The organism is Vibrio stylophorae, from assembly GCF_921293875.1.
Taxonomy (GTDB): Bacteria; Pseudomonadota; Gammaproteobacteria; order Enterobacterales; family Vibrionaceae; genus Vibrio_A; species Vibrio_A stylophorae.
On record NZ_CAKLDI010000001.1, the window covers coordinates 1 to 57,671 of the forward strand.

The 57,671-nt window shown below is 48.5% G+C and carries 54 protein-coding genes (1 of these 54 running past the window's edge); 32 read left to right on the forward strand and 22 right to left on the reverse strand.

Annotated features, from left to right (window positions below; translation table 11 throughout):
* The 17 genes from mnmG to L9P36_RS00085 all read left to right on the forward strand — a co-directional run.
* A partial coding sequence (mnmG, locus tag L9P36_RS00005; protein WP_237463948.1) for a tRNA uridine-5-carboxymethylaminomethyl(34) synthesis enzyme MnmG occupies positions 1-1,331 on the forward strand: 1,331 nt, incomplete at its 5' end.
* Positions 1,328-1,951, forward strand: coding sequence for a 16S rRNA (guanine(527)-N(7))-methyltransferase RsmG (gene rsmG / locus L9P36_RS00010; RefSeq protein WP_237463951.1), 624 nt, complete (start codon positions 1,328-1,330; stop codon positions 1,949-1,951). The genes mnmG and rsmG, both read left to right, overlap by 4 nt.
* Positions 1,952-1,969: 18 nt before the next feature.
* A complete protein-coding gene (locus tag L9P36_RS00015; protein ID WP_237463952.1) occupies positions 1,970-2,767 on the forward strand; it encodes a ParA family protein in 798 nt (265 codons plus the stop codon).
* A 9-nt stretch (positions 2,768-2,776) separates the two neighbouring features.
* On the forward strand, positions 2,777-3,658 hold the full coding sequence (locus L9P36_RS00020; protein WP_354004711.1) for a ParB/RepB/Spo0J family partition protein: 882 nt from the start codon (positions 2,777-2,779) through the stop codon (positions 3,656-3,658).
* Between the two features lie 145 nt (positions 3,659-3,803).
* Positions 3,804-4,178: an ATP synthase subunit I gene (locus L9P36_RS00025; protein ID WP_237463953.1), complete on the forward strand. Its 375-nt coding sequence runs from the start codon at positions 3,804-3,806 to the stop codon at positions 4,176-4,178.
* Positions 4,179-4,186: 8 nt separating this feature from the next.
* A complete protein-coding gene (atpB, locus tag L9P36_RS00030; RefSeq protein WP_237463955.1) occupies positions 4,187-4,987 on the forward strand; it encodes a F0F1 ATP synthase subunit A in 801 nt (266 codons plus the stop codon).
* Between the two features lie 50 nt (positions 4,988-5,037).
* A complete protein-coding gene (gene atpE / locus L9P36_RS00035) occupies positions 5,038-5,265 on the forward strand; it encodes a F0F1 ATP synthase subunit C (RefSeq protein WP_237463957.1) in 228 nt (75 codons plus the stop codon).
* A gap of 54 nt (positions 5,266-5,319) precedes the next feature.
* The gene (gene atpF / locus L9P36_RS00040; RefSeq protein ID WP_237463959.1) at positions 5,320-5,790 is read left to right on the forward strand and encodes a F0F1 ATP synthase subunit B; all 471 of its coding nucleotides are present in this window, start codon (positions 5,320-5,322) and stop codon (positions 5,788-5,790) included.
* A gap of 15 nt (positions 5,791-5,805) precedes the next feature.
* Positions 5,806-6,339, forward strand: a complete 534-nt coding sequence (gene atpH / locus L9P36_RS00045) for a F0F1 ATP synthase subunit delta (protein ID WP_237463960.1) — start codon at positions 5,806-5,808, stop codon at positions 6,337-6,339.
* A 15-nt stretch (positions 6,340-6,354) separates the two neighbouring features.
* Positions 6,355-7,896, forward strand: a complete 1,542-nt coding sequence (gene atpA / locus L9P36_RS00050) for a F0F1 ATP synthase subunit alpha (RefSeq protein WP_237463962.1) — start codon at positions 6,355-6,357, stop codon at positions 7,894-7,896.
* Positions 7,897-7,936: 40 nt separating this feature from the next.
* The gene (atpG, locus tag L9P36_RS00055; RefSeq protein WP_237463964.1) at positions 7,937-8,806 is read left to right on the forward strand and encodes a F0F1 ATP synthase subunit gamma; all 870 of its coding nucleotides are present in this window, start codon (positions 7,937-7,939) and stop codon (positions 8,804-8,806) included.
* Between the two features lie 35 nt (positions 8,807-8,841).
* On the forward strand, positions 8,842-10,248 hold the full coding sequence (gene atpD / locus L9P36_RS00060; RefSeq protein ID WP_237463965.1) for a F0F1 ATP synthase subunit beta: 1,407 nt from the start codon (positions 8,842-8,844) through the stop codon (positions 10,246-10,248).
* 18 nt (positions 10,249-10,266) lie between these two features.
* The gene (locus L9P36_RS00065) at positions 10,267-10,689 is read left to right on the forward strand and encodes a F0F1 ATP synthase subunit epsilon (protein WP_237463967.1); all 423 of its coding nucleotides are present in this window, start codon (positions 10,267-10,269) and stop codon (positions 10,687-10,689) included.
* Positions 10,690-10,840: 151 nt separating this feature from the next.
* Positions 10,841-12,202, forward strand: a complete 1,362-nt coding sequence (gene glmU / locus L9P36_RS00070; RefSeq protein ID WP_237463969.1) for a bifunctional UDP-N-acetylglucosamine diphosphorylase/glucosamine-1-phosphate N-acetyltransferase GlmU — start codon at positions 10,841-10,843, stop codon at positions 12,200-12,202.
* 107 nt (positions 12,203-12,309) lie between these two features.
* Positions 12,310-13,077: a DeoR/GlpR family DNA-binding transcription regulator gene (locus L9P36_RS00075; RefSeq protein WP_237463972.1), complete on the forward strand. Its 768-nt coding sequence runs from the start codon at positions 12,310-12,312 to the stop codon at positions 13,075-13,077.
* 16 nt (positions 13,078-13,093) lie between these two features.
* Positions 13,094-14,926, forward strand: coding sequence for a glutamine--fructose-6-phosphate transaminase (isomerizing) (gene glmS / locus L9P36_RS00080; RefSeq protein ID WP_237463973.1), 1,833 nt, complete (start codon positions 13,094-13,096; stop codon positions 14,924-14,926).
* 626 nt (positions 14,927-15,552) lie between these two features.
* Complete coding sequence (locus L9P36_RS00085) at positions 15,553-15,909, forward strand: helix-turn-helix transcriptional regulator (RefSeq protein ID WP_237463974.1); 357 nt, start codon at positions 15,553-15,555, stop codon at positions 15,907-15,909.
* Between the two features lie 101 nt (positions 15,910-16,010).
* Here the strand turns inward: L9P36_RS00085 and ilvA are convergent, their stop codons facing one another.
* The 5 genes from ilvA to ilvG are packed head-to-tail and all read right to left on the reverse strand — an operon-like array spanning position 16,011 to position 22,303.
* Positions 16,011-17,573, reverse strand: coding sequence for a threonine ammonia-lyase, biosynthetic (gene ilvA, locus L9P36_RS00090; RefSeq protein ID WP_237463976.1), 1,563 nt, complete (start codon positions 17,571-17,573; stop codon positions 16,011-16,013).
* 1 nt (position 17,574) lies between these two features.
* Positions 17,575-19,416 carry a dihydroxy-acid dehydratase gene (gene ilvD / locus L9P36_RS00095; protein ID WP_237463978.1) on the reverse strand — a complete coding sequence of 614 codons (1,842 nt, stop codon included), beginning with the start codon at positions 19,414-19,416 and terminating at the stop codon, positions 17,575-17,577.
* Positions 19,417-19,426: 10 nt separating this feature from the next.
* Positions 19,427-20,353 (reverse strand): branched-chain amino acid transaminase, encoded by a 927-nt coding sequence (locus tag L9P36_RS00100; protein ID WP_237463980.1) that lies wholly within the window; start codon positions 20,351-20,353, stop codon positions 19,427-19,429.
* Positions 20,354-20,405: 52 nt separating this feature from the next.
* On the reverse strand, positions 20,406-20,660 hold the full coding sequence (gene ilvM, locus L9P36_RS00105; protein WP_237463982.1) for an acetolactate synthase 2 small subunit: 255 nt from the start codon (positions 20,658-20,660) through the stop codon (positions 20,406-20,408).
* A complete protein-coding gene (gene ilvG / locus L9P36_RS00110; protein ID WP_237463984.1) occupies positions 20,657-22,303 on the reverse strand; it encodes an acetolactate synthase 2 catalytic subunit in 1,647 nt (548 codons plus the stop codon). The genes ilvM and ilvG overlap by 4 nt, the downstream gene beginning before the upstream one ends.
* Positions 22,304-22,721: 418 nt before the next feature.
* Between ilvG and L9P36_RS00115 the strand changes: the two genes are divergently transcribed.
* Positions 22,722-24,248: a YifB family Mg chelatase-like AAA ATPase gene (locus L9P36_RS00115; protein ID WP_237463986.1), complete on the forward strand. Its 1,527-nt coding sequence runs from the start codon at positions 22,722-22,724 to the stop codon at positions 24,246-24,248.
* 73 nt (positions 24,249-24,321) lie between these two features.
* On the forward strand, positions 24,322-25,212 hold the full coding sequence (yihG, locus tag L9P36_RS00120) for a 1-acylglycerol-3-phosphate O-acyltransferase, YihG family (RefSeq protein ID WP_435532749.1): 891 nt from the start codon (positions 24,322-24,324) through the stop codon (positions 25,210-25,212).
* A 63-nt stretch (positions 25,213-25,275) separates the two neighbouring features.
* On the opposite strand, the gene L9P36_RS00125 is transcribed toward yihG, so the two are convergent.
* From L9P36_RS00125 to L9P36_RS00140, 4 genes are all read right to left on the reverse strand, one after another.
* The gene (locus L9P36_RS00125; RefSeq protein WP_237463989.1) at positions 25,276-25,878 is read right to left on the reverse strand and encodes a thiol:disulfide interchange protein DsbA/DsbL; all 603 of its coding nucleotides are present in this window, start codon (positions 25,876-25,878) and stop codon (positions 25,276-25,278) included.
* A gap of 25 nt (positions 25,879-25,903) precedes the next feature.
* Complete coding sequence (locus L9P36_RS00130; protein ID WP_435532750.1) at positions 25,904-26,905, reverse strand: serine/threonine protein kinase; 1,002 nt, start codon at positions 26,903-26,905, stop codon at positions 25,904-25,906.
* 65 nt (positions 26,906-26,970) lie between these two features.
* A complete protein-coding gene (gene ccoG / locus L9P36_RS00135) occupies positions 26,971-28,290 on the reverse strand; it encodes a cytochrome c oxidase accessory protein CcoG (protein WP_237463993.1) in 1,320 nt (439 codons plus the stop codon).
* A gap of 111 nt (positions 28,291-28,401) precedes the next feature.
* The gene (locus L9P36_RS00140) at positions 28,402-28,671 is read right to left on the reverse strand and encodes a YihD family protein (protein WP_237463994.1); all 270 of its coding nucleotides are present in this window, start codon (positions 28,669-28,671) and stop codon (positions 28,402-28,404) included.
* Positions 28,672-28,891: 220 nt separating this feature from the next.
* Here L9P36_RS00140 and L9P36_RS00145 point away from each other — a divergent pair, with 220 nt between their 5' ends.
* Entirely contained in the window at positions 28,892-29,566 is a 675-nt protein-coding gene (locus tag L9P36_RS00145) for a FadR/GntR family transcriptional regulator (protein ID WP_237463996.1), read from the forward strand.
* A 90-nt stretch (positions 29,567-29,656) separates the two neighbouring features.
* On the opposite strand, the gene L9P36_RS00150 is transcribed toward L9P36_RS00145, so the two are convergent.
* The 4 genes from L9P36_RS00150 to L9P36_RS00165 form a co-directional block, all read right to left on the reverse strand.
* Positions 29,657-30,214, reverse strand: coding sequence for an outer membrane beta-barrel protein (locus L9P36_RS00150; protein ID WP_237463997.1), 558 nt, complete (start codon positions 30,212-30,214; stop codon positions 29,657-29,659).
* 262 nt (positions 30,215-30,476) lie between these two features.
* Positions 30,477-31,616, reverse strand: a complete 1,140-nt coding sequence (locus tag L9P36_RS00155; protein WP_237463999.1) for an iron-containing alcohol dehydrogenase — start codon at positions 31,614-31,616, stop codon at positions 30,477-30,479.
* A gap of 273 nt (positions 31,617-31,889) precedes the next feature.
* On the reverse strand, positions 31,890-32,723 hold the full coding sequence (locus tag L9P36_RS00160; protein ID WP_237464002.1) for a phosphoenolpyruvate hydrolase family protein: 834 nt from the start codon (positions 32,721-32,723) through the stop codon (positions 31,890-31,892).
* 9 nt (positions 32,724-32,732) lie between these two features.
* Positions 32,733-33,956: a Tm-1-like ATP-binding domain-containing protein gene (locus L9P36_RS00165; RefSeq protein ID WP_237464004.1), complete on the reverse strand. Its 1,224-nt coding sequence runs from the start codon at positions 33,954-33,956 to the stop codon at positions 32,733-32,735.
* Positions 33,957-34,085: 129 nt separating this feature from the next.
* Here L9P36_RS00165 and L9P36_RS00170 point away from each other — a divergent pair, with 129 nt between their 5' ends.
* Positions 34,086-34,742, forward strand: a complete 657-nt coding sequence (locus L9P36_RS00170) for a TetR/AcrR family transcriptional regulator (protein WP_237464012.1) — start codon at positions 34,086-34,088, stop codon at positions 34,740-34,742.
* A gap of 64 nt (positions 34,743-34,806) precedes the next feature.
* Here the strand turns inward: L9P36_RS00170 and L9P36_RS00175 are convergent, their stop codons facing one another.
* From L9P36_RS00175 to L9P36_RS00185, 3 genes are all read right to left on the reverse strand, one after another.
* Complete coding sequence (locus L9P36_RS00175; RefSeq protein WP_237464014.1) at positions 34,807-35,202, reverse strand: hypothetical protein; 396 nt, start codon at positions 35,200-35,202, stop codon at positions 34,807-34,809.
* A 131-nt stretch (positions 35,203-35,333) separates the two neighbouring features.
* Positions 35,334-36,689 carry a glutathione-disulfide reductase gene (gene gorA / locus L9P36_RS00180; protein ID WP_237464015.1) on the reverse strand — a complete coding sequence of 452 codons (1,356 nt, stop codon included), beginning with the start codon at positions 36,687-36,689 and terminating at the stop codon, positions 35,334-35,336.
* Between the two features lie 206 nt (positions 36,690-36,895).
* Positions 36,896-37,744 carry a 23S rRNA (adenine(2030)-N(6))-methyltransferase RlmJ gene (locus L9P36_RS00185; RefSeq protein WP_237467804.1) on the reverse strand — a complete coding sequence of 283 codons (849 nt, stop codon included), beginning with the start codon at positions 37,742-37,744 and terminating at the stop codon, positions 36,896-36,898.
* Positions 37,745-37,963: 219 nt separating this feature from the next.
* On the opposite strand from L9P36_RS00185, the gene prlC reads away from it, so the two are divergent.
* Complete coding sequence (prlC, locus tag L9P36_RS00190; RefSeq protein ID WP_237464017.1) at positions 37,964-40,003, forward strand: oligopeptidase A; 2,040 nt, start codon at positions 37,964-37,966, stop codon at positions 40,001-40,003.
* A 212-nt stretch (positions 40,004-40,215) separates the two neighbouring features.
* On the opposite strand, the gene L9P36_RS00195 is transcribed toward prlC, so the two are convergent.
* On the reverse strand, positions 40,216-41,097 hold the full coding sequence (locus L9P36_RS00195) for a carboxylate/amino acid/amine transporter (RefSeq protein WP_237464019.1): 882 nt from the start codon (positions 41,095-41,097) through the stop codon (positions 40,216-40,218).
* Between the two features lie 62 nt (positions 41,098-41,159).
* Positions 41,160-41,585 (reverse strand): universal stress protein, encoded by a 426-nt coding sequence (locus L9P36_RS00200; protein WP_237467805.1) that lies wholly within the window; start codon positions 41,583-41,585, stop codon positions 41,160-41,162.
* A 212-nt stretch (positions 41,586-41,797) separates the two neighbouring features.
* Between L9P36_RS00200 and ftnA the strand changes: the two genes are divergently transcribed.
* The 8 genes from ftnA (at position 41,798) to L9P36_RS00240 (ending at position 50,489) form a co-directional block, all read left to right on the forward strand.
* Positions 41,798-42,322 (forward strand): non-heme ferritin, encoded by a 525-nt coding sequence (gene ftnA, locus L9P36_RS00205; protein WP_237464020.1) that lies wholly within the window; start codon positions 41,798-41,800, stop codon positions 42,320-42,322.
* Between the two features lie 57 nt (positions 42,323-42,379).
* Positions 42,380-42,718: a universal stress protein UspB gene (uspB, locus tag L9P36_RS00210; protein WP_237464021.1), complete on the forward strand. Its 339-nt coding sequence runs from the start codon at positions 42,380-42,382 to the stop codon at positions 42,716-42,718.
* A gap of 71 nt (positions 42,719-42,789) precedes the next feature.
* Complete coding sequence (locus L9P36_RS00215; RefSeq protein WP_237464023.1) at positions 42,790-43,896, forward strand: mechanosensitive ion channel family protein; 1,107 nt, start codon at positions 42,790-42,792, stop codon at positions 43,894-43,896.
* Positions 43,897-44,156: 260 nt separating this feature from the next.
* Entirely contained in the window at positions 44,157-44,330 is a 174-nt protein-coding gene (locus tag L9P36_RS00220; RefSeq protein ID WP_435532716.1) for a periplasmic nitrate reductase, NapE protein, read from the forward strand.
* 38 nt (positions 44,331-44,368) lie between these two features.
* Positions 44,369-45,553 (forward strand): pentaheme c-type cytochrome TorC, encoded by a 1,185-nt coding sequence (gene torC / locus L9P36_RS00225; RefSeq protein WP_237464026.1) that lies wholly within the window; start codon positions 44,369-44,371, stop codon positions 45,551-45,553.
* Positions 45,554-45,562: 9 nt separating this feature from the next.
* Positions 45,563-48,037 (forward strand): trimethylamine-N-oxide reductase TorA, encoded by a 2,475-nt coding sequence (gene torA, locus L9P36_RS00230; protein WP_237464028.1) that lies wholly within the window; start codon positions 45,563-45,565, stop codon positions 48,035-48,037.
* A gap of 90 nt (positions 48,038-48,127) precedes the next feature.
* Positions 48,128-48,805 carry a molecular chaperone TorD gene (torD, locus tag L9P36_RS00235; protein WP_237464030.1) on the forward strand — a complete coding sequence of 226 codons (678 nt, stop codon included), beginning with the start codon at positions 48,128-48,130 and terminating at the stop codon, positions 48,803-48,805.
* Positions 48,806-49,124: 319 nt separating this feature from the next.
* A complete protein-coding gene (locus tag L9P36_RS00240; RefSeq protein WP_237464031.1) occupies positions 49,125-50,489 on the forward strand; it encodes a glycoside hydrolase family 18 protein in 1,365 nt (454 codons plus the stop codon).
* Positions 50,490-50,519: 30 nt separating this feature from the next.
* Here the strand turns inward: L9P36_RS00240 and L9P36_RS00245 are convergent, their stop codons facing one another.
* Positions 50,520-51,293: a class I SAM-dependent methyltransferase gene (locus L9P36_RS00245; RefSeq protein ID WP_237464032.1), complete on the reverse strand. Its 774-nt coding sequence runs from the start codon at positions 51,291-51,293 to the stop codon at positions 50,520-50,522.
* A gap of 60 nt (positions 51,294-51,353) precedes the next feature.
* Positions 51,354-53,513, reverse strand: coding sequence for a bifunctional diguanylate cyclase/phosphodiesterase (locus tag L9P36_RS00250; RefSeq protein ID WP_237464034.1), 2,160 nt, complete (start codon positions 53,511-53,513; stop codon positions 51,354-51,356).
* A 444-nt stretch (positions 53,514-53,957) separates the two neighbouring features.
* On the opposite strand from L9P36_RS00250, the gene asnC reads away from it, so the two are divergent.
* Positions 53,958-54,419 (forward strand): transcriptional regulator AsnC, encoded by a 462-nt coding sequence (asnC, locus tag L9P36_RS00255; protein WP_237464035.1) that lies wholly within the window; start codon positions 53,958-53,960, stop codon positions 54,417-54,419.
* A gap of 91 nt (positions 54,420-54,510) precedes the next feature.
* Here asnC and gppA read toward each other — a convergent pair whose 3' ends face one another.
* Together gppA and rhlB are read right to left on the reverse strand one after the other, a co-directional pair.
* On the reverse strand, positions 54,511-55,998 hold the full coding sequence (gppA, locus tag L9P36_RS00260) for a guanosine-5'-triphosphate,3'-diphosphate diphosphatase (RefSeq protein ID WP_237464036.1): 1,488 nt from the start codon (positions 55,996-55,998) through the stop codon (positions 54,511-54,513).
* A gap of 27 nt (positions 55,999-56,025) precedes the next feature.
* Positions 56,026-57,324: an ATP-dependent RNA helicase RhlB gene (gene rhlB / locus L9P36_RS00265; protein ID WP_237467806.1), complete on the reverse strand. Its 1,299-nt coding sequence runs from the start codon at positions 57,322-57,324 to the stop codon at positions 56,026-56,028.
* Positions 57,325-57,448: 124 nt separating this feature from the next.
* Here rhlB and trxA point away from each other — a divergent pair, with 124 nt between their 5' ends.
* A protein-coding gene (trxA, locus tag L9P36_RS00270) for a thioredoxin TrxA (protein WP_237464037.1) crosses the window boundary here: on the forward strand, positions 57,449-57,671 show its 5' portion. It continues 104 nt past the right edge of the window; the window shows 223 of its 327 coding nt (coding positions 1-223); the start codon lies at positions 57,449-57,451; its stop codon lies off the right edge, out of view.

Here is a 57,671-nt window from a genome sequence, read left to right on the forward strand (position 1 = left end):
ATATGCCACTGCGTGTGGATCGCCTAAAAACGGGGACCCCACCACGTATTGACGCGCGCACTGTCGATTTTTCTCAGCTGCAAGCACAGCCGGGTGATGATCCATGCCCTGTTTTCTCATTTATGGGTAAGCGCGAAATGCATCCGCGCCAAATCTCTTGTTATATCACCCATACCAATGAGCAAACCCATGATGTGATTCGTAATAACTTGGATCGCAGCCCAATGTATGCCGGTGTGATTGAGGGCATTGGCCCACGTTACTGCCCATCCATTGAAGATAAAGTGATGCGTTTTGCTGATCGCAACTCGCACCAAATCTTTATTGAACCAGAAGGTTTGACCACCAACGAACTCTATCCAAATGGTATCTCCACCAGCTTGCCATTTGATGTACAGGTGCAAATTGTGCGCTCAATGGAAGGTTTTGCGAATGCTGAGATCATTCGTCCAGGTTACGCCATTGAGTATGATTTCTTTGATCCGCGCGATCTCAAACCAACCTTAGAAACCAAGTGCATTGAAGGTCTATTCTTTGCTGGTCAAATCAACGGCACCACTGGCTACGAAGAAGCGGCGGCGCAAGGTTTGATAGCTGGTTTGAACGCAGCGCGCTTAGCGCAAGGCAAAGAGGGCTGGAGCCCACGTCGTGATCAAGCCTATATGGGCGTGATGATTGATGACTTGGCGACCATTGGTACCAAAGAACCGTACCGCATGTTTACCTCTCGTGCTGAATACCGTCTGTTACTACGTGAAGACAACGCTGATCTACGTTTGACCGAAGCGGGTCGTGAACTGGGCTTGGTTGATGACACGCGTTGGCAGCGTTTCAATGAAAAATTGGAAAATATGGCGCAAGAGCAGCAGCGTCTACGCAGTCTTTGGGTACAACCAACGGGTGCGGTATCTGAGCAGCTCAACCCGCTGTTGAAAACGCCAATGTCTCGCGAAGCCAGCGGTGAAGATCTACTGTGTCGCCCAGAGCTACGTTACGATCAGTTGATGGCGATCGATGGGATCGGTCCGGGTATTGATGATCTTGAAGCAGCTGAACAAGTGGAAATTCAAGTGAAATACCAAGGTTATATCGAGCGTCAACAAAGAGAAATCGAAAAAACCATGCGCCATGAGAACACTGAAATTCCATCAACCTTTGATTACGATGGTGTTTCTGGTTTGTCCAACGAAGTGCGCCTCAAACTCAAAGATGCCAAGCCTGCGACCATTGGTACTGCATCGCGCATTTCTGGGATCACCCCAGCGGCAATCTCCATCTTGTTGGTTCATTTGAAAAAACAAGGTTTGCTGAAAAAAGGAGAGATTGAATGAGTTTGGCGCCACGCTTAGACCAATTAATCGCTAAAACTGACCTTGAAGTGACTTTAGAGCAGCGTCAGCAGCTGCTCGGTCTGGTCGGTCAACTGGATAAATGGAATAAAGCCTACAATTTAACGTCAGTTCGTGACCCTGCCGATATGTTAGTGAAGCACATTCTTGATAGTATTGTGGTTTCGCCTTATCTCAGTGGTTGCCAGCGAATCATTGATGTTGGGACAGGGCCGGGGTTACCGGGCTTGCCATTGGCGATTATGAATCCTGATAAAGAGTTCGTTCTTCTGGATAGTTTAGGGAAACGAATCCGTTTTATACGTCAGGTTTTACACACGCTGGGCATCAAAAATGTGACTGCTATTCAAAGTCGGGTCGAAGAGTATCAACCAGAGGTGAAATTTGATGGCGTATTAAGCCGTGCCTTTGCTTCAATAACCGACATGTTGAATTGGTGTCATCACCTACCAGCCGAGCATGGCGTGTTTTTCGCGCTGAAAGGCTTATATCCAGAAGAGGAGCTCAATCAGCTACCTGACTGGGCAAAAGTTCAGACAATTCACCGTCTACAAGTGCCTGAACTGGAAGGAGAGCGACATCTGGTTGTGTTAACCAAATAGGGAAAAGTGAGGTTCGTTGTGGGTAAAGTCATTGCAGTTGCCAACCAAAAGGGTGGCGTTGGAAAAACCACCACCTGTGTCAATTTGGCTGCATCATTGGCTGCGACTAAGCGTAAAGTGCTGGTGATCGACCTCGATCCTCAGGGTAACGCAACCATGGCCAGTGGTGTTGATAAGTATCAAGTACCCGCAACAGCCTACGAACTTTTAGTTGAGGAAGCGCCCATCGCAGAGGTGGTGATTTCTCAAACAGCAGGGAAGTATCACCTTGTTGCTGCCAATAGCGATGTAACGGCAGCAGAGATCAAACTCATGGAAGTGATCGCGCGTGAAACACGCTTACGCAATGCCTTAGCGCCGATCCGTGACAAATACGATTTCATTTTTATCGATTGTCCTCCTTCACTAAACCTTCTTACGATCAATGCGATGACTGCGGCTGATTCTGTTTTGGTGCCCATGCAGTGCGAATATTTTGCCCTAGAGGGCCTCACTGCCTTGGTGGATACCATCAGTAAGCTCAGCGCTGTCGTCAATGGCGATCTGAAGATTGAAGGTTTGCTGCGGACCATGTATGACCCACGTAATCGCTTGGCGATGGAAGTCTCTGATCAGCTGAAAAAGCATTTTGGCGACAAAGTCTATCGCACTGTGATCCCACGTAACGTCCGCCTCGCAGAAGCACCAAGCCATGGCTGCCCTGCAATGTATTACGACAAAAATTCCAGTGGTGCGAAGGCCTATTTAGCTCTTGCCGGTGAGATGATTCGCCGTGAAGATGAATTCAAGCAGCAAGCCACTGCTACCAGCGCTTAAGGGGATTGAATGAACGCCGCCAAAAGAGGCCTAGGAAAAGGTCTTGACGCTCTTCTAGCTACCAGCTCAATGGCCCAATCGTCACAACAGACGAGCGCCGTGAGCAAACCTGCCGATGGCCAACTATGTGAGTTGGCCATTGATCGATTACAGCCTGGCAAGTATCAACCTCGCCAAGATGTGGCACCCGATGCCCTTCAAGAACTTACCGATTCTATTCATGCGCAAGGGGTGATCCAACCGCTTGTGGTTCGCCAAATCGCCACTGACAAATATGAGATCATTGCTGGTGAGCGTCGTTGGCGCGCGGCACGTCAAGCTGGGCTTCAGCAAGTGCCTTGTATTGTTAGACAAGTACACGACAGAGCCGCTGTGGCGATGGCGCTGATTGAAAATATTCAGCGTGAAGACCTCAATGCCATTGAGGAAGCCCAAGCATTAGCGCGTTTGCTGCAAGAGTTTTCATTAACCCATCAGCAAGCAGCAGAAGCGGTTGGTAAGTCTCGCGCCGCCGTGTCGAACTTACTGCGTTTGAACAATTTGAATGATGATGTCAAAAAGATGGTTGCCCACGGCAAGTTGGATATGGGACATGCCCGTGCCCTACTCGCTACTGAAGGTGAGCTGCAATCTGAATTGGCACAAATTGTAACCAAGAAACAGTTGACCGTTCGTGATACGGAAAAACTGGTGCGTAAAGCATTAAACCCTGAACCTTCGAAAAAACCGCTAAATCCTATCGGTGAAAACGTTGATTACCAGTTGAAAATGCTGAGTGAAAAGGTTGGCGTTCAGGTAAAATTGGTTCGAAAAACAGAAGACAGTGGCAAACTTGTGATCGACTACAAAAACTTTGACGAATTAAATGTCATACTAACGACGATTAAGTGATTTCCTACACGTTGTTTTTGTTCGTTTTTGTTTGCAAAACAAGGTTCGATTGTATAGTTTTTCACAGCAGAATTTACCATTGTGTTATTTTTGTTAAATAACCACAAAGGTAATGTGACAATAAGGTTAAAAGGAGCGGGGTGATATGCGCAGGGAGCTAACTCTGGTTTATATCACCTTTACGATTCAGGTGATCTTATTGTTAGTGTCAGGTGGGTTATGGGCTTGGGCCTATGATCCAGACACAGGCTATTCCGCCATAGTTGGAGGCGGTGCTCACTGTATCCCGTATCTAGTCGCGAGTTTAGTGATGTTGGTGCATCGCGCTGACCAATCGTCTGCCGCGCAGTTAGCCACGGATGTATACATAGGTATCGGCGTGAAATGGGGACTAACAGCCATTTTATTGGTGTTAGTCTTTGTTTTTTATGAAATCCATTTATTGGTTTTTTACGCTGGGTACGTTTTGTCACTGCTGGTGCAGTGGGCAGTGTCATTTACTTTTAACAACCGTTACTAGGAAAACTAATGGCTGCTACAGGAGCGCCCGGAACACCGCAAGAGTATATCAAACACCACTTAAGCCATTTGAATTTAGAACATGTGGGTTTAGTGGAAAACGGTGGTTTCTGGAATATTAACCTCGACTCCATGTTTTTTAGCGTGTTGTGCGGGTTTGTGTTTATCTGGTTGTTTGCCAGTGTTGCGAAAAAAGCAACGCCTGGTGTCCCAGGTAAATTGCAGTGCTTCGTAGAGATGATCATTGAGTTTGTTGATGGTTCTGTGAAAGACATCTTTCATGGTCGCAGTGCGGTCGTCGCACCGTTGGCCTTGACTGTATTTGTCTGGATCTTCCTGATGAACTTAATGGATCTGATTCCAGTCGACTTTATTCCTTATGCGGCGCAGTTAATGGGAATTCCATACTTACGTGTGGTACCGACCGCTGACGTTAACATCACGATGTCAATGTCCTTGGGCGTGTTCTTCCTCATTATCTTCTTCAGCATCAAAATTAAAGGAATAAAAGGGTTTGCCAAGGAACTAACGCTTCAACCGTTTAATCACTGGGCATTTATGCCAATTAACTTGATTTTGGAACTGGTCACTTTGATTTCAAAGCCGGTTTCACTCGGTCTTCGTTTGTTCGGTAACCTATACGCTGGTGAATTGATCTTTATTCTGATTGCTGGTCTATTGCCTTTTGCTTATCAGTGGCTCCTTTCGGTGCCATGGGCGCTATTCCACATTCTGATCATCTTCTTACAAGCATTTATTTTTATGATTCTTACCATTGTGTATCTCGCACAAGCGGCTGAAGATCATTAATTGTTATCAATGTTGTTTCATTTAAACAGTATATAAATCGGAGTTTTAGTATGGAAATGCTATACATTGCTGCTGCAATTATGTTGGGTTTGGCATCAATTGGTGCGGCCATCGGTATTGCAATGTTGGGTGGTAAGTTCCTTGAAGGTGCTGCACGTCAACCTGATTTGATTCCTCTTCTTCGTACTCAGTTCTTCATCGTAATGGGTCTTATTGATGCGATTCCGATGATCACTGTAGGTATCAGCTTGTACGTAATCTTTGCAGTAGCAGGTTAATTTAGCCTGTTTAAGTCGTACATTTCTTGAACCATTAACAAGAGGAATTGCGCTTTGGATATGAACGCAACTCTGCTTGGCCAAGCGATCTCTTTTGTCATTTTCGTGGTGCTTTGCATGAAATATGTATGGCCACCATTGAACGCAGCGATTGAGCAACGTCAGAAAAATATTGCTGACGGTTTGGCAGCGTCTGAACGCGCTGGCAAAGATTTAAAATTGGCACAAGCAAACGCCTCTGATCAATTGAAAGAGGCCAAACGCGCAGCTGCTGAAATCGTTGAGCAGGCCAATAAGCGTAAGGCTCAGATTATCGATGAAGCCCGTGATGAAGCGCTAGCTGAGCGAGACAGAATTCTTGCTCAAGGGCGCGCGGAACTTGAAGCTGAGCAAAACCGAGCTCGTGATGAACTTCGCAAGCAGGTGGCGACGCTGGCAGTTATGGGGGCAGAGAAAATTATTGCGCGCAGTATCGATGAGAATGCGCACAAAGATATTCTCGACCAAGTAACTGCACAGTTGTGATAAGGGGGGCTAGATATGTCTGATATGACAACGATAGCACGCCCATACGCCAAGGCTGCGTTTGATTTTGCAGTGGCTCATAACAGTGTTGATCAATGGGCAGAAATGCTCAGCTTTGCTGGCGCTGTGGCAGCGGATGCGCAAATGCAAGATGCATTAAGCGGCTCCATGTCACCAGCAAGTCTTGCCGAGTTATTTATCAGCGTTTGTGGTGAGCAAGTTGACGAATATGGCCAGAACTTGATTCGAGTGATGGCTGAAAATGGACGTTTGACTGCACTGCCTGAAATTTGTGCACAGTTTTTGGCGCTTCGCCAAGAGCAACAAAAAGTGATTGAAGCGCATGTCGTTTCAGCGATCGCTTTGGATGCTGCGCAGCAGGCTGCAATTCAAGACAAGTTGAGCAAACGTCTCGATCGTCAAGTGCAACTCAATTGCAGTGTAGATAGCACCCTGATTGCTGGGTTAATTATTCGAGCGGGAGATCTAGTCATCGATAACTCAGTTCAAGGTCAAATTGACAAGCTGAGCGATGCGCTAGCGTCTTGATGCGGGGATTAGAGCATGCAACTAAATTCCACGGAAATTAGCGATCTGATCAAACAGCGCATTGAAAAATTCAATGTGGTGAGTGAAGCTCGCAACGAAGGTACCATTATCTCGGTCAGCGACGGTATCATTCGTATCCATGGCCTTGCAGACGTAATGCAAGGTGAAATGATCGAACTGCCAGGCGGCCGTTTCGCACTAGCGCTTAACCTTGAGCGTGACAGTGTGGGTGCGGTTGTTATGGGTCCTTATCTTGATCTTCAAGAAGGGATGAAAGTCACCGGTACTGGCCGTATTTTGGAAGTACCTGTGGGTCGTGGCCTATTGGGTCGTGTGGTCAACACGCTAGGTGAGCCAATCGATGGTAAAGGCGCTATCGACAATGATGGTTTTGCACCTGTTGAAGTGATTGCCCCAGGTGTAATCGATCGTAAATCGGTCGACCAGCCTGTTCAAACTGGCTATAAGTCAGTGGACTCAATGATTCCAATCGGTCGTGGTCAGCGTGAATTGATCATCGGTGACCGTCAAACTGGTAAAACAGCTTTGGCCATCGATGCGATTATCAACCAGAAGAACTCTGGCATTAAGTGTATCTATGTTGCGATCGGCCAAAAAGCGTCGACTATTGCTAACGTAGTACGCAAGCTAGAAGAGCACGGCGCGCTAGAAAACACCGTTGTTGTTGTAGCATCTGCATCAGAAGCTGCGGCACTACAATACTTGGCGCCATACTCTGGCTGTACCATGGGTGAGTACTTCCGCGATCGCGGTGAAGATGCACTGATTGTTTATGATGATCTATCAAAACAAGCGGTTGCTTATCGTCAAATCTCACTACTACTTCGCCGCCCACCAGGCCGTGAAGCATTCCCTGGTGACGTTTTCTACCTCCACTCTCGTCTTCTCGAGCGTGCAGCGCGTGTAAACGAAGCTTATGTTGAGCGTTTCACCAACGGTGAAGTGAAAGGCCAAACTGGCTCTTTGACTGCCCTACCGATTATCGAAACCCAAGCGGGTGACGTTTCTGCATTCGTACCAACCAACGTAATCTCCATCACCGATGGTCAGATTTTCTTGCAAACTGAACTGTTTAACTCAGGTATTCGTCCTGCGGTTGACCCAGGTATTTCAGTTTCTCGTGTAGGTGGTGCTGCGCAAACCAAGATCATGAAGAAATTGTCAGGTGGTATTCGTACCGCGCTTGCACAATACCGCGAATTGGCGGCATTTGCGCAGTTCTCTTCTGACCTTGATGAAGCGACCAAGAAGCAATTGAGCCACGGTCAAAAAGTAACCGAGCTCATGAAGCAGAAACAATACGCGCCAATGTCTGTATTTGATCAAGCACTGGTCATCTATGCTGCTGAAAAAGGCTACCTCACCGATGTTGCTATCGAGAAGCTAGCTGATTTTGAAGCCGCACTACTCTCTTATGCAAAAGCGCATCATGCTGCTTTGGTTGCAGAGATTGACCAAACTGGCGCTTACAGCGACGAAATCGACGCACAGCTTGCTAAGCTGCTTGAAGATTTCAAAGCAAACCAGACTTGGTAAATCTGTGGGTAGCTTAGCTACCTAATAACGGAGAGTAACGATGGCCGGCGCAAAAGAGATTCGTAACAAGATTGGAAGCGTTAAAAACACGCAGAAAATCACTAAAGCCATGGAGATGGTGGCAGCCTCGAAGATGCGTAAAACGCAAGACGCGATGGAAGCTTCTCGTCCCTATGCAACGACCATGCGCAAGGTGATCGGTCATGTCGCAAGTGCCAACCTCGAGTATAAGCATCCTTATCTCGAAGAGCGCGAAGCGAAACGTATTGGTTATATCGTAGTTTCAACCGATCGCGGTTTGTGTGGTGGCTTGAACATTAACTTGTTCAAAAAAGCGATCACCGATATGCAAGCTCAGCAAGAAGCTGGTGCTGAAATCGATTTGGCAGTTATTGGCTCCAAAGCAACCGCATTCTTCAACGCTAACGGCGGTCGTGTCGTCGCGCAAACCTCTGGCTTGGGCGATAACCCAAGCTTGGCCGATTTGATCGGCTCGGTGGGCGTGATGTTGAAGAAATACGATGACGGTGAACTCGATCGTCTGTACTTGGTGTACAACCAGTTTGTGAACACCATGGTACAGCAACCGATGATCGATCAATTGCTACCTTTGCCTAAGTCTGATGAAGAAGAGATGGCACAGCGCTCCCATTGTTGGGACTACCTGTATGAGCCAGAGCCACAAGCTCTGCTCGATACCCTATTGGTTCGTTATGTTGAATCACAGGTGTATCAAGGCGTGGTGGAAAACCTCGCTTGTGAACAGGCAGCCCGTATGGTGGCGATGAAGTCAGCAACCGACAACGCGATCAGTCTCATTGATGATCTGCAATTGGTGTATAACAAAGCCCGTCAGGCTGCGATTACCCAAGAGCTGACCGAGATTGTATCCGGTGCTGCCGCTGTTTAGTGCAAAGGTTAACGAACTAGTTTAGAGGATTAACGATGGCTACAGGTAAGATCGTCCAGATCATTGGTGCGGTAGTCGACGTAGAGTTCCCACAGGACTCTGTACCCCAGGTATACGATGCCCTACACGTTGATGCGAAAGAAGCAGGTACGCTAGTACTTGAAGTTCAGCAGCAATTGGGTGGTGGTGTTGTTCGTGGTATCGCCATGGGTACATCTGATGGTTTACGTCGTGGTTTGACCGTAGAAAATACCGGTCGACCAATTGAGGTTCCAGTTGGTACTGCCACTTTGGGCCGTATCATGAACGTACTGGGTCAGCCAATTGACGAGTGTGGTGAGATTCCGACTGAAGAGCGTTATGCGATTCACCGCGAAGCACCGAGCTACGAAGATCAAGCAAACGCAACTGAGCTGCTTGAGACTGGCGTAAAAGTCATTGACTTGATTTGTCCATTCGCTAAGGGTGGTAAAATCGGTCTATTCGGTGGTGCCGGTGTTGGTAAAACCGTAAACATGATGGAACTGATCAACAACATCGCGATTCAGCACTCAGGTTTGTCTGTATTCGCTGGTGTTGGTGAGCGTACACGTGAAGGTAACGACTTCTACTTTGAGATGCAGGAAGCGGGTGTTGTAAACATCGAAAAACCTGAAGAATCAAAAGTAGCGATGGTTTATGGTCAGATGAACGAGCCACCGGGCAACCGTCTACGCGTTGCGTTGACTGGCTTGACCATGGCTGAGAAGTTCCGTGACGAAGGTCGTGACGTACTGCTATTCATCGATAACATCTACCGTTATACCCTAGCGGGGACTGAGGTATCGGCACTATTGGGTCGTATGCCTTCTGCGGTAGGTTATCAGCCAACATTGGCTGAAGAGATGGGTGTGCTGCAAGAACGTATCACATCAACCAAGCACGGTTCGATCACCTCAATTCAAGCGGTATACGTACCTGCCGATGACTTGACGGATCCATCACCAGCAACCACATTTGCTCACTTGGATGCGACCATCGTATTGTCACGTAACATCGCGGCACTTGGTCTATATCCAGCGATCGACCCATTGGATTCAACCTCTCGTCAGCTTGATCCATTGGTGATTGGTCAAGAGCACTATGATGTGGCTCGTGGCGTGCAATCCGTTCTTCAGCGCTATAAAGAGCTGAAAGACATCATTGCAATCCTGGGTATGGATGAGCTTTCAGAAAACGACAAACTGACCGTTGCGCGTGCACGTAAGATTGAACGTTTCTTGACTCAGCCTTATCACGTTGCGGAAGTATTCACCGGTAAACCAGGTGTATACGTGTCTCTAAAAGACACCATTCGCAGTTTCCAAGGCCTGCTTGCAGGTGAGTTCGATGATATTCCAGAACAAGCATTCTTGTACTGCGGCACCATCGAAGACGTATTGGAAAAAGCGAAGTCGCTCTAAGACTGAGTAGGAGGCAAAATGGCAACAGTACCTTACCATCTGGACGTGGTCAGCGCTGAGAAAATGCTTTTCTCTGGCATGGTCCAATCGATTCAGGTTACAGGTAGTGAGGGTGAATTGGGTATCTATGGTAACCATACACCTCTACTCACCGCCATTAAGCCCGGCATGGTTCGAATTGTAAAACTGCACGGAGAGGAAGAGATTATCTACCTTTCTGGTGGTGTTCTTGAGGTGCAACCTTCAATGGTGACCATTCTCTCGGATACTGCGATTCGCGGTGAAGATTTGGATAGCGCCAAGGCGGAAGAAGCCAAGCGTCAAGCTGAAGAGAAGATTCTCAATAAGCATGACGACATCGACTTCACTCAGGCGGCAAGTGATCTTGCAAAAGCGATCGCTCAGCTTAAAGTTATCGAGCTCACTAAAAAAGCGCGATAATTAGCAAAATAGCGAAATCAAAAGGCAGCCTTTAGGCTGCCTTTTTGTTAGATCTCTCTTTTTTTGCAATCATTTCGCACAGCTATTTCTTATCAAACGAAACAATCGCTACAATATTCAGATTATGCATCAACAGACAAAAGGAAAACCCATGGGGTTTAGTGCCGTTATTCTTGCTGCGGGTAAGGGAACCCGCATGTATTCAAACATGCCTAAAGTCCTTCACCAGGTGGCGGGTAAAGCCATGGTGAAACACGTGATTGATACCTGTGTGGCAACGGGTGCTGAGCATATTCACCTGATCTATGGCCATGGTGGCGATCAAATGAAAGCTTATCTTGCAGACGAACCCGTCAATTGGGTGCTTCAGCAAGAGCAGCTTGGTACAGGGCATGCCGTCAATCAAGCGATGCCACATATCGCTGATGATGAAAAAGTCATGGTGTTGTTTGGTGATGTTCCGCTGATTAGTGCGGAAACCTTGGAAAACCTATTGGATGCTCAACCAGCTGGTGGTATTGCACTACTGACTGTGCTGCTTGACGATCCAACCGGTTATGGTCGTATTTTGCGTAAACACGGCCCTGTGGTTGGTGTGGTTGAGCACAAAGATGCCAGCGAAGAGCAAAAGCGCATTAACGAAGTAAATACCGGGGTGCTGGTGGCATCAGCGGTGGATTTACGTCGCTGGCTTGGTTCGGTGAAAAATGAAAATGCACAGGGCGAATATTATCTGCCGGATATTATTGCCATGGCGCATCAAGAAGGCCGCGGTATTGAGGCGGTTCATCCGGAAAATGCCATTGAAGTGGAAGGCGTGAATTCCCGCTCACAATTGGCACGCCTGGAGCGAGCATTTCAGCACAAACAAGCCGAAGATCTACTCAACAGCGGTGTTACGTTGCGCGATCCAAGCCGTTTTGACCTACGTGGTGAATTGCAGTTTGGTGAAGACTGTGAAATTGACGTCAATGTGATCATTGAAGGCTCTGTGACCCTCGGCAACAACGTGGTGATCGGCGCAGGTTGTATTTTACGGGATTGTGAAATTGACGATAGCTCAGTGATTGCGCCTTACACCATCATTGATGGCGCAACCTTAGGTGAGCAATGTACGGCTGGTCCTTTTGCGCGTTTACGTCCTGGCTCTGAGCTGAAAGCAAAAGCCCACGTCGGCAACTTTGTTGAGATGAAAAACGCCTCTTTGGGTGAAGGCAGTAAAGCCGGTCATCTCACTTATTTAGGCGATGCCACATTGGGCGCACGAGTGAATGTGGGTGCGGGTACCATTACCTGCAATTATGATGGTGCCAATAAGCATCACACCGAGATTGGCGATGATGTATTTGTTGGTTCGAATACTGAAATTGTTGCGCCAGTGACCATTGCCAATGGTGCGACCATTGGTGCGGGCACTACCCTCACCCGCAATGTTGAAGCGCAAGCTTTGGTGATCACCCGCTCTCGAGCGAAATCTGTATCCCCATGGCAACGTCCTGAAAAACAAAAGTAATTTTATTTCGTGCAAAAAAGCCGCAGTCGCGGCTTTTTTTATGGTTAGCAATTGATTATTAAGTTTCAGTTTGCTATTTTTATCTTTCGATTCGTAAGTTAATCATTATGTCTAAGCGTAATACACAACAAAGAAGACATTGGATTGTCCAGCAAGTCAATCAGTTAGGTGAAGTCGCTGTGGAGGCGCTTGCCAAGGCTTTGAATACTTCTGAGGTCACCATTCGTAAAGATCTCACTGTGTTAGAAAACAGTGGCTTATTGCTTCGTCGCTATGGTGGTGCGGTGGCGCTACCACAAGAATTTCTGGAATCGCCTGAGCAAAAAGTTTCGGTTCGTAAGTTGTCAATTGTCGCTCGCGCAGCGCAGTTGATTGCCGATCATAACCGAATTGTGATCGATAGTGGCTCGACTACTGCCGCCTTGATTGAACAGCTGAATCATCACCGAGGTTTGGTGATCATGACCAATGCGCTCAATATTGCGACTAAAATTAATGAATTGGATGGTGACCCAACCCTACTGATGACAGGTGGTACTTGGGACTCCAATTCAGAAGCCTTTCAAGGCCAAGTGGCTGAGCGTGTATTGCGGAGTTACGACTTTGACCAGTTATTTATCGGTGCTGATGGCATCGATGTTGCGCGTGGTACAACGACCTTTAATGAACTGACCGGGCTATCTCAGGTGATGGCTGAGGTCGCCCGAGAGGTCATTGTGCTGGTGGAATCAGATAAATTTGGACGTAAGATCCCCAATTGCGAGCTGTCATGGGCACAAATTACCCATGTGGTGACTGATGATGGTGTTTCACCAGAAATGGTCGCCGCCCTTGAAGCGCAGCAAGTAAAGGTGGTGATCGCGTCAACACAATAAAATAGAAGAGGTCACTATGTGTGGAATTGTTGCTGCCGTTGCTCAGCGTGATTGCGCTGAAATTTTAATTGAAGGACTCCGTCGACTGGAATATCGCGGTTATGACTCAGCTGGAATCACCGTGGTTGAGCGAGCTGGTGAAATGTGTCGACATCGCCAAGTCGGCAAAGTTGAAATGTTAGCAAGTGCTTTGGCGGCAGCCCCACTTCACGGCGGTACTGGGATTGCCCATACCCGCTGGGCCACACATGGTGAACCTTCCGAAGCGAACGCTCACCCACATCACTCAAGTCATATTGCTGTGGTACATAACGGGATTATCGAGAATCATGAGCAATTGCGCGAAGAGCTACAAGCTAAGGGCTACCACTTTGTGTCACAAACCGACACGGAAGTGATTGCCCACTTAATTGCCGATCTGCACCCACAAAGTGACTCTTTAACACAAGCCGTTCAGCAGGCTGTGGCGCGTTTGCAAGGTGCCTATGGCATGGTGGTGCTTGATGCTAAAAATCCTGATGAAATTGTCGTGGCTCGCTCCGGCAGTCCGATTGTTATTGGCTTAGGTCTGGGTGAAAACTTTGTTGCCTCTGATCAGCTGGCTTTGCTGCCGGTCACACGTCGCTTTATCTATCTTGAAGAGGGTGATATTGCCACTATCAATCGCCGAGATATCACCATTTATGATCAGCAAGGCGCGGTAATTACGCGTGATGAGGTGGAAGCTAGCGGTCAAACTGATAGCGCTGATAAAGGTGGATTTCGCCACTACATGGAAAAAGAGATCCATGAGCAACCAGAAGCCGTAGCGAATACGCTCGCAGGTCGATTAGATGCCAACCACATTGGTTTGGATACGCTCTCTCCTGATGCGAAAAAAGCGCTATTGGCCGCTGAGCATATTCAGATCATCGCTTGCGGTACTTCCTATAACGCAGGTTTGGTGGCGCGCTATTGGTTTGAAAGCATTGCGGGTGTGAGCTGTGATGTGGAGATCGCTTCAGAGTTTCGCTATCGTGATTTTGTGGTGCGTCCTAATAGCTTGTTGATCACTCTTTCTCAGTCTGGCGAAACTGCCGATACCTTAGCGGCGCTGCGATTAGCCAAAGCCAAGGGCTATATGGCTGCACTGTCAATTTGCAATGTTCCTGGCTCGTCCTTAGTGCGTGAGTCAGATATGCATTTGATGACGCGTGCTGGCGCAGAGATTGGTGTGGCATCAACCAAAGCCTTTACCACTCAGCTTGCCCTGCTGTTGCTATTAGTAACCTTGGTGGCGCGTGATAAAGCGCGTTTATCACCAGCGCAAGAACAGCAATTGGTTGAGCAGCTACACCGTTTACCGGAATTGTTGAAACAAGTGCTTGCGATTGCGCCACAAATCACCGCATTGGCACCTGATTTTGCAGATAAACATCATGCCCTGTTCTTGGGCCGCGGTGAGTTTTATCCCATTGCGGTAGAAGCCGCGCTTAAGCTCAAAGAGATCTCTTATATTCATGCTGAAGCTTATGCCGCTGGTGAGCTCAAACATGGGCCGCTGGCGTTGGTTGATAGTGATATGCCGGTGATTGTGATCGCGCCGAATAATGAGCTATTGGAAAAGCTTAAATCCAATATTGAAGAGGTACGTGCGCGTGGCGGTCAGCTCTATGTATTTGCCAATGAAAGTGCTGGATTTGTATCAGATGAAGGGATGACGGTGGTAACCCTACCTGATTGTGACGCCATGCTCGCACCGCTAGTTTACACCCTTCCTATGCAGCTACTGGCCTATGATGTTGCCTTGATTAAGGGAACCGATGTGGATCAGCCAAGAAACCTAGCAAAATCAGTGACGGTTGAGTAAGGATTGTTATTCATTGCTGGCAAGGTGCTCATATTATGGGGTGCCTTGCCTTTTATATACGCCGTGTCTGCTTCTTTCATCGCGAATTGGCTGTGAAATACAGCGATATTGCGATGTCTCGTTATGATCGAGTTCTCTCTTTAGTTTTGTTGTTACAAGTCATATCAAATAATTATTTCATTATGTTAGCCAATTGTGTTTCACTGCGTGGTGAATATTATTGAGTGTATTCTCAATAATGAAACATACATTTGTTACATTGTTTTTGTGATCTCTGTTATCTTTTTGTGCAAGACGGTTGTCAGAAAAAGCTGACCTTGTGCCTGAGAACACAGAATTTCCCAAGGATTGGTGAAATTAAAATCGAAATTTCACTGTGTAAATCAAGTTGGACAAACAAAAAAGCTCCTGCACACCTGCCTAGGCATACATGATTATGCATCACAGATTGGTTTCTACGCACTCGCAGATGCATACGCTATAGGCATAATTGCGTGTCGGAAAAAAACAACGTTTAAGCGATGATCGCGGAGATGTTGAAACTGTCGCTGTAGGCCTGCTTTTAACATTCAGCTGTCTTGAAAAATAGGCTTTATAACTTAATTAATTCGGTGAATGACATAGCCATGACAGATCCAAAAACACAGCTGGCCTCAAGGATTCGTGAGGCGAGAGAGTGGAAAGGAATCACTCAAGTACATATGGCCAAGCAGCTTGAAGTTGCGCGTCAAACTTATCTTGATCTTGAATCAGGTAAGACTGAGCCACGCATTTCAACCTTGCTCACCATTGCAAACTTAACCGATCGTCCATTGACTTGGTTTGTCTATGGCGATGATTCTCCGCATGCGTTTATCACCGATAATCAGGATGCTCTGAATACCTTGCTCAGCTTGAGTACACAGGTACCTGAGAACCTTCGTCAAACATTGCTTGAGCAAAACATTCGCTTACTCAGCAGCTTTATTGATGCCAATAAGTAGCCATTGGTATTTGATCGACGATTGCCACGAAAGACTTGGAAAGCAAAGATTCGCAATAAAAAGCCAGCAACTTGCTGGCTTTTTTGTGTCTTTTCCGTCGATTATCGCTGAGCGAGGAAGAATCGATAGGCTGGATTTTCCGTTTCATCTTTGTAGGGATAACCCAATTCACGCAGATGGCTGGAAAAAGCCAATAGATCCTTATCATCAAGTTCAAAACCGCAAAGTACGCGCCCATAGTCGGCACCATGGTTACGATAGTTGAACAAGCTGATATTCCAATGCGTTCCCAGCGTATTGAGAAAACGCACCAGCGCTCCCGGATATTCTGGAAACTCAAAGCTATAGAGTCGCTCTTGTAGTGGCTGTTTGGGTTTGCCACCAATCATATAGCGCACATGTAGCTTAGCCATCTCATCATCACTGAGATCGATCACTGGATAACCACCCTGACGAAGATCTTGAATGATGCTATCTAGCTCAGTTTGTCCCTGAAGTAAGCGGACCCCGACAAAGATATTGGCCAGATTGCTATCGCCATAACGGTAGTTAAACTCAGTGACTGCACGACCACCAAGAATCTCGCAGAAGTTTAAAAATGCCCCCTGCTGTTCTGGAATGGTCACGGCCAGCAGCCCTTCACGTTTTTCACCGAGCTCACAGCGCTCAGAGACATAACGTAGGCCGTGGAAGTTGAGATTCGCCCCCGACAAAATTGACGCAACGTTTTGATCAGCCAGTTGATGCTGTTCGAGATACTTTTTCGCACCCGCCAAAGACAGCGCCCCTGAAGGCTCAGCAATGGCGCGAATATCTTCAAAAATATCTTTTACAGCCGCACAGATTTCGTCGCTGGTCACGGTAATCACATCATCTAAATATTGCTGACACAGACGGAAGGTCTCTTCACCAATACGTTTTACCGCTACACCATCAGCAAACATCCCCACCTGATCCAGTACCACAGGTTCGCCAGCATCCAGCGCCGCTTTGAGACAAGCGGAGTCTTCTGCTTCAACACCAATGATTTTGATTTCAGGCATCAGTTGTTTGATCAGGGTGGCAACGCCAGCGGCTAAACCACCGCCGCCAACGGGTAAAAAGATATAATCGAGGTGGCTGTTTTGCTGCAATAGTTCCATGCCCATGGTGCCCTGTCCGGCGATTACCTTAGGGTGATCAAAGGGCGGGATCATGGTATAGCCATACTGGTCAGCAAGACTTTGTGCCTGCGCTTTGGCTTCATCGAAATTGGCGCCATGAAGCACCACATGACCACCAAGATCGCGTACCGCAGAGACTTTGATATCTGGCGTGGTACGTGGCATGACGATGGTGGTTTTGACGCCCAATTTGCTACCTGATAACGCAATGCCTTGAGCGTGGTTGCCTGCTGAAGCGGCAATCGCCCCAGCTTGCTTTTGCACTTCATTGAGCTGCGCCATCATGTTGTAGGCACCGCGAAGTTTGAAAGAGTGCACCGGCTGCAGATCTTCTCGCTTAATAAACAGCTGATTGTTGCAGCGACGCGACAATTTCTTCAGTGCTTGTAATGGGGTGACTTCCGCCACCTCATAAACTGGCGCTTTAAGCACCTCGCGCAGGTAGTCTGCACCACTGGGTTTGACCGAAGGGACTGGCACCAGTGGGGTGAGCACATTCATATCAATCCTCCAATAGCGCTTTGTTACGAACCGCGCCTTTGTCTGCGCTCGTGGCCATGCTGGCATAAGCTTTGAGCGCAAAAGAAACTTGGCGCTGACGTGATGCCGGCTTGTAACCTAGCTGCGCTTGTTTGGCGCGGCGTGTTTCTAGCTCTGCATCACTGACCATCAGAGCCATGCGACGATTTGGAATATCAATCTCGATGCGATCGCCTTGCTCAACCAATGCGATTAAACCGCCATTGGCCGCTTCTGGAGAGACGTGACCAATGGATAAGCCACTGGTACCGCCCGAGAAGCGACCGTCGGTGATCAATGCGCATTTAGTACCCAATCCCATAGATTTGAGATAGGTGGTTGGATACAACATCTCTTGCATACCCGGGCCGCCTTTTGGACCTTCGTAGCGAATCACCACCACATCACCCGCTTTGACTGAGCCATCCAAAATACCGGTCACGGCATCTTCTTGGCTTTCAAAGACGTGGGCAGGACCAGCAAAGACGAGGTTTTCTTGCGCCACGCCTGCGGTTTTTACGATACAGCCATCTTGCGCCAAATTACCAAATAGCACCGCAAGGCCGCCATCTTGGCTATAGGCGTGCGCTTTTTCACGAATACAGCCTGCTTGGCGATCGTTATCCACGCTATCCCAACGACAATCTTGTGAGAACGCCTTGGTGGTGCGAATACCCGCAGGACCCGCGCGATAGAAGCTGAGGTTATCATCGCTTGGGTTGCTGATGATGTCGTATTGCGCCAGCACATCGCGCATCGACAAACCAAGCACTGTTTGAGTGTCCGTATGCAGTAAGCCTGCGCGATCAAGCTCCGCCAAAATACCAATCACACCACCAGCGCGGTGCACATCTTCCATATGATATTTTTGCGTTGATGGCGCCACTTTACATAGATGTGGCACTTGGCGAGATAAGCGATCGATGTCTGCCATGGTGAAATCCACGTCCCCTTCCTGAGCTGCGGCCAACAAGTGAAGTACAGTGTTGGTTGAGCCGCCCATGGCGATATCCAAGGTCATGGCGTTTTCAAACGCTTGCTTGGTGGCGATACCGCGTGGTGTGGCGCTGATATCATCTTGTTCATAGTAGCGTTTGGTGAGCTCAACGATGCGACGACCTGCATTGAGGAACAGTTGCTCACGATCGGCATGAGTTGCCAGCATTGAGCCGTTGCCTGGTTGCGATAGACCCAAAGCTTCCGTTAGACAGTTCATGGAGTTGGCGGTAAACATGCCCGAGCAAGAACCACAGGTTGGGCAAGCAGAGCGTTCAATTTGCTCACTTTGCGCATCGGACACCTTTGGATCGGCGCCTTGAATCATGGCATCAACCAAGTCCAGCTTGATCAATTGATCAGAAAGCTTGGTTTTGCCCGCTTCCATTGGGCCACCCGATACAAAGATGGTTGGAATATTGAGGCGCAGCGACGCCATCATCATTCCCGGGGTGATCTTGTCGCAGTTGGAGATACACACCATGGCATCGGCGCAGTGCGCATTGACCATGTACTCCACAGAATCTGCGATCAGCTCACGTGAAGGCAGTGAGTACAACATCCCACCATGACCCATGGCGATGCCATCATCGACAGCAATGGTGTTGAACTCTTTAGCAATGCCGCCTGCTTTTTCGATTTCAGCGGCAACCAATTGGCCCATGTCTTTGAGGTGCACATGGCCCGGAACAAATTGAGTAAAGGAGTTTACAACCGCGATAATCGGCTTGCCAAAATCCTCATCTTTGACGCCAGTGGCGCGCCATAATGCGCGCGCACCCGCCATATTTCGTCCGTGAGTGGTGGTCGCAGAACGATAGATTGGCATAACAAACTCCTTATTGATTCACTGGGTCAAGCCAGCCCCATTTATCTTCGGTGCTGCCATCAAACAGACCAAAGAAGGCGCTTTGTAGTTGCTCTGTGATTGGGCCGCGCTTGCCCTCACCCACAGTGATTTGATCGACGCTACGCACAGGAACGATTTCTGCTGCGGTACCAGTCATAAAGATCTCATCGGCTAAGTAAAGCGCTTCACGTGCCACGGTTTCTTCGCGCACTTCAAGACCAGCTTCTTTAGCAAGGGTGATGATTGAGTCGCGGGTGATCCCTGGCAAAATTGCTGCGGTTGATGGTGGGGTGTAGATCACGCCATTTTTGATCACAAAGATGTTCTCGCCCGCACCTTCAGATAGGTAGCCGCGTACATCCAATGCGATCCCTTCGGCATAGCCGTGACGACGCGCTTCACCACCGATTTGCAATGAAGATAGGTAGTTACCACCTGCTTTTGCACCCGTTGGAATGGTATTTGGTGCCAAGCGATTCCAGCTTGAGATCATCGCATCGATACCATTGGCTAGCGCCTCTTCACCTAGATAGGCATTCCAAGGGAAAGCGGCGATCATCAGTTCCATCTCGCTGCCAGCTGGTGGGCAGATACCCAAACCCACGTTACCGATAAAGGCCAATGGACGAATGTAGCCAGCTTCTAGCTTGTTTGCTTTGAGCGTGTCACGGGTGGCTTGCATCAGCTCGTCAACACTGTAATTCAGTGGTAGACGGTAGATTTTTGCAGAGTCTTTTAGGCGTTGCATATGCTCGCGGTGACGGAATACCGCAGGACCTTTGTGGGTGTTGTAGCAACGAATACCTTCAAACACTGAGGTGCCGTAGTGCATTGCATGGGTAAAGACGTGAACTTTAGCGTCTTGCCAAGGAACAAGATCACCATTGAACCAGATAAAATCAGCAGTATTTGCCATGGGTAAAAATCCTTCTTAATTTTTTATCGATGCATTCGACAAAGGCATATCGTTATGCGCTAAGTGAGTGCGGCTGCGAATCTTGAAGTTGAACCTGACTCACATCCCAAAGTTTTTCGATTTGAGCATACAGGGCGCTGATTGGGCGCTGGCTGGTGACGGTTACTGCAATATCCATTGTGTTATGTTTGTTTTGCGCCATTTCAAAGCGCTCGACATGAAATCCGCGGTGGCGAGTGACGCGTAAAATGCGCTCTAGCATCTCAGGGCGATCCGCCGCTTGAATGATTAGGGTGTGCTCGTTCATGCTTCACTCTCCAACATGTGATGGTTGGCGGCGCCCGGTGGCACCAATGGCCAAACGTTCTCTTCCTCTGAGATCGCGACGTGTAATAGGTAAGGTCCTTCGCTTTGCAGCATGGTATTGAGCGCTTGTGGCACTTGCGACTTATTGGTGATGGTTTGTCCATCAATGCCAAATGCGCTGGCCATGGTGACAAAGTCAGGGTTGTCCGTGAGATAGGTTTCGCTATAACGGGCATCAAAGAATAGCTGCTGCCACTGGCGCACCATGCCAAGACGCTGGTTATCAATGAGGACGATTTTGACCGGTAGCTGGCAGCGACGAATGGTGCCAAGCTCTTGTACATTCATCATAAAAGAGCCATCGCCGGAAACCAGTACCACAGGATCGGTGCCGCGACTGATTTTTGCGCCAATCGCTGCTGGCAAACCAAAGCCCATGGTGCCAAGGCCTGCTGAGGTCAAAAAGTTTTCAGGACGACTTGGGCGCATATGTTGAGCCGCCCACATTTGGTGTTGGCCCACATCGGTGGCAACCACGGCATTATTCGGTAGTAGGTCGGACAATTGCTTGAGCAATAGCGGCGCATAAATAGGCTCACCTGGGTGATCGTAACGCCAAGCGTATTGCTGTTTCATCGCCATCACTTGCTGTTGCCACTCAGGTTGTGGCTTGGCGTTTAGTTGCGGCAAAAACACATTGATTTCACCTTTGAGTGCAGCGTTCGCACGGCGCAATTTATCAAGCTCAGCAGCATCAATGTCTAAGTGGATTACTTTGGCTTTGGGCGCGAACTCATCCAATTTACCGGTGACGCGATCATCAAAACGGGCGCCAATGGCAAAGAGAAGATCGCACTGCTGCACGGCGTGGTTAGCCGCTTGGTTGCCATGCATGCCGACCATGCCCAGCGCGTAAGGGTAACCTTTTGGCGCCACTCCCAAACCTTTCAGGGTGCTCACCACGGGCATTTGGCTTTGAATCAAAAATTCACGCACGCTATCCGTGGCATTGCCAAGTAGCACCCCACCACCGACGTAAAGCATGGGTTGGCTACTGCTATCAAGTAGTTGCTGCGCGGCGTTTAGGGCGTTGGCATCAAATTCATTCTGAATCGGTAACGCGATTGGCTGTGCTGGCTCACCGACAGCAGGCATCATCTGCACATCTTTGGCGATATCGACTAACACTGGGCCTGGACGACCGGATTTCGCGACATAAAAGGCTTCGGCTAAGGTTGGCGCCAAGTCTTCAGCGCGGGTCACCAAATAACTGTGTTTGGTGCAGGCTAGCGAGAGGCCAAGGACATCAATTTCTTGGAAAGCATCGGTACCGATTAAAGGGCTGGCAACCTGACCTGTGATTGCGACTACAGGCACTGAGTCTAGGAGCGCATCGGCAAGGCCGGTGATCAAGTTGGTCGCGCCGGGGCCAGAGGTGGCAATACATACGGCGACAGATTGGGTGGCACGGGCACGGCCAATGGCACCCATGGCTGCACCTTGCTCATTACGAAACAGGATATGTTCAACGCCACCATCATAAAGTGCATCGTAAACCGGCATGATGGCACCACCTGGGTAGCCAAATACCGTATCGATACCATGGGTTTTTAGGCTGGCCACTACGAGTTCTGCACCTGTCATAGCTGACCTCGCTGTGCTTGGCGTCGCGTTGCACTTTCCTGTGCTGCGGCATGCTGTCCTTGTCTCATCCTTGCTTCCCTAGCATTTTGTGAGTGATAAAAAAAACCCCCGGCCTGTGGCTCGGGGGTTGATGTTTGTTGTGTTTGCTACTTTACGCACACTCCCCCGCTTCGCGCTGAATAATAATCACCACGAGGACGTTGATAATGAGCAGGATTGCGTGATTCAAGTAGTTCATATTGACCTAAAGTCTATTTATTGTGTGTTGCTATGACCTTAGTGGTATCACAGACTCGTCCTGCCTGACAAGCAAAAAGCTTAAATTTTTTTTCAGTTCCACTGCATAAACAGCGCAAGTGCATAATAATTGGTTTAGCTTAAATAATCATCAAGCAATTTCAAATGGAGATTGAAGCCTATGCCCTTAGCTGTGGTGCACAGTCGTGCTTGCGTTGGAATTGATGCGCAACCTGTAACCATCGAAGTACATTTAAGTAACGGTTTGCCCGCCTTCAACCTTGTGGGTTTGCCTGAGGCGAGTGTCAAAGAATCACGAGATCGGGTGCGCAGTGCGATCATCAATGCAAACTATGAATTCCCAAATCGACGCATTACGGTGAACCTTGCGCCCGCAGATCTGCCGAAAGAAGGCGGCCGCTTTGATTTACCCATCGCCTTGGGTATTTTGGCCGCCTCAGGTCAAATTTCAACCGACACCTTAGCGCAGCATGAATTTGTCGCCGAATTGGCGCTTTCTGGTGAGTTACGAAGTGTAAAAGGTGTGTTACCAACCGCTTTGGCGGCAAAACGTTCAAAGCGTTGTTTGGTGGTCGCCAGCGCCGATGCTGAGCAAGCAGCATTGGTGGATGCTGGGGGGCATAAAGCCGCAGATCATCTGTTGGATGTTTCTGCATACTTATGCAAACAGAAGCAGCTATCGCTACCCTTTTTTGATAATAAAGAAAATACCATCAGGTTATCCCGAGATTTGCAGGATATTATCGGGCAACAGCAAGGAAAGAGAGCATTAGAAATTGCTGCTGCCGGACACCATAATTTGTTACTAGTGGGTCCTCCTGGTACAGGGAAAACCATGTTGGCATCTCGGTTACTGGATCTACTGCCAGAGTTGGACGACGATCAGGCATTGGAAACCGCATCCATTCGCTCTCTTTCCGAAGGTCAAATTCATCACCACAGTTGGCGCAAGCGTCCCTTTCGTGCGCCGCATCATTCTGCGTCCATGGCAGCTTTAGTCGGTGGCGGCTCGGTCCCTAAACCGGGTGAAATCTCTTTGGCCCATCACGGCGTTCTATTTTTAGATGAGATGCCGGAGTTTGAGCGCAAAGTGCTTGATGCTTTGCGTGAGCCTTTGGAGTCAGGTGAAGTGGTGATCTCGCGGGTCAATGGTAAAACCCGTTTTCCCGCTCAATTTCAGCTGGTGGGCGCGCTCAATCCCAGCCCTTCTGGACAGTTTGAATTAGGCTCGGTGCGTCATCAGCCGCAAGCGGCACTGCGCTATTTAAGCCGTTTATCGGGACCATTATTAGATCGCTTTGATCTCTCCATTGATATTCCGGCGCTACCCAAAGGCGTGCTGGCTAGTGGTGGTGGCGATCGCGGAGATAGCACCGACACTGTAGCTAAACGCGTGTCACGGGTTCGCCAACTCAGCCAGCAACGACAGGGCTGCGCCAATGCACTTTTATCGGTGCGTGAAATTGAGAAGCACTGTGTTTTGCTGCCAGCCGATAGCCAATTTTTAGAAAATGCGCTGCACCAATTGGGATTATCGATTCGCGCCTATCATAAAATTATTAAGGTGGCGCGCACCATTGCTGATCTTGCTGAGAGTCCACGCATTGAACGACCCCATTTAGCCGAAGCTTTAGGCTATCGCGCTATGGATCGCCTGCTTCGGCAGCTCAATCAGGTAGTGCAATAGCGTCCCTATGGCATTTTGGTTATCATGTGCGCAATTTGAAGTTGCCGAGTCTAGATAAACGCTTATGCCATGGATTTTGACGCCATTTGTTTTTGTGATGAGTTCACTGTTTGTGTTGCTGAATACCAGTTTGTGGTCAGCGCTGATCATTGTGGTCGCGCTGTTTAAATTGTGTGTTCCTTGGCAGCCTTGGCGCCGCGTCACAACACAAATCGCGAATCGTCTGATGTGGTGTTGGTGTGCATGTCAGGCTTTCTATTTTCGCTTGATCAATGGTGGTCAATGGCGGTTGCAAGGTGGTGAGCAATTAACGCCGCAGCAATCCTATTTGATGATCGCCAATCATCGTAGCTGGAGCGATATTGTGGTGATCTGTTCACTGTTTTATCGCCGTATGCCGATGACCAAATTCTTTATGAAGCAGCAACTGCTCTATATTCCGTTTATGGGATTGGCGTGCTGGGCCTTAGATATGCCTTTTATGCGCCGCTATTCCCGCGAAACCTTAATTCGTAAGCCGCATTTACGTGGTCGTGATCTGCAAACCACGCGCAAGTCCTGCGCTAAATTTAAAGGTGTGCCCACCACTGTGGTGAACTTTGTTGAAGGGACGCGCGCGACGCCAGATAAACTGAAACGCTCCTCTTATCGACACCTTTTAGCGCCGAAATCTGCCGGCATTGCTTATACCTTGGCGGCGATGGGTGAGCAGTTTTCAGCGATTGTGGATGTCACTTTGCTTTATCCTCGCGGCCAATCTAAGTTGTTTCTTGCGATGCTGGCCGGTCGTTTAAATCGAGTCACTGTGGTTGCGAAAACCCTACCAGTCGATGCGCAAGTGATTGGTGATTACTTTAATGACAAACCATTTAAACGTGATTTTCAGTTGTGGCTCAGTGATCGCTGGCAGCAAAAAGATCAGCAGATGGATGACTTTTACCATAGTGAGTCTAAGTCGGATTGATGCCGGTGATACCCATAAAAAAACGCGCTCAATGAGCGCGTTTTTTGTATTCAATAGGCGGTATTATTTTTTAAGCAGCGCATTGACGATATCAATGTAGTCTTGCGGTGTTTTTACCGTATCAAGAAGCACAAGGTATCGACCATTGACTACGGTGCTTGGTACGCCGCTTAGCTCCGCTTTGCGAGCATCGTTATCAGCACGAACCACTTGTGAGTTGATCACAAAGCTATTGAAGTAGGCATTAAAGTCCGCTTCGCTGACGCCGTTTTTAATGAATACATCGCGAATTTTGGCTTCGGTCAGTGGTAGTTTTAGGCTCTTTTCTACGTGGTAATCGTGAAAGAACACATCATTGAGGTCTGGGCGATTCAGCGCTTGCGCGGTGAATGCTGCTTTACTCAAGAGCTTACCTGACTCTCCGCCCATAAAGCTAAGGTGGCGTTTTTCAAAGCGCACATCAGCAGGAAGTTGGGCGACCATGGCTTTCACTGTTGGCTCTTGGCCAAAACAAGCAGGGCACATGTAAGAGAAGTACTCAGTGACTGTGGGGCTGCTGGTCATCGGTGTGGATAGGGTTTTGTATTGCACCCCTTCTTGCAGCACCATGGCATTGGCTGAAATTGAAAATAGAAGCGCCGTGAGGGCAAGTATGAGCTTTTTCATCAATCTTCCTTCTTTTTTATTGTGTTTACCATTGTGGTGATAGGCTCAAAGGTGGCTCTTGCAGTGCGGCCAGTTGTTCTTTGATCGCCAAAATCTGTCCTTCCCAATATTTATGATCGCTAAACCATGGAAATGCCAGTGGAAAGGCGGGATCGGACCAACGCTTGGCTAGCCATCCCATATAGTGTACCAGTCTCAGACCACGAAGCGGCTCGATCAGTTGCAACTGCTTTGTATCAAATTGTGCAAATTCTTCATAACCTTCCAGCAAAATATCAAGCTGCATCAGCTGATCCTGGCGTTCGCCATGTAGCAGCATCCAGATATCCTGCACTGCAGGGCCATTACGCGCATCGTCAAGGTCGACAAAAAGCGGTCCATCACGCCATAGAATATTGCTGGGATGACAATCACCATGCAGGCGTTGTTGCTGTATTTGTGCAGGCCAGCGCTGCTTGAGTTCGGTACTGAGTTGGTCGAGATCGTGGAAAAAGGTGCCTTCAATGGCGCTGGGAACCAAGCTGGATTGCTGCAAAATGGCCATTGGCTGATCTAAATACTCATCACAGCCCATGGAGGGGCGAGCTTGAAATAGTCGGCTTTGACCCACCTGATGAATACGCCCTAAATAGCGGCCTACTTGCTCAAGTTGCTCTAAGTTATCCACTTCAAAACTGCGACCGCCAAGGCTCGCAAAGATCGCAAAAGCAAAGCCTTGATAGTCAAATAAGCTTTGGCCATCGCGCAGAATGGGTGTGGCCATGGGTACTTCGGCGGCCACCAGCTCAGCAGCAAAATAATGCTCTTCCTGAATTTGCGCCGCGCTCCAACGCTCAGGACGATAGAACTTCACCACATAACGGCGATTATCTTCGTTGACGAACTGGTACACGCGGTTTTCGTAGCTGTTAAGCGCCAACAAGCCGGAGTTAGGGTAAAAACCCACACTGGCGAGCGCATCAAGCATTAAATCTGGGGTGAGGTTTTGAAAATGAAAGCCTTGGGACATTGTTTTGCCTACTTGCATGGTCGCCATTGAAACTGGCCGAGCGGCAAGCCTACCTCAAGCCCGAATAAAAGTCAGGCGATGGCTTACTCTTGATAATCGCTAATAAAACGGCTGTGGTGCGTGACTTGCTGATCCGCTTGCTGCAGCACAAAGGTAATGGGATAGATTTGCTGATTCAAGGTTTCAGGGTCAGCCGCTAAGGTGATCAGTATGCTGCGCCTTGCATTGGCTTCAACCTTGAGTGTTTTCGGTCCTTGCCAAATCCAAGCGGTGTTATCCATCAGGGATAACTGATAGGTGTGTGTCTGCTGTGTTTTGTTTGATATCACCAATTGATAGCTGTTTTCCAATAATCCCTGGTTATTATATTGGTAGAGCTGCTGGCGATCGCGTATGACCGTTAGGGTCATGGTGGTGCGCGCGTTAATCATTAGGCTAAATATCAGCAGCGCAATCAGCGTGATCAGCGCATAACCCAGTAATTTTGGGCGAGCGGCGAGCTTTTGCTTTGATTCGGCATGGTAGCCAATGAGATTAGGCGCTTTGCCAAAGCGTTGCATGGTGTGATTACAGGCATCAACACAGGCACCGCAGTCAATGCACTCATATTGTAAGCCCTGACGAATATCGATACGGGGTGGGCAGACTTCGACGCAGAGATTGCAATCGACGCAGTCGCCAAGATTGTTTTGCTCGCCTTTACGCTGTTTTCCTCTTGGCTCGCCGCGCTGTTGGTCATAACTCACCGTGATGGTGGCATCGTCATACATTACAGATTGAAAGCGTGCATAGGGGCACATATGAGTGCACATGATGCTGCGCATCCAACCGGCATTGCCATAGGTACAGACCGCAAAAAACAGCACCCAGCCACCGCGACTATCCCACAAATTTAGCGTGATCAGATCGTAAAACAGCGAATGAATTGGCACAAAGTAGCCAATAAAGGTGGCGCCTGTGAGCAGTGAAATCAGCCACCAAGCCATATGTTTGAGCGTTTTTCGTGCATAGAGTGCTAGTGACCAAGGTAAGCCATCTTGTCTTTTTCGTTTATTAGCAGGCCCTTCTAATTTTTCTTCAAACCATAAAAAGATAAAGGTCCAGACGGTTTGTGGGCAGGTAAAGCCGCACCATACCCGCCCTAGCCAAGTGGTGATCGCAAAGAGCGCAAAAGCGGCGATGGCAAAGAGCAGCGCCAGTAAAATAAAGTCTTGCGGCCATAGGGTGATGGAAAAAAGGTGAAATTGGCGCTCAGAAAAGGAGAGTAAAATGGCTTGCCTACCCTGCCAGCTGAGCCAAGGCAGCAGAACAAAAAGGGCGATTAATCCACCGCCTAAATAGCGACGAAGGCGTTGAAAATGACCTGAACTGGCACGCACATAGGGCGGATGTTGTCGCGTCACGAATGAACCAACCTTGGTTTGAAATCCTCTTTTTAGTGTATGTGCTGAAAATAAAAATGCTCACCGAGGTGAGCATTTTTCAAAACCCTGAGCAAAGGTTTGGCTGAGCGCTTATTTTGGCTCAATACCACGCGCGCGAAGGATCGCGGTTTTAAAATCTTCTTCGTAGTCTTTTTTGATGCCAGGAATCACATCTGTTTTTGCGCAATCGCGCATTTTTAGATGATAGATCAGCACATCATCGGTGAGGTCAGCCAACTCACCTTTGTAACCTGCTTCCTGCGCTAATTGTGCAAGGAGGGCCAATAGGTTGGTGTCAGATTGTTTTTCCCAAACCGGTTTGAGCAGTTCTAGAACTTCATTGAGGCGATGGCATTGCATGACTTTCTCCTTAAAGGGGATCTCTATTTTTAATTATTGGGTGCAAATTATCAGATTCTGAATTTGATGATAAGCCTTGGGGATAGATTTGTGCGACAAAATAGCGCATGATTCAAACAACAAAAATTTAACGAATGCAAAGCATTCAGGTAGTTACTTTTCAGCTTTAGCCTTTTCAGACTTAGGCGCTATCCAATAAAACGACAACAGAGAGAAGCCTATGGATCGCTCATCCACCCCTTCAAATCGAAACCTATCGCATCAAATTGCGCGCTCCCTTGGCCGTGAAATTCTTGCGGGTGTGTTTGCGCCTAATGATATTTTGCCCGGCGAGGTAGAGTTAGGTATTCGTTACAAAGTCAGCCGCACTGCGATTCGTGAAGCCATTAAAATGTTGGCTGCCAAAGGGATGGTTTACCCTCGCCCACGCATTGGCACGCGCGTGATGCCAAAGCGCAACTGGAACTATCTCGATCAAGATTTGCTCTCTTGGATTGAATTTAAGCAAGATGATGCGCTGGTCGCTGAGTTTCAAGCGATGCGCCGTGTGATGGAGCCGGAAGCGGCGGCACTGTGCGCGGTCAATGCCAGTGCTGAAGACAAAGCTGAATTGGTAGGCCTGATGGCACAAATGCGCGCGCTACAAAATAACTTTGATAGCGATACTTGGGTGCGAATCGATACCGATTTTCATCAATTGATCTATTTTGCCTCGGGTAACCACTTTGTTAGCCCTATCGGTAACCTATTTAAGACAGTGTTTGAAAACTACTTCCGCTTAATCACCACAGATCATGTGCTCAAATTAGATATTCATCAGCGTATTGTCGATGCCATCGTGATCGGCGACGCGCAAAGTGCGCGAGTGGCGACTCAAGAGCTATTATCTGATTAAAAAATGCGCGAAAAAAATCGATCAAAAAGCCGCGCTTCGCGCGGCTTTGTTCTATGGAGAATCAACCAATGTTGATTACTTCATTTGTGGTTAGAAATAGTATCTCACCCCAGCAGTTAGACCATGAGTCACCATTTTTTGGTCAAAGCTAAATTTGGAGTAAAGCACGCGATAACCAACAGAAACATCAAATTGATTGGCTTGGTAACCGATCTCTAAACCTGCTTGATAAGCAGTATGGCTATCAGAGATAGATTGAGCGCCATTATTTTCATCCGTAGAGAGCGAACCTAAACCCACCAGAAATCCAGAATACAGTGGATTGCTTCGATCGGGATCTGTGAGCTTGCCACGTAAATTAATAAAATACGCATCACCGTCAATGTTGTGTGATGGTGAGAAATCAACAGTATTTATTTTTCGAAATTCCCCTTCAACACCCAAATCAAAGCTTCGATTAATAGGCATGTGATAACCTAAATAGATGTTTGCACCTAAATCATTTTGTTCTTCGATGGCATTTGACAGTTTGGTGTTATTTGCAATCGCAGCATCAACCCCTGCGTAAAAGTGATTATCATTTGTATGAGCTTGGGCTGTACAGGAAAGCAGTCCGCATAGTGCGATAAGCTTAATTTTATGGTTCATTTGACGTCCTATGGAGAACAATGCGCTGTTACGCGAAATGGTGAATAAGTACACAGTGATATTGATATAAGAGTCAAGATGATGGTGTGCGGTGTGGTGTATTGCTAAGTGATTGATGTGAAAACTTATCTTTCCAATATTCTGTTATACGTCCGGTATGAGCGTGTTCGTTTCAAAAGACATCTGTTGGTTTTTTTTGACTGAAATATTAGGCTACAACTTTCGGCGCTAGCGCCGAAAGTTGTAAAAGGATATTTGAAGATCAAGCGCCGTAGTATGCGCGGCGATAGATCTCTTTTACATCTGCAACGCTTGGTGTGCCTGGGTTGGTAAGGGTGCATGGATCGTCAAAGGCGTTTTGGCTCATGCGATCTAGAACCTCCAAAAACTGCGCTTCAGGCATATCCACTTCAGTGACGTCTTTAAAGGTCAGTGGAATATCTAGTTTTTGGTTCAGTGCGCGCAGCTCAGTTTCAATATTGCTAAAGCCTAAGTATCTTTCTACTTCTGCGTATTTCTCAGTGGCTTGTTTGTTGTACTCAATGATGTATGGCATCAAGATCGCATTGGCAAGACCGTGGGTCACGCCAAACTCACCACCAATTTTGTGTGCCAATGAGTGTACCAAGCCTAAAGAAACGTTGGAGAAAGCCATACCAGCAAGGGTTGAGGCGTTGTGCATATTGTCACGTGCGCTCATATCATCGCCTTGCTTATAGGCTGTTTCGATATTTTCAAAGACCAATTTAATCGCGCGAATCGCCAATGGATCGGTGTAATCGTTGGCGACTTTTGAAACCAAAGCTTCAAGGGCGTGTGCCATCACATCCATACCGGTATTGGCAGTGATGTGTGCGGGCATTTTTGCTGGCAATGCTGGGTCGATGATGGCGACATCAGGCACGATATGTGCGGAGACGATTGGATACTTGATATGGTTTTCCAAATCAGTAATCACTGAGAACGCGGTGATCTCAGACGCTGTGCCACTGGTGGATGGAATGGCCACAAATTTTGCTTTATTGCGCAGCGCTGGCATGGAGCCAACAGGAATAATATCTTCAAAGGTCAGGCTTGGGTGCTCGTAGAAACACCACATGATTTTTGCTGCATCAAGCGCTGAACCACCACCAATGGCGATAATCCAATCTGGCCCGAAATCGAGCATTGCCTGTGCGCCTTTTTGTACGGTTTGTACTGATGGGTTTGGCTCGACGCCATCAAATACGATGGACTCAATTCCCGCCTCGGCTAGATACTTTTGGGTTTGCTCAATAAAACCAAATTTTTTCATTGAGCTACCGCCTGTGACAATCACAGCTTTTTGGCCACTGAGACTTTTCAGTGCATCCATTGCGTTTTCGCCAAAGTAGATACTTTCAGGAATCTTAAAACTATTCATCGGTGCCATCCTTATGACTTAATTACATAAACTGACATCGATGATAGGCCTTTTATCTCTAAAAAAAGGGGGGAGGCTCACACTCCGAGCGGGCGTTTTGAAACAAAGTGCAAGAATGGCGAGCGATCGTCATTTCCTCTTTCTTTATTGTAAAAGGCAGCCGATTTTTGTGCGCTATTGACGGTGAAGGGTCACAAAATGCTATAAAAAAGCCGCGCGAAAGCGCGGCAAAGAAATGAAAGAGAGGAAGTTATATTGGTTATTAGAATCTGGTTATCGGCGAATCGCTTTAAAGGATTCAGTGGTCGCTTTTAGCGCGATTTCTGATGGCAAGCGCTCCATGGAGCTAGCGCCATAGAAACCATGACAATCAGGGCAGCGATCAAGAATATATTGCGCGTCTTCAGGTGTTGCGATGGGGCCGCCATGGCAAAGGACAATCACTTGCTCATTGACCGCCTTGGCTGCTTTGGCCCAATCTTGAATCTGCGCCACGCAATCATCTAAGGTGACTGCTGTATCAGCGCCAATATTGCCGCCTGTTGTCAGTCCCATATGTGGCACGATGATATCAGCGCCTGCTTTGGCCATGGCCATGGCATCTTCTCGGCTAAACACATAGGGCGTCGTCAACAGACCCTTTTGATGCGCTTTGGCGATCATCTCCACTTCAAGGGCATAGCCCATGCCGGTCTCTTCCAAGTTGGCGCGGAATTTCCCATCGATTAACCCGACGGTTGGAAAGTTTTGCACGCCTGAAAAGCCCAAGGTGATCAGCTGGTCTAAAAAGCTATCCATATGGCAGAAAGGATCGGTGCCATTCACCCCTGCCAGTACTGGGGTGTGATTGACCACAGGAATCACCTCTTTGGCCATATCAACCACGATTTCATTGGCATTGCCGTAAGCGAGTAAACCCGCGAGTGAACCGCGGCCAGCCATGCGATAGCGGCCAGAGTTGTAGATCACGATTAAATCGATGCCGCCTGCTTCTTCACATTTGGCAGATAGACCCGTGCCAGCCCCGCCACCAATGATCGGCTCACCGCGGGCGATCATTTCCTTAAATTGCTTGAGTAGCTGTTCTCGTGTTTGATGAATCGACATAAAAGACTCCTAATACAAAGATTGAATTTGGTGAAATTGAGCGACTACGGCCTCAGCGAACTCAGGATCATTGATGTGATAAGGCAGGCGAATCAGTTGTCGTGATGGGGTTTGCGCAAGGTGCGCTTCGAGCGCATCAAATAGGGCTTGGTCCGCTTCAGGATTCCAAAATAGCTGGCCCTGTTGATCGAGCGCAGAGAGTCCTTTTTCAGGAATTAAGAATCGCACTTCGCCTTGGCATTGGTTGAGCTTTTGCGCGATCCATTGACCCAGCTGCGCACACTCTTTGGCATTGGTACGCATCAGGGTGACTTGCGCATTGTGCTGATAGAACAGGCGATCTTGATAGGCGGCTGGAATGGTATCGGGCGCGCCAAAGTTGATCATATCCAATGCCCCGCAACTACCGACATAGGGCAGCTGAGTTTCAATCACCGCATCAAGACGGCGCTCATCGCAAGCTAAGACGCCATCAAACAAGTGATCGCAGATCTCCGTGGTGGTGAGATCAAGCATGCCGTGAATCAATTGATTTTGCGCCAGCTGTTCCATGGCTTTGCCGCCATTGCCCGTAGCATGGAAAATCAAGCAGTCGTAATCCTCATCGAGCCGAGTTTTGATTTGCTCCACGCAAGGCGTGGTCACACCAAACATGGTCATACCCAGCGCTGGTTTGTCTGGATTGCGTGGGCTGTTATCGCTGGCGTGAGCAAATTTCACCTGACCAGCAATGGCATGAGCGGCATTGCTTAGCACCACTCGAGAAATGGTATTGATGCCTGCAATATCGGTGATGGGATAGAGCATGGCGATATCACTGCAGCCCACATACCCTGCCGTGTTGCCAGATGCCATGGTAGAGACCATCAATTTAGGTAAACCAATGGGCAGATCCTGCATCGCAGGCGTAATAATGGCACTGCCGCCAGAGCCGCCCAAACCAATGAGCGCTGCGATATCTTGGCTTTGTTTTAAGAAATATTGAAAGGCGAGGGACATGGCTGCAATTGCAGTGCCGCGATCCGCAGAGAAAACCGCAGCAGCACCGTCAGGGTGGAAGCTCGCAACGGTGGCATTTGAGATGTCCGCTCGCACAGAATGAGTGTGTTGACGGGTTGAAAGATCAACGGTTTTGGTGGATAGCTTTTGAGCATCTAGATGTTGCTCAATAAAATAAACCTCCTCAGCCTTGGTATCAAAGGTTGAGGCAATGTAAATACATTTTGGTGTCATCGCTTACCCTCATGTTTCACTGATGTGGTACATCCAGCGGGAAATCCTGTGTATTTCAGTTCGTCAACAGCTGCTGTGCTGATAGAATAATCAGAATGAGACATGAGTATCACGGAGTTTTTGAGATTTATGTATAAAAATGAGACTGCGATCTCTTCTGGGGCGAAGGAACCGCTTTCAGGGGTACGGGCGCGTACCCATAAATTATTAATTGAAACCGCATTGCATTTACTTGAGGGCGGGTGGTTTCCATCGGTGTCTGAATTAGCCAAAGCCGCTGATGTGTCACGTGCGACGGCTTATCGCTATTTTCCAACGCAAAGTGATTTAATGGCGGCGGTGATGGATGCTGTGCTGGTGCAAGTGCAGCAGTGGCAGCCGCTCAGTGATGATGATGCGGTATTGCGAATGCAGGAACTGCTTGCTTTTGCCTACCCACAAATGATGACCCATGAAGGGGCGCTGCGAGCGGCGATTCAAGTGTCCTTAAGTCAGTGGGCGGCGCAGCGTGCTGAACCTTCTGCAGCGGCTGAGCATCTGGTTCGAGGCAATCGAAAAGAGCTAGTGGCGCGCGCTGTCTCGCCCTTACAGTCGAGTTTATCTGAGCCTGCTTATCAGCGTTTGATGCAAGCGCTCTCCATGGTTTATGGCTCAGAGCCGATTGTGGTGCTGAAAGATATTTGGCAGTTGGAATCAGCTGAAATTACAGAGGTCACGCAGTGGATGGCCAAGGCCCTGATTCGCCAAGCGCAGGAAGATGCGAAAGCGGATTCAGCGGAAAAATAAAAAAAGCGGCTAAGGCCGCTTTTTTACTGCGTGTGAGGCGATGAGCCATTGAGGACATCGCGCATTATGCCGTATGTTTTTTCGCGGCCACCCCTTTTGACATAAAGAAGGTTGGCAATGGTAGAAGTATCATCAAAATGAAAGGGATGAGCGCGTCGTACTGTTTAAAGTCCAGCGCCACTCTGATGTTCATTAGACCAATGCTGTAGGTGGCATAGCCAGCCACGGCGATGGCAAGTAGGCGTGCAATCCACACTGTATTCTTGAGTAGAATAAAAGGTACAAGCGCGATCATGCCCCAGAAAATTGGCGAGAAACTGATCGCGATTTCGCCATGGAATGTCAGAATGCGAGTGAGTGTTGTCGCCCATGCGACTTGGCTGTTCCATTGATAAAAGACAATCGCGAGTAGTGCTAGTGCTGCGATACGTGCAATTAGCGAGCGAATTGGATGAGTCATGGTTGATTCCAAGAGTGATAGAGGCTGATTTTATACGCCTGTTGCGCTTGTATACCAAGTTTTATGTGTGACAAAAAAGCGACCCTTAGGTCGCTTTTCACTGTGATGCGATGACTGCTTTGATTGCATGCTTAACGCATGGTCACGAACTCTTCAGAGCCAGTTGGGTGAATCGCTACCACGCTATCAAAATCTGCTTTGGTTGCGCCCATTTTAATTGCCACCGCAAAGCCTTGAATCATCTCATCGACGGTAAAACCAATGCCGTGCAAGCCAACGATTTTTTCCTCTTCACCCACACAAACCAGCTTCATTTTGCAAGGTTGGCGATGCTGCGTGACCGCAGTGTACATGGCGGTAAAGCTTGAGGTGTATACCTTGACATTGGCTTCGCCATATTTGGCTTTGGCGTCAGGTTCGGTTAAACCAATGGTGCCAATCGGCGGGTGGCTAAAGACCACGGTAGGTACCAGGTCGTAATCCATTTTGGCATTGGGCTTATTGTTAAAGAGGCGCTCGGAGAGCTGGCGACCTGCTTTCACTGCCACCGGCGTAAGCTCAATGCCGCCTTCCATAATATCGCCGACGCAATAGATACCAGCGGCATTAGTTTGCTGGAATTCATCAACCTTAATATAGCCTTGCTCATTGGTGGCAACGCCTGTGACGCCAAGATTAATGGCATCGGTTGCTGGATGACGGCCGATCGCCCAGATCAGGCAATCCACTGTGTGTTTGCCGCCATTTTCGAGTTCAAGCGTAAGGCTACCATCGTCGTTTTTGTGTACCGCTTTTGGTGTTGATTGGGTGTGCAGGGTTGGCCCTTCGGTCGCCATCACTTCGGTGAGGGTGTCGATGATCATCGGGTCAAAGCTGCGTAGCGGCGATTCTTTGCGCACGAAAAGATGGGTTTCTGTGCCCAAGGCATGGAGCACGCCAGCAATTTCCACCGCGATATAACCCGCACCAACGACGGCAACGCGTTTTGGCTGCGACTTGAGTTCAAAGAAGCCGTTGGAATCGATGCCGTGCTCTGCTCCTGGAATATTTGGAATGGTTGGACGGCCACCGACTGCGATCAAAATATGTTTGGCGCTGTAGTGCTGGCCATTGACCTCAACGGTGTTGGCATCGACAAATTTGGCAAAGCCGCGAATCACGGTCACTTTGTTGTTATCCAGTACCCGATCATAGGATTGATGAATGCGACCAATATAGGCTTGGCGGCTTTCAACTAACTTGTCCCAAGAAAAGCCCTTTGGCTCTACCTCAAAGCCATAGTCTTTGGCATAGAGATGGATCGCTTCGGCGATTTGCGCGCCATGCCACATCACTTTTTTCGGTACACAGCCCACATTGACACAGGTGCCGCCGAGATCTTGCGCTTCAATCAACGCCACTTTCGCGCCGTACATGGCAGCACGGTTTGCAGAGGCGATGCCACCGCTGCCGCCACCGATACAGATATAATCAAATTCTGTGGTCATGACTTTTCCATCCGTTTGTTGTTTGCGCTTATCGGTTTGAGACTTCAACCGATCACGCTTGTTTTATAGGTATTTATTTTAGCCACAGTGTAGCGAGCAATGAGATTTGGTGAAAGCGATGCACTTCACCGATTGACTTTTTATGACCTGAAATTGTGCGCATAAAAAAACGCGCAAGTTGCGCGTTTTTAAGAGGCAAACAGGGATTACTCAGGCACGATCCATTCCACCACATGGTGGCCATCTGAGGGGGCGATCTGCGCCTGTAGCCAAGGCAGCAAGGCTTGCATTTGGCTTTCCAATTTCCACGGTGGGTTAATCACGATCATCCCCGATGCAGTCATGCCGCGCTCTTCACTATCAGGGGCAACGCCCAATTCAATTTTTAGAATCTTGCGAATACCGCTTTGTTCAAAGGCTTTGCACATGCGATCAATGGTGGCGCGCTGCACCACGGGATACCAAATGGTGTAAATCCCCGTTGCCCAGCGGCGATGCGCTTTGATCACCGCATCGGTGACATCTTTATATTCGCTTTTGAGCTCATAAGGGGGATCGATCATCACCATGCCACGGCGCTCTTTTGGCGGCATGCAAGCGATCAGTTTTTCTAAGCCTTCATGTTGGTCGATGCGCACTTGGCGATCGCGATGAAACTCTTGCTTTAGCAATGCAAAATCGGCTGGATGCAGCTCAGTGAGTTGCATGCGGTCTTGGTCGCGAATCATGGCGCGAGCGACGCGCGGAGAGCCCGGGTAATAGCGCATAGGTTCACCCGCTTTGGCACCCTGATTGACAGCGCTGATGGTAGCAAAATAATGGGCAAGATCGGCTGGCGCACCCGCCTGCCAAATGCGGCCAATCCCCTCTTTGTATTCACCGGTTTTTTCTGACCACTCATGGCTGAGGTCGTAGCGTCCTGCACCAGAATGAGTGTCGTGATAAACAAATGGTTTGTCCTTTTGTTTTAGGGCATCGAGGATCAGAGTTTGTACCAAATGTTTCACCACATCGGCATGGTTACCGGCGTGAAAGCTGTGACGATAGCTAAGCATTGAAAGGGTCCAATGTTGAATGAGCGATGACGCGCGCAAATAGAAGCCGTTGGATATCGACATTTTGCCGCTTGAGTTGCTGGCTATTATGGCGAAAACTGTGGCACGCTGCATAAATATTTCAGAGCAAATTCAACCAAGACGTTGAAAATAAGAATAAGTGTCATCATCTACACTATATAACGCTTATCTAGCGCTCATTTTGCTAAGGATTGAATCATGTCAAACCCATTGCTCAGCTTTACTGACCTGCCTCCATTTTCACAAATTAAACCCGAGCATGTGGTGCCGGCGGTGGAGCAAGCCATCGCAGATTGTCGCGCCAATGTGGAGCGAGTGCTTGCCAGCGACCAGCAACCAAGCTGGGATAGCATCTGCGCGCCTTTGACTGAGACCGACGATCGATTGAGCCGTATTTGGTCACCGGTGAGTCATATGAATAGCGTGGTCAATAGCAAAGAACTGCGTGAAGCCTATGAGCAGTGCCTGCCTATGCTGTCTGAATATGGTACTTGGGTTGGCCAGCACAAAGGTTTGTTTCAAGCCTATGAAGCCATTGCCAACCGTCCAGATTTTAAAGAGCTCAGCATTGCCAAACAAAAAGCAGTGACCGATGCGCTGCGCGATTTCCAACTATCAGGGATCGCACTGCCATCCGATCAGCAATATCGCTATGGCGAAATTAGCAAGCGTCTATCAGAGCTAAGCTCGCGCTTTAGCAACAATGTGTTGGACGCCACCATGGGCTGGCAAAAGCAAATTGACAATGAAGCTGAGCTTGCAGGCATGCCTGAATCAGCCATTGCAGCGGCCAAAGCGGCGGCTGAAGCCAAGGGCTTATCGGGTTATTTACTCACCCTTGAGTTTCCTTCTTATTTGCCCGTGATGACCTACTGTGACAATCGTGAATTACGCGAAGAGATGTATACCGCCTTTGTTACGCGTGCATCGGATCGCGGCCCGCAAGCGGGTCAATGGGACAATACCGAGATCATGGCGGAAACGCTTAAGCTGCGTTTTGAGATCGCCCGTCTACTTGGCTTTAGCACCTTTAGCGAAAAATCACTGGCCACCAAAATGGCGAAAGAGCCAGCGCAGGTACTGAATTTCCTCAATGATTTGGCGAATCGCGCTAAGCCTCAGGGCGAGCGTGAAATTGCTGAGCTCACGGAGTTTGCCAAAGCGCAATTCCAAGTGACGGAACTTGCGCCTTGGGATATCTCTTACTACGCCGAGAAATACAAACAGCACCTGTTCTCTATTTCTGATGAAGAGTTGCGCCCTTACTTTCCAGAGCAAACTGTGGTGAATGGCTTGTTTGAAGTACTTAACCGTGTGTTTGGCATGCGTGTTGAGCCACGTGAAGGAATGGATGTGTGGCATGACTCGGTGCGTTTCTACGATATCTTTGATGCCGATAATAACTTGCGCGGTAGCTTCTATTTGGATCTCTATGCTCGCGAGCACAAACGTGGCGGCGCATGGATGGATGAGTGCCGCGTGCGCCGTGCATTGCCTGATGGCAGCATGCAAACACCAGTGGCTTACCTCACCTGTAACTTCAACAAACCCGTGGGTGATAAACCTGCGCTGTTTACCCATGATGAAGTCACCACCCTATTCCACGAATTTGGCCATGGTATTCATCATATGCTGACTCAAATTGATGTTAGTGCGGTCTCTGGGATCAATGGCGTGCCTTGGGATGCGGTTGAGCTGCCAAGTCAATTTCTTGAAAACTGGTGCTGGCAAGAGGAAGCGCTGAGCTTTATCTCCGGTCATTATCAAACCGGTGAGCCACTGCCGACTGAGATGCTTGAGAAAATGCTTGCGGCTAAGAACTTCCAATCAGCGATGATGATTCTGCGCCAGCTAGAATTTGGTTTGTTTGATTTTGAGTTGCACACCCAATATGACCCAGAGCTGGGCGCGCAAATTTTGCCGACTTTGCAATCGGTGAAAGATCGCGTCTCTGTGGTGCCAAGTTTGGAGTGGAACCGTTTCCCACATGCCTTTAGCCATATCTTTGCCGGTGGTTATAGCGCCGGTTACTACAGCTACTTGTGGGCCGAACTGCTTTCTTGTGATGCATTCTCACGCTTTGCCAAAGAAGGTATTTTCAACACCCAAACAGGTCAGGATTTCTTGGATTGCATTTTGACCCGCGGCGGTAGTGAAGAGCCAATGACCCTCTTTACGCGCTTTATGGGCCGTGAACCACAGATTGATGCGCTACTTGTGGACCGTGGTATTGCCTAATATTGCGAAAAGCGCATAAAAATCGATCAAAAAAAGCCATCCTTCGGATGGCTTTTTTATTTCTGTTTCCAGATTTGATGCTTCCCTTTCGAGGTGAGTCCCGAATATCAATTTTGCTGAGGTTTTACTGCCCTGACCCCTTCGATAATTTGCAATATCAGCGCTGATGCTTGAAGGCACAAGCAATTGGGGCTTTGCTAGAAGGAAGCTGCTTAGTTAGCGGCTTCTGCTTTGCGCTTAATCCAGGTTTCATTGAGCCAGAGTGAGGCGAGGATCAGTGCTCCGCCTGCAAGTAGACGCGGCACATCAACACTGTGCTGCCAAATGGTGAGATTGACTAGCAATCCCGCGGGTACCAAGGCGTTATTCATCACCGCGAGTGCGCCAGCGTTGACCTGCGTTGCACCTTTATTCCAGAGAAAGTAACCAATCCCTGAAGCAATGGTGCCAAGGTAGATCAAAATACCCCACTGGCTGATAGTGGTTGGCAGTTTAATCGGCATAGGCAGGGTTAGCGCATGCAACGCAAAGACACTGCCAGCAACCAGTACCGCACCGATATAGAACCAGCCAAAAATAGTGTGTTGCGGCAGTTCACGCGCTTCTTTTTCCAGCAATTTTTTATAGGCGACCTGACCAATGGCAAAGCAAAGGTTGGCCCCCTGCACCACCAAAAATCCCTGAATAAATTGGCTGTTCACTGGCGTCATTTTGATCACCACAGCACCCGCGACGGCGAGTACGGCGCTGAGTAGATACCAAGGGCAAAAGCGCCCTTCGAGAAAATCATAAATCAAGGTGACATAAATTGGCGTGAGTACAGTAAAGAGCAGCACTTCTGGCACAGTAAGGAGCTCAAAGGATTTAAAGTAGAACACATACATTAAACCCAATTGGCAGCCACCAATGGCCATCATTTTCAAGGCGATTTTTGTTGCCACGCGGTGGCGAACCAAGACCGGAATAAAAACTAGTGCCGCCAGCGCAACGCGGAAGAAAGCGGAGAACCAACTATCGACGCGGCCAGCAAGAAATTCACTAATCAGGCTAAATGAAAATGCCCACAGAACCGTGGTAGCAATGAGGTAATTCATGGCGTCCTTTCGCTTATAGACGGAAAAGACGCCAGTGTAGCGAGATTCGCTAAATTGGGAAATTAACTTTCCAGTGGTACAACCAAGAGGTTCACAGGCACCACGCCAAGCAGTTGCTTGGTGGATGACATCAATTTACTCCAGAAGTCCTGATGGTAGCCAGTGACCACCAAATCGATGTTCCATTCTTTAATTGCATTGATGATTTCATGGCTGAGATCGCCACTGCCCACTAAAGTATGAGAGACCGGATAGTCAGCATGATCAGCCAATGCTTGTAGCTGATTTTGCGCATCTTCCAGCATGTGGTGCTGCGCTTCGGCAAAGTTGATATCGATGAGTCCGGTATAAAGTTCGGCGTAGTTAATATCGATATGGATGATCGATAGTTTTGCACCCAACGGCTTAGCCAGTTCCGCAGCGCGGCGAACCAAAAGTTGGCTCTCTTCAGTTAAATCGACTGCCACTAAAATATGTTGATATGCCATGGGGTTACACTCCAATGATTGGGACATGAATTTATCCTAGCACCGAGATTTGTAAAAAAACCTCGAATTGATCGCACTGCCGTTGCGCTATAGGATGAGTAAAAAAGCATCTATCACACTTTGACGCGAAGATTCTTTTCGCCGCAGAACAGAGTGAATCTGAAACATAAGACACAGGAGCGCCGCTCCCCTTGCTATAAAGGAATAAAGTGATGTTAGCAGCAGCCATGATCGACAAGTTAAACGAACAAATTAACCTCGAGTTTTTCTCTTCCAACCTCTATTTGCAGATGAGTGCGTGGTGTGAAGACAAAGGCTTTGAAGGGGCCGCTTTGTTTATGCGAGAGCACGCCAAAGAAGAGATGCTGCATATGCAAAAACTGTTCACCTATGTCAGTGAAACTGGCGCAATGCCACTGCTTGGTACCATAGAAGCGCCGCGCGCTGATTATGGCTCACTGGGTGACCTGTTTCGTGAAACTTATCAGCATGAACAGTTGGTGACTAAAAAAATCAATGAGCTGGCACACGTCGCTTTTACCGCTCAGGACTACTCCACCTTTAACTTTTTGCAGTGGTACGTGGCGGAGCAGCATGAGGAAGAGAAACTGTTTAAAAGCATTCTCGATAAAATTGAATTGGTCGGAGAAGACGGTAAGGCACTATTCTTTATAGATAAGGACCTTGCCGAGCTAGCCAAAATTGGCACGGCCACGGCGATGGATAGTCCGCTGTAAGGGGAGAAAGGCGTTACCCTGACCACAGCGGCACTGAACAAGCAGTGAGGAAACGTTATGGTTCAAGGTGACGCACTTTTTTTAGCCCTTCTTTTGATCGCAGTGCTTAATGGCGTACGCTGCATCTCCAGTTTGAAGTCACTGCTGGTGGTGATGCGCGATGCACACCCCATGCTCTACCTACAAGTGGATGGCCGTGGCTTTTTCTCAACCCATGCTAATTATGGAAAACAGGTTCGGTTGGTGGGGTATTTGATTTCTCGCCAATATCAGGGACACCATGACAGCTGTTTTGTCACCAAATGCGATAAGGTTCGCCAGCTTTTTCTGATCACCATCGCGATGTTTACCTTTATGTTGTTTGGCATTCCGCTTTTATCCTGGATAGGGCTGTAATTGCTCACTAAATTTGTTTAGATGACAGCGACCGAGTATGGTCGCTGTTTTTTTGCAAATAGGAGAACGATATGGAGCGCCTGCAGCATTGGTGGCAGAGCTTGTCACAGGGGCAAAATGCCGACTGGATACAAAATATCGCGTTACTGTTAGCGTTAAGCTTGGTGGTGTGGGGAATTTGGTTGCTGGTGTGCCAGCGTTTAGAGCATGTCGCGGATAAAACCAAAATGCGTTGGGATAACGCGTTCATTCATGCTGTTCAGCGTCCAGTCTCTTTTCTTATTTGGGCTTGGCCCATTCTCTTTGCGCTGCAAATTCTGGTGGAAAACATCACCCACTACGATGGCTCATTTTTGCAAGGTGTGCGTGAAATCGTCTTGGTCTTTGGTGTGGTGTGGAGCATTCTGCGCCTGATTGCTCAGGTGGAAGCGCAGCTCATTGAAACGGGCCGTGATTACACCACCATCAATGCCATTGCCAAGGTACTTCGCTTGCTGGTTTGTGTGATGGGTGGTTTGGCCCTGATGCAGCAATTGGGGCTCAGCCTATCGGGTATTTTAACCTTTGGTGGTGTCGGCGGTTTGATTGTCGGTATGGCGGCCAAAGATCTGCTGGCAAACTTCTTTGGCGGTTTAATGATCTACCTTGACCGTCCCTTTAAAGTGGGCGATTGGATTCGCTCGCCCGATCGTCAAATTGAAGGCACCGTTGAGCGCATTGGTTTTCGAATGACGGTGATTCGAACCTTTGATAAGCGTCCCCTGTATGTGCCTAATATGGTGTTTAGTACTGTGGTGGTGGAGAACCCATCGCGTATGCTCAATCGTCGCATCTATGAAACCATTGGCCTGCGCTATGACGATGCAGCTGTGGTGGATCCGATTCTCGCGGAAGTCAAAGCCATGCTGCAGAGCCATGTTGAGATTGATAATAAGCAAACCCTGATGGTGAACTTTAATCAGTTTGGTAATTCATCACTGAACTTCTTTATCTATGCCTTTACCAAAACCACGGATTGGGTGCGCTTTCATCAAATCAAACAGACGATTTTGCTCGAGGTCTATCAGATCATTCAGCGTCATGGCGCCGATATCGCCTTCCCAACGCAAACGCTGCAGATTCAGCACGATGGCCCAGAGCCAAGCTTTGTCTCAGTAGCTGATGCAAAGCAATCCTAAAGAAACATGGTGATCGCGAGGGGCACGCCCTCGCCTTCTCTCACGGTATTAGCACTTGAAACTCAATCGAGCATTTGATTTTCAAGTGCTTTTTTATTGCGCCTCTTTTATTGATAGGGCGATCAGCAAAGTCGCCTGTTCTTCACCACTTTCTTTGATATGAAATCAGTGGGTATTTTTTCACGCACTTTCAAACTCGCCTGCTACTTTTAAATAAATCAATAGCGCGAACCACGCGCAGCACCTGGTGTGAGGTGAGTATGTCGAACGAAGTTGAATCCTGTGAAAAATCAACCAAGTGTCGCGAATGGGGCACTTTTTTATTGATCACTGTGGTGGTGATTCCCATTTTGACTGTGGGGTTAATTGGTGCCTATGGCTTTGTGGTGTGGATGCTGCAATTGATTTATGGACCGCCGGGACACGGCATGTAACGGGTTCCTTGTTGAGTCTTTCACCATGAGGTAAGGATATGTGGCGTCGCATCAAATGCATTTGGCAAACTCTTTCTCGCCCAGCCAAGCACATCAGTCTGGGCGTTCTTTCTATCGGCGGTTTTCTCGCTGGGGTCATTTTCTGGGGCGGTTTTAACACGGCACTGGAAGCTACCAACACCGAAGCTTTTTGTATTAGCTGTCATGAAATGCGTGACAACGTGTATCAAGAGCTTCAGGGCACCATTCACTGGACCAATCGTTCTGGCGTGCGCGCCACTTGTCCTGATTGTCACGTACCGCACAATTGGACGGACAAAATCGCGCGAAAAATGCAGGCCAGTAAAGAAGTCTGGGGAGCGATTTTTGGCACCATTGAGACCCGCGAAAAATTCCTCGATAAACGTTTGGAGCTTGCTAGTCATGAATGGGATCGCTTCAACGCCAACGGTTCCTTGGAATGTAAAAATTGTCACAGCTACGCCAGTATGAATTTCGAGGTGATGTCTGAGCGTGCGCAAGTGCAGATGCGCCAAGCCGCAGAGCGCGATCAAAGCTGCATCGATTGTCATAAAGGGATCGCCCACCATCTTCCTGAAAACATGCACCAAGGCTCGGGCTTATTGGCAGGACTTGAGCAAAAAGCGCAAGGGGTTTCCTATAAAAAAGGGATGACTTACTACAGTGTGCGTCAGCAGCCGCTCTATTTGGATGAAGCGCTAACGCAAGGCGCAGGTGATTTGATTTCTGCAACGGGCGTGACGGTTTTAGAGGTCACAGATAAGGCGCTGAAGGTTGAGATTCAAGGTTGGCGTAAAGCCAAGGGCTTTGGCCGTGTAATTGATGAGGCTTTTGGGCAAAACATCAAAGAAGCCGTGCTCACCAAAGAAGCTGCGCAAAATGAGGCCGTGGTACAGACCTTTGAGAAAAAAGATGATGACCTGACAGGTTTGCCATGGCAGCGCGTCACGGTCACGGTCTGGATGAAACCGCAATCCCTATTGGCTGATCGCCAAGTGCTGTGGGATGAGGCCAATCAGATCTACACCAAGGCTTGTAGTGTCTGTCACTCACAACCAGATCCGGCACACTTTGATGCCAACACATGGCCAGGTATGTATGCCGGTATGCTCTCTTTCGTCAACTTTGATGGTGATACCCAAGAGCTGGTATTGAAATACCTACAAAAACATTCATCTGACTACAGCGATGGACATCATTAAGGAGCGGTTATGAGCATTTCACGACGCGGCTTTTTAAAAGGGCTGATGGCTTCAAGCGCTTCGGCGTTGATTGGTCCCAGCTTGCTAACCGCAACCAAGGCTTTTGCAGCCAACCCTATTGGTGATACTTGGAAAATCAGTGGCTCTCACTGGGGTGCTTTTCGCGCCAAGATTCATGCTGGTGTGGTTGAAAAAATCGAGCCCTTTGGCTTTGATAAAAACCCCACGGACATGCTGAAAGGGATTCGCGGCATCATCTACAGTTCATCGCGGGTTCGCTACCCCATGGTGCGATACGCTTGGTATCGCGATTACCTCAAAGCCGATCCCGCAACCCGAGGGGACAATCGCTTTATTCGTGTGACTTGGGAGCAAGCGCTCGATCTGTTCTATGTCGAGCTTGAGCGGATTCAAAATGAATATGGTCCTTGGGCGCTATACGCAGGACACACAGGCTGGCGACAAACGGGCCAAGTGCACAGCTGTAATAACCATATGCAGCGTGCGGTGGGGATGCATGGCTACTTTGTGAAAAAGGTTGGCGATTATTCAACCGGTGCGGGGCAAACCATTATGCCCTATGTGCTGGGCTCCACTGAGGTTTATGCGCAGGGCACATCATGGCCACTGATTTTAGACAACAGTAAGGTGATTGTGCTGTGGGCAACCGATCTACATAAAAATCTACAGGTGGGTTGGAATTGTGAAACCCATGAGTCCTATGCCTATCTTGATCAGCTCAAAGCCAAGATTGATGCCGGCGAAATTCGCGTGATTAGCGTTGATCCCGTGGTTACCAAAAGCCAGCAAAAATTGGGCTGTGAGCATCAATATATCAACCCGCAAACCGATGTGCCCATGATGCTGGCCATGGCATACACCCTGTATCAAGACAAAAAGCACGACCAAGCCTTTTTAGATACCTACACCTTGGGCTTTGATAAGTTTCTCCCCTACCTTACCGGTGAAGGTGAAGGCGGCGATGGTATCGCCAAAACCCCAGAATGGGCGGAGCAAATTTGTGGTGTTCCAGCGAAAACCATTCGCGAATTGGCACATCTTTTTGCCGATAATCGCACGCAGCTGATTTTTGGTTGGGGTATTCAGCGTCAGCAACATGGTGAGCAGCCCTATTGGATGGGCGCGGTACTGGCTTCAATGTTGGGCCAAATTGGCTTGCCTGGCGGCGGTATTAGTTATGCCCACCACTATAGCTCCATTGGGGTGCCAGATAGTGGCGCAGCAGGTCCGGGCTCTTTCCCGCTTAATCCCGATGACAACAAAAAACGAATTCACCAAAACCAAGACTTTAACGGTTACAGCAGCACCATTCCGGTAGCGCGTTGGGTGGATTGTTTACTGGAGCCGGGTAAAAAAGTGGCTTACAACGGCAAAACCGTCACTCTGCCTGAATTTAAGATGATGGTCTTTTCAGGCAACAATCCTTGGCATCATCATCAAGATCGTAACCGTATGAAACGTGCCTTTGAAGCCGTGCAGACCGTGGTTTCCATTGATTTTACTTGGACTGCCACCTGTCGTTTTGCAGATATTGTGTTGCCCGCTTGTACGCAGTTTGAGCGCAATGATCTCGATCTCTATGGTTCCTACTCTGCGCGTGGCGTGCTGGCGATGCACAAGCTGGTGGATCCACTCTTTCAGTCGCGCACCGACTTCGACATCATGGCCGATCTTTGTGATCGCTTTGGTCAGAAGAAAGCCTATTTGCGCGGTATGGGCGAGATGGAGTGGCTGGAAAGCCTGTATGAAGAGTGCCGCACTAGCAATGGCGATAAATATCCGATGCCTCCTTTTGCTGAGTTTTGGCAAAAGGGTTCAGTGATCTTTAATCAACAGCAAACCTTTGTGCGTCACGCCGCATTTCGTGAGGATCCCGAGCTGAATCCCTTGGGCACACCCTCTGGTTTTATTGAAATCTTTAGCCGGAAAATCGCCAGCTTTAACTATGATAATTGCCCCGGTCATCCTGTGTGGATGGAAAAGAGCGAGCGTTCCCATGGTGGCCCCGGTTCGAAAAAGCACCCTTTCTGGTTGCAATCTTGTCACCCTGATCAACGCTTGCACTCACAGATGTGTGATTCCACCGAATACCGTGAAACCTATGCGGTAAAAGGGCGTGAGCCTGTGTATATCAATCCTAAGGATGCCAAAAAGCATGGTATTCGCGATGGTGATTTGGTGCGGGTCTACAATGATCGCGGCCAATTGGTGGCCGGGGCGCGAGTCAGCGACTTTTATCCGCAGGGTGTGGTGCGTATTTATGAGGGGGCATGGTATGGCCCAATTGGCCCTGAAATTGGTAGTTTGGATACCTATGGTGACCCCAATACCCTGACCCAAGATATCGGCACCTCTAAGTTGGCGCAGGCAACCAGTGCAAACACTTGCTTAGTCAGTATTGAGAAATTCGTCGATAAAGCACCGAAAGTGACTGCATTTGGTGGACCCACAGAGGTGAAATAGATCGTATTCATGCAATTTTTTGATAATAAATAAGGTTATTTCGTAACCGCCCCCGTATTCTTACGACCAATAAAATAAATCGGGGGTGGTATGACCGAAGAGAGTGAAGTAATTCAAACGCTGCGCCAACAGATGAAAATTCGCGCCAATCTATATTGGTGGTTTGCCAATCTGTTGGGAGGTGAGCTAACCGTGGAGCAGCTAAGTGAGCTCTCATCAGAATATGGTCAGAATGTATTGGCAACCTTGGCTGAGCAACCATGCTTAGCACCGCATGTGCAACGCTTACGCGATGCGCTTACCCTGCTCAATAGCTTTCCCTATCCAGAATTAGAGTTAGCATCGGATTATGCTGACCTTTTCCTCGCTGATGTGCGCGTGGGCGCGCCGCCTTATGCCTCGCTTTACTATGGTGAGGTGTCGATGTTGTATCAAGCGCCGCATCAAATGATGCTTGAGTTATTGCAGCAACATGGCTTGGCATCAGAGCAATTTGAACAGCCCGCTGATCACTTGGCCATTGAGCTGGACTTGATGGGCAACTTGGCATTGAAAGCTGCGAATACGCCTGCGCTATTTGAAGCCTGTGTGGATCAACAAGGGGTGCTTGGTGAGCAGTTGCGATGGTGGGTACAGGCTTGGTGTGATGCCTGTCAGCGATTCGAAGGCAATGATTTTTACCCAGCCTTGAGCCAGTTATTGGTCGATTTCTTGAATTTTGAAAGCCAATGGTTAGGGGATGTGGTTGACGCGTTGCGACCACGTTAATTGCCTTTGATGCCGTATCTTCATCAGGTACGGCGAACAAGCACTTTCACAAAGTGCGCTTTGAAGGCGTTTCACAAAGTTCCCCTTACGCCGTGCGTTGCGATCTTTGCTCATCAGTGGCGTTGAGCCAGTGCGTAGATCAAGAGCGCTGATGCCGTAAATTCCTATCGATGTGATCTTACTGGCTGTTTTATGAACAGCTGGTGAGATTGCGTTTTATAATTTTCGTGCGCGCTGCACTTTGTGGATCGATACCTTCTTTTTGCTCAAAAAAAGCGCAATCTGTCCTTTGTACCCTAACGTGAACAAAGGAATGGCGATGAAAAAAATAACACTAGCCAGTCTGATTGCCGCTGCTGTCCTTGCGACAGGCTGCAACTCAAAGACTGAGACTGTGGCGGAAGCGCCGCAAAAGAAAGGTCCAGAACACAACTATGTGGTCGCAGGTTACTTTGCTGATTGGCAATACGACAATAAGCAAAACCCCTACACAGTCAAAGATATTCCCGCGCAAGATCTCACCCATGTGATTTACGCCTTTTTGAGTATGTGCGGCCCTCATACAGGTGCTTCAGAGACGGTACAAGGACAAATTGCAGCTGCCTGTGAAAACCAAGCGCCCTTTACTGCGGTGGTGGTGGATCAAGAATCAGCCTTAGAAATTGATTTTGGACCGGTCAATGTGGATGTGGATTACAAAGGCCATTTTGCTCAGCTTAAGCAGATGAAAGCAGACAATCCACATATCAAAATTTTGCCATCCTTTGGCGGCTGGACTATGTCTGAGCCCTTCCATGCCATGGCAAAAGATGAAGCTGCAATCAATCAATTTGCTAAAACGGCAGTAGCTTTGATTGCCAAATATGACTTTTTTGATGGCATCGACTTGGATTGGGAGTATCCAGGTGGCGGCGGTTTAACCACCTCACCATGGAATGAAGCCACCAAACTGACTGATGAGCAAAAAGCGCAAGAGAAAAAAGCATTTACGCTTTTGGTGAAAGCCTTGCGCCAAGAGTTGGATGCGTTAAGCGCGCAAACAGGCCGTCAGTACGAGTTGTCTACCGCGGTTGGCGTTGGCTTTAAAGCGGAAGGGATTGATTGGGCTTCTGCTGCGCCCTATCTCACCAACATGTTTGCCATGACCTATGACTATTTGGGCGGCTGGGGACCTCAAACGGGTCACTTGACTAACTTGCATGCTACGGAGCGTAGTTGGTGGGGGATGGGCTCTGATGTTTTCCTCAACCAAATGATTGCGCTGGGCATTCCAAAAGAGAAACTGGTGTTAGGCGCCGCCTTCTATGGCCGTGCTTGGGAAGGTACACCAGCCTTTGAAGGGCATCCAAATGGTGAGCTTACCTCAAAAGGTGGCGCAACCTTTGGTACCGATCCCGAAGAGCCTGCTTATCTGATGTATTGGGATATCAAGCGCAATTATAACGCCGATACAGGCTTCATTTATCACTACGATGAAGACGCGCAAGCCCCTTACCTCTATAACCCAGAGAAACAAGCCTTTATCAGCTTTGATGATGTTCGTTCTGTGCAGGCAAAATCAAGCTATGTGAAATCACAAGGCTTGGCTGGGGTATTTAGCTGGGAGTTGACGGGCGATCCTGAGGCTGAGCTGGTTAAAGCGATGAATCAAACGCTGCTCAGCCAACCCGCGCAAGCTAATTAAAAGGAGATTGCGCGAAAACGCTCGTTGAGATTAAGCAGACAAGGCCGCTTTGACATAAACGTCAAAGCGGTTTTTTTTGGTTTCCATGCGCAGTGTGGGTGCGATGTGATTTAAATCGGGCGCGTAATCTGGGCGTTTGACCACCACGCGCTTGGTCGCTAAGGCCAGCGCAGGGGTCAGTAGATCGTCAGCATCTAAATCGCTGCCCACTAAGGTTTGAAACACTCGCATCTCTTTTTTAACGAGCGCGGATTTTTTCTTATGTGGAAACATTGGGTCAAGATAGACCACATCAATAGCTGGAAGCTCAGGGTCTTGCGCTCGTGCAAGTAGTGCTTGATGGCTGCTATCGTGATGCAGGGTCATGCGTTGCTGCATCCAAGGTCCAATTTCTGGATCTTGGTAGGCGCGTTGTAGACCATCTTCGAGCAGCGCTGCGACCACGGGGTGGCGCTCAACTAATTCGACACAACAACCCAAGCTTGCCAGCACAAAGGCATCGCGGCCAAGACCTGCGGTAGCATCGAGTACGCGTGGTGTTTCACCTGACTTTAAGCCGATGGCTTTGGCAATGGCTTGTCCCTTACCACCACCAAATTTGCGGCGATGGGCCACTGCGCCCGCAGTAAAATCTACCATCACGGCGCCCTGTTTTGGCTCACTTTTGAGTTGCAAGCTGAGGCGCTGCTGATCGTCATAGCTTAAAACAAAATCACTTTGTTCATCGATGGCGATGTGCCAGCGCAGAGCAAGTTGTTGAAGTTGTTCTAATTGGTCTGGGGTGCCCGTAAGCGTGACAGCCATGGCGATCTCTTTGCGTCGAAATGGAAAGCGGCGAGTATAGCATCGCCGCTTTTTTTCTGCCTAGTGTGCGTGCGCTTTCTCGCTTCGCTCAATCAGTTGGCGCAGTGGCTCGGGACGTCCAAGGTGATAGCCTTGGGCATAATCGACGCCAATTTCGGCCAGTTTCTCTAGGCCTGCTTGGTTTTCCACAAATTCTGCAATGGTCATCTTACCGAGCTCACGTGCCAGCTGGTGGATCGCTTTGACCATCGCAAAGTCCGCTTGGCTTTCGGCGATATCGCGTACAAACATGCCATCAATCTTGATGATATCCACGGGTAGCTGCTTAAGGTAACCAAAGGAAGACAAGCCTGAGCCAAAGTCATCTAGCGCAATGCGACAGCCTAAATTGTGCAGCTCAGTAAAGAGGTGAATGGCGTTGTCGAGGTTATCGATGGCTGCGGTTTCAGTGATCTCCAAACTAAACAGTTGGTTGGCAACGCTGCTGTTATTGATGGATTCAATGAGCTCATCAATCAAATCGCGGTGACTCAAAGATTGGCCTGAGAGGTTGAGTGAAATACCACCCATTTGCGCCACCCACTGCGGGTATTGCTCAAGCAGATCGATGGTACTTTGAATCACAAAACGGTCGATCTCATGAGCCATGCTGTAGCGCTCAGCGATGGGAATAAATAGTCCGGGCGAGATCATCTGGCCATTGGCATCAAACATGCGCAGCAAAATTTCATAGCGCGTCTTGGCTTGTGGATCATTGATTGCGCAAATTGGTTGTGCGTAAAGCTCAAAGCATTCATTGAGTAAGGCGTGGCGAATTTGCGAAATCACCTCAAGCTCTTTTTCATGACGTTTGAGCTCTTCATCTTCACCGTGATAGATGTGAATGCGGTTGCGCCCCTCGCGCTTGGCGATATGACAGGCGGTGTCGGCGTGTGCGTGAACTTGCTGAGCCGAAACGCAGCGCTCATCGATCATTCGAATGCCGATGGAGCAGCCAACTTTGAATGGATTATCGTGCCAGTAGAATGGGTTTTCACTGAGCGCCGCAATAATTTTGTTGCCTAAATTGATCGCATCTTGCGCCGTGCATTGACGCAAAATAATTGCAAACTCATCGCCACTGAGTCGCGCGAGCAGTGCATTGGGTGGTGCTTGTTGTGACATCACACTGGCCGCTTGTTTGAGGGCCTGATCGCCTGCATTGTGGCCGGCTAGCTCGTTAATCATCTTAAATTGATCAAGGTCGATATAGAGCAAGGCAAATAACTGCTGGTTGCGCCGCGCATTATCTAAGGTCAGGCTCAGCTGTTGTTCAAAGTGGTTGCGATTAAATAAGCCGGTCAGCGGGTCATGATGGGCATGACGAATCAGCTGCTCGGTGAGATTTTTATGCGCGGTGATATCCTCACCGACCAACAAATATTGCTGGTTATTTTCATCAAATCGCGCATTTTCACTAACCCAAACTGAGGTGCCGTGCGCGCTTTGGAAACGCACTTGGCGTTTGTCGCTGACGCCATTTTTGGCGGTGCGCTGAAAAAATTGCTCAATGGTTTGATGGTCATTGAGGTAAAAATCGGTGATATCTTTGCCGACCAACTCATGGGGTTGGTAGCCTAAGCGTGATGCGGCATATTGGTTGATCGAAACAATAAGGCTGTTGCGATCTAAGGTCATCAGCATGACGGGCTGTTGATCGTAGAGCATGCGGTAGTTGGCTTCGCTTTGACGAATGCGCGACTCCATATGGCGACGGGTGCTGACATCGCGCGCTTCAACCATATAGAAAGGTGGCTCGTTTTCCACTGGTGGTAGCTGGCGAATCCCAAGCTCAATGACGCACTCTCCACGGTGTGGGTGATAGGCGAGAATTTCGCAATAACCGCTGTTTTGGTCTTGGGCAAAGTGGAATTGCGCCAAAATTTGTCGTTGTGCGTTGGCCGGCCACAGGGTGAGATCCCAAAATAGTGGCTTACCGTTGACTTGGAAAAAGTGCTGACTGGCGGTGTTGTAGGACTCAATCCGCCCCTCTTTGTCCAAGATTAAAATAAACTGAAAACTCTGCTCAAAGATGCCGTTAAATAAGGCTTTATTGTGTTTGAGTTTTTGTTGGCTGGTTTTGAGCCGAGTGACCATGGTCACTAGAACGGCAATTACAATACTAAAAAGAGCCACTAGAATAAGGGCAACAATGATTTCACTTTGGTAGCGTTGCAGCATAGATTGGTTTGGTTTGGCAGTTAATGGCGAATCAAATGAAATAACCGGTTCTACTTTTGTCTGTGAACGATGAAAAGTAGGATAAAATTGGAATTGTGTTGAATTGGCAGGGTGACCTTTGCGGGTAAGATTATTAAAATCGAGTATTCCGTGAACTCGATCGCTCTCCTCAAATAAATTGCGCGAAAAAACCTTGGTCCATTCGAATGCTTGATGATATGAATGGCCGAGCATCACTTCTTGAGCTGACGCAATACTGGTTACAAAAATTGCGACGCAGGAAAGCAGAACGCGCATATACATCCTATGGCATATCACTAAGGGTTGAGGTGAGATCACACTTTGCCAAGCCGTAGATTAGAGCGATAAATAAAATACGGTCAACTGCTTATTCTGAATATTGAGTCGGCCATAATAAATTCACCAAACGATTGCGTTAAAAACATGAAACAACAAGCAAAAATCGATGATTTAGATCGCGCCATTTTGGCGGCATTAATGGATGACGCAAAGACGCCTTATGCTGAATTAGGTAAGCGTTTTAATGTCAGTCCGGCCACGGTTCATGTGCGCGTAGAAAAAATGCGTACCAGTGGTTTGATCGCAGGTACCGAAGTGGTGGTCAACAGTAAGATGTTGGGCTACGACGTTTGCTGTTTTATCGGCATTAACCTCAATGCTGCGCGTGATTATCAGTCTGCTCTGGATAAGCTCAACGCACTTGATGAAGTGGTAGAAGCCTATTACACCACCGGTGCTTACAATATTTTCGTGAAATTGATGTGCCGAAATATTGATGAGTTGCAGCATGTGCTGATCAATAAGCTGCAAGCGATTGACGAAGTGCAATCCACAGAGACACTGATTTCACTGCAAAATCCAATCAAACGTAATGTGATCCCCTAACCGGATGACGATGTTGGTCGCCCTCGGTGACGCAATAAAAAAGCACGCCTTGGCGTGCTTTTTTGCTTTGCTTTTGTTTTGCATGAGCGAATTAATCGGCGCTGGTGCAAATACTGAGCGGCCAGCCCATATCACTGTGACGCACCGCTTCTTGCTGTAATTCAAAGGCGATGAGCGGATGCTGATTGAGCCAAGTTTGGGCGATGGTCAGCTGCCAGTTGCCTTGCTCACAGCATAACTGTGCAGGCACGCTTTGCGGATAGGTGCGACGCTGCCCCAAAATTACTGACAGACGCAGTAGGCGTAAACAAAAAATCGCTTGTTGTGGCGGTAGCGCATGCTGGCAATCGAGCGGCTGCAACGGCTCATGACAGCGTGCTAAAAGCTGTGCTAGAAAGTCTTGCTGTGAGCGGCTAAAGCCGGGCATATCGCTGTGGCGAATAATGTAAGCGCCGTGCTGATTCGCCCCTTTGAAATTAATGGTCATGCCAATTTCATGTACGCGTGCGGCGCTCGTTAACAGCGGTGCAATGGCTTGCTGATCAGCTTCAGACAATGCATGTAGTAGCTGACTAGCAACGCCAGCGACATGGTTGGCATGAGCGTTATCAAGACAATAGTGGGTCATCAGCTGATGAATGGTGCGCTCACAGTTGTCTTCGTTTTGCGGTTTGGCATCGGGCAACATGCCGTAGATTAAACCTTCACGCAGCGCGCCACCCGCTAGGGTCATGCTGTGAATGGCAAAGCGCTCAAAAATCGCGATTAAAATGGCTAATCCACTTGGAAAGACCAGTGCGCGCTCTAGCGTCAAGCCATCAATATCCAACTCTTCTAAGCGGCCGTTTTCAATCGCCAGTTGTTTGAGGCGATAAAGCTTATCGAGGGTGATCTGCTCATCCATCCCCTGCGCCATCATAATCTCTTGCAGCGCTTGTACCGTACCACTGGCACCGACGCAGAGATCCCAACCTAAATTGAGATAATCGGCTTCTACAGGGGCGAGCATGGTTTTGGCGGCGGCAATGGCGGTATCAAAATTGCTGGCGTTGAGGCAGCGATCGCTAAAGTAGCGCTCAAGCCAAGTCACGCAGCCCATTTTTAGGCTATTGAGTAGTTTGGCTTGGGTTTGTTCACCAATGATCAGTTCAGTGCTGGCACCGCCGATATCCACCACGAGGCGTTTCCCATGACCACTGGTGGTATAGGCAACGCCTTGATAGATGGTGGCTGCTTCTTGTTCACCATCGATCACTTGAATGTCGTGGCCAAGCACCTGCTTGGCCCGCACAAGGAAGTCGGCCGCATTGACTGCGACCCGCAACGTTGCGGTGCCCACCACACGAATATGCTCGGTGGGGATGTCTTGTAAGCGCTCAGCGAACAGAGCTAAGCACGCCAATCCGCGTTCGATGGCGGCTTCACTAAGCACATTATTTTGGTCTAAACCGCTGGCTAAACGCACTTTGCGTTTAATTTTTGCCACGGTTTGTACCCGACCTGCAACGTGGCGTACTAGCCACATATGAAAGCTATTTGAGCCTAAATCGATGGCTGCATAGAGAGACGATGACGCCATAAACTTCCTTGCTTTCCTGTGCGCAACTTAGTTGCTGCGACGACCGCGATGATTACGGTTGTTGTTGCCACCACGATTGTTATTACCACCGCTACGGCGATTGTTGCCACCAGTTTGTGGGCGACGTGGTAAATGCAATGCTTTTGGCAAATCGGTGAGCAGCGCGCTGCGATCATATTCAGACACTGGAATGGAGTGTTCGATATAGGTTTCAATCGCTGGCAAGTTAATCGCAAAGCGTTCACAAGCAAAGCTGATGGAGTAACCGCTGGCACCTGCACGACCAGTACGACCGATACGGTGTACATAGTCCTCACAATCATCCGGCAGATCGTAGTTAAATACATGGGTCACGGAAGGAATGTGCAAACCACGCGCGGCAACATCGGTTGCCACCAAAATGTCGAGCTCGCCTTGGGTAAATTCTTCCAAAATACGCACGCGTTTTTTCTGCGGAACATCACCTGTGAGTAGACCAACACGCAGTTCGTCAGCTGCAAGGTGACACCAAATTTGCTCACAGGCAGACTTGGTATTGGCAAAAATAATCGCACGCTCTGGCCACTCTTCTTCAATCAAAGTTTGCAGCAGTGGCATTTTGTCTTCGTTGGACGGGTAGAACAGCTCTTCAGTGATGCGATGACCGGTTTTTTGGGTCGGTTCGACTTCCACATATTCAGCATCGTTCATATGCTCAAAGGCCAACTCGCGTACGCGATGTGACAAAGTCGCGGAGAACATCAGGTTCAAGCGCTCTGCAGTTTTTGGCATTTGGCGGAACAAGTAGTAAATATCTTTAATAAAACCAAGGTCGAACATGCGATCGGCTTCATCAAGCACCACCACTTGAATCGCGCCTAGGCTAATGGTGCGCTTCTTAGCAAAATCGATCACACGTCCACAGGTGCCGATCAGCACATCAACACCATTTTCTAGCGTCGCTTGTTGCTTATCATAGCCCTCACCACCGTAGGCAAGACCTGCAGTGAGACCCGTTGATTCAATGAGCGGTGCCGCATCTTTGTGAATTTGAATCGCTAATTCACGAGTTGGGGCTAAAATAATCGCACGCGGTTGATTTTGTTTGCGTGTCTCTGCCGCTGGGTGAGTCAACAGGTGGTTAAAAGTGGCAGTCAAAAAGGCCAGGGTTTTCCCGGTACCTGTTTGCGCTTGACCTGCGATATCTCGGCCGGAGAGCACCACCGGCAACGCCAAAGCTTGAATGGGAGTACAAAAGTTAAACCCTTTTTGTTCCAAACCCTTTAAAACGCTAGGCTCCAAGCCTAGGTCGGCGAATTTTTGCTCTGTCATATGTGTATTTTTCATTCGCATAGAATATCAGCTAAGGGTTGCAATACGAAACGGATTCAATTCAAATAGGGCAACATTTGTCAATCTCGTGTCAATTTGGCAACAGATGGACAGAAAAAATAAACAATTGGAGTAGAAGATGAGCGATAAGATTGTTCAGCTTAGTGATGACAGCTTTGAAGCAGATGTACTAAAAGCTGAGGCCCCAGTTCTGGTTGACTTTTGGGCAGAATGGTGTGGTCCTTGTAAAATGATCGCCCCAATTCTTGACGAGATTGCTGACGAGTACGACGGCAAACTTAAAGTATGCAAACTCAATATCGACAACAATGCGGCAACCCCGCCGAAGTTCGGTATTCGTG

Bases quoted from the DNA above. Each gene is read 5' to 3' on its own strand.
- rsmG (WP_237463951.1), top strand. From the start codon at position 1,328: ATGAGTTTGGCGCCACGCTTAGACCAATTAATCGCTAAAACTGACCTT.
- L9P36_RS00020 (WP_354004711.1), top strand. From the start codon at position 2,777: ATGAACGCCGCCAAAAGAGGCCTAGGAAAAGGTCTTGACGCTCTTCTA.
- L9P36_RS00025 (WP_237463953.1), top strand. From the start codon at position 3,804: ATGCGCAGGGAGCTAACTCTGGTTTATATCACCTTTACGATTCAGGTG.
- atpB (WP_237463955.1), top strand. From the start codon at position 4,187: ATGGCTGCTACAGGAGCGCCCGGAACACCGCAAGAGTATATCAAACAC.
- atpE (WP_237463957.1), top strand. From the start codon at position 5,038: ATGGAAATGCTATACATTGCTGCTGCAATTATGTTGGGTTTGGCATCA.
- atpH (WP_237463960.1), top strand. From the start codon at position 5,806: ATGTCTGATATGACAACGATAGCACGCCCATACGCCAAGGCTGCGTTT.
- atpA (WP_237463962.1), top strand. From the start codon at position 6,355: ATGCAACTAAATTCCACGGAAATTAGCGATCTGATCAAACAGCGCATT.
- atpG (WP_237463964.1), top strand. From the start codon at position 7,937: ATGGCCGGCGCAAAAGAGATTCGTAACAAGATTGGAAGCGTTAAAAAC.
- atpD (WP_237463965.1), top strand. From the start codon at position 8,842: ATGGCTACAGGTAAGATCGTCCAGATCATTGGTGCGGTAGTCGACGTA.
- L9P36_RS00065 (WP_237463967.1), top strand. From the start codon at position 10,267: ATGGCAACAGTACCTTACCATCTGGACGTGGTCAGCGCTGAGAAAATG.
- glmU (WP_237463969.1), top strand. From the start codon at position 10,841: ATGGGGTTTAGTGCCGTTATTCTTGCTGCGGGTAAGGGAACCCGCATG.
- L9P36_RS00075 (WP_237463972.1), top strand. From the start codon at position 12,310: ATGTCTAAGCGTAATACACAACAAAGAAGACATTGGATTGTCCAGCAA.
- glmS (WP_237463973.1), top strand. From the start codon at position 13,094: ATGTGTGGAATTGTTGCTGCCGTTGCTCAGCGTGATTGCGCTGAAATT.
- L9P36_RS00085 (WP_237463974.1), top strand. From the start codon at position 15,553: ATGACAGATCCAAAAACACAGCTGGCCTCAAGGATTCGTGAGGCGAGA.
- ilvA (WP_237463976.1), bottom strand. From the start codon at position 17,573: ATGAATGTGCTCACCCCACTGGTGCCAGTCCCTTCGGTCAAACCCAGT.
- ilvD (WP_237463978.1), bottom strand. From the start codon at position 19,416: ATGCCAATCTATCGTTCTGCGACCACCACTCACGGACGAAATATGGCG.
- L9P36_RS00100 (WP_237463980.1), bottom strand. From the start codon at position 20,353: ATGGCAAATACTGCTGATTTTATCTGGTTCAATGGTGATCTTGTTCCT.
- ilvM (WP_237463982.1), bottom strand. From the start codon at position 20,660: ATGAACGAGCACACCCTAATCATTCAAGCGGCGGATCGCCCTGAGATG.
- ilvG (WP_237463984.1), bottom strand. From the start codon at position 22,303: ATGACAGGTGCAGAACTCGTAGTGGCCAGCCTAAAAACCCATGGTATC.
- L9P36_RS00115 (WP_237463986.1), top strand. From the start codon at position 22,722: ATGCCCTTAGCTGTGGTGCACAGTCGTGCTTGCGTTGGAATTGATGCG.
- L9P36_RS00125 (WP_237463989.1), bottom strand. From the start codon at position 25,878: ATGAAAAAGCTCATACTTGCCCTCACGGCGCTTCTATTTTCAATTTCA.
- L9P36_RS00130 (WP_435532750.1), bottom strand. From the start codon at position 26,905: ATGCAAGTAGGCAAAACAATGTCCCAAGGCTTTCATTTTCAAAACCTC.
- L9P36_RS00140 (WP_237463994.1), bottom strand. From the start codon at position 28,671: ATGCAATGCCATCGCCTCAATGAAGTTCTAGAACTGCTCAAACCGGTT.
- L9P36_RS00145 (WP_237463996.1), top strand. From the start codon at position 28,892: ATGGATCGCTCATCCACCCCTTCAAATCGAAACCTATCGCATCAAATT.
- L9P36_RS00150 (WP_237463997.1), bottom strand. From the start codon at position 30,214: ATGAACCATAAAATTAAGCTTATCGCACTATGCGGACTGCTTTCCTGT.
- L9P36_RS00155 (WP_237463999.1), bottom strand. From the start codon at position 31,616: ATGAATAGTTTTAAGATTCCTGAAAGTATCTACTTTGGCGAAAACGCA.
- L9P36_RS00160 (WP_237464002.1), bottom strand. From the start codon at position 32,723: ATGTCGATTCATCAAACACGAGAACAGCTACTCAAGCAATTTAAGGAA.
- L9P36_RS00165 (WP_237464004.1), bottom strand. From the start codon at position 33,956: ATGACACCAAAATGTATTTACATTGCCTCAACCTTTGATACCAAGGCT.
- L9P36_RS00170 (WP_237464012.1), top strand. From the start codon at position 34,086: ATGTATAAAAATGAGACTGCGATCTCTTCTGGGGCGAAGGAACCGCTT.
- L9P36_RS00175 (WP_237464014.1), bottom strand. From the start codon at position 35,202: ATGACTCATCCAATTCGCTCGCTAATTGCACGTATCGCAGCACTAGCA.
- gorA (WP_237464015.1), bottom strand. From the start codon at position 36,689: ATGACCACAGAATTTGATTATATCTGTATCGGTGGCGGCAGCGGTGGC.
- L9P36_RS00185 (WP_237467804.1), bottom strand. From the start codon at position 37,744: ATGCTTAGCTATCGTCACAGCTTTCACGCCGGTAACCATGCCGATGTG.
- prlC (WP_237464017.1), top strand. From the start codon at position 37,964: ATGTCAAACCCATTGCTCAGCTTTACTGACCTGCCTCCATTTTCACAA.
- L9P36_RS00195 (WP_237464019.1), bottom strand. From the start codon at position 41,097: ATGAATTACCTCATTGCTACCACGGTTCTGTGGGCATTTTCATTTAGC.
- L9P36_RS00200 (WP_237467805.1), bottom strand. From the start codon at position 41,585: ATGGCATATCAACATATTTTAGTGGCAGTCGATTTAACTGAAGAGAGC.
- ftnA (WP_237464020.1), top strand. From the start codon at position 41,798: ATGTTAGCAGCAGCCATGATCGACAAGTTAAACGAACAAATTAACCTC.
- uspB (WP_237464021.1), top strand. From the start codon at position 42,380: ATGGTTCAAGGTGACGCACTTTTTTTAGCCCTTCTTTTGATCGCAGTG.
- L9P36_RS00215 (WP_237464023.1), top strand. From the start codon at position 42,790: ATGGAGCGCCTGCAGCATTGGTGGCAGAGCTTGTCACAGGGGCAAAAT.
- L9P36_RS00220 (WP_435532716.1), top strand. From the start codon at position 44,157: ATGTCGAACGAAGTTGAATCCTGTGAAAAATCAACCAAGTGTCGCGAA.
- torC (WP_237464026.1), top strand. From the start codon at position 44,369: ATGTGGCGTCGCATCAAATGCATTTGGCAAACTCTTTCTCGCCCAGCC.
- torA (WP_237464028.1), top strand. From the start codon at position 45,563: ATGAGCATTTCACGACGCGGCTTTTTAAAAGGGCTGATGGCTTCAAGC.
- torD (WP_237464030.1), top strand. From the start codon at position 48,128: ATGACCGAAGAGAGTGAAGTAATTCAAACGCTGCGCCAACAGATGAAA.
- L9P36_RS00240 (WP_237464031.1), top strand. From the start codon at position 49,125: ATGAAAAAAATAACACTAGCCAGTCTGATTGCCGCTGCTGTCCTTGCG.
- L9P36_RS00245 (WP_237464032.1), bottom strand. From the start codon at position 51,293: ATGGCTGTCACGCTTACGGGCACCCCAGACCAATTAGAACAACTTCAA.
- L9P36_RS00250 (WP_237464034.1), bottom strand. From the start codon at position 53,513: ATGCTGCAACGCTACCAAAGTGAAATCATTGTTGCCCTTATTCTAGTG.
- asnC (WP_237464035.1), top strand. From the start codon at position 53,958: ATGAAACAACAAGCAAAAATCGATGATTTAGATCGCGCCATTTTGGCG.
- gppA (WP_237464036.1), bottom strand. From the start codon at position 55,998: ATGGCGTCATCGTCTCTCTATGCAGCCATCGATTTAGGCTCAAATAGC.
- rhlB (WP_237467806.1), bottom strand. From the start codon at position 57,324: ATGAAAAATACACATATGACAGAGCAAAAATTCGCCGACCTAGGCTTG.